Annotated in this window: 39 protein-coding genes and 1 tRNA gene (2 of these 40 running past the window's edge); 16 read left to right on the top strand and 24 right to left on the bottom strand. The window is 75.0% G+C overall.

Features of this window, described 5'->3' with window-relative positions; translation table 11 throughout:
* From AB0M92_RS15925 to AB0M92_RS15955, 7 genes are all read right to left on the bottom strand, one after another.
* Window positions 1–4944: the 5' portion of an amino acid adenylation domain-containing protein gene (locus tag AB0M92_RS15925; protein ID WP_366102720.1), read on the bottom strand. The gene continues 2385 nt to the left of window position 1, outside the view; the window shows 4944 of its 7329 coding nt (coding positions 1–4944); it begins with the start codon at window positions 4942–4944; the stop codon falls past the left edge of the window.
* 52 nt (window positions 4945–4996) lie between these two features.
* Window positions 4997–11353, bottom strand: coding sequence for an amino acid adenylation domain-containing protein (locus AB0M92_RS15930; RefSeq protein WP_366102721.1), 6357 nt, complete (start codon window positions 11351–11353; stop codon window positions 4997–4999).
* Between the two features lie 186 nt (window positions 11354–11539).
* Entirely contained in the window at window positions 11540–13831 is a 2292-nt protein-coding gene (locus AB0M92_RS15935; protein WP_366102722.1) for a lantibiotic dehydratase, read from the bottom strand.
* 10 nt (window positions 13832–13841) lie between these two features.
* On the bottom strand, window positions 13842–14123 hold the full coding sequence (locus AB0M92_RS15940; protein ID WP_366102723.1) for an acyl carrier protein: 282 nt from the start codon (window positions 14121–14123) through the stop codon (window positions 13842–13844).
* 72 nt (window positions 14124–14195) lie between these two features.
* On the bottom strand, window positions 14196–15362 hold the full coding sequence (locus tag AB0M92_RS15945) for a pyridoxal-phosphate dependent enzyme (protein WP_366102724.1): 1167 nt from the start codon (window positions 15360–15362) through the stop codon (window positions 14196–14198).
* On the bottom strand, window positions 15359–16864 hold the full coding sequence (locus tag AB0M92_RS15950; protein WP_366102725.1) for an amino acid adenylation domain-containing protein: 1506 nt from the start codon (window positions 16862–16864) through the stop codon (window positions 15359–15361). The genes AB0M92_RS15945 and AB0M92_RS15950 overlap by 4 nt, the downstream gene beginning before the upstream one ends.
* A complete protein-coding gene (locus tag AB0M92_RS15955; RefSeq protein WP_366102726.1) occupies window positions 16864–19215 on the bottom strand; it encodes a lantibiotic dehydratase in 2352 nt (783 codons plus the stop codon). Before AB0M92_RS15955 ends, AB0M92_RS15950 begins: the two co-directional genes overlap by 1 nt.
* A 231-nt stretch (window positions 19216–19446) precedes the next feature.
* Between AB0M92_RS15955 and AB0M92_RS15960 the strand changes: the two genes are divergently transcribed.
* The 5 genes from AB0M92_RS15960 to AB0M92_RS15980 all read left to right on the top strand — a co-directional run bounded on the left by AB0M92_RS15960 (window position 19447) and on the right by AB0M92_RS15980 (window position 23565).
* The gene (locus AB0M92_RS15960; protein ID WP_366102727.1) at window positions 19447–19653 is read left to right on the top strand and encodes an MbtH family NRPS accessory protein; all 207 of its coding nucleotides are present in this window, start codon (window positions 19447–19449) and stop codon (window positions 19651–19653) included.
* A 237-nt stretch (window positions 19654–19890) separates the two neighbouring features.
* A complete protein-coding gene (locus tag AB0M92_RS15965) occupies window positions 19891–21234 on the top strand; it encodes a serine/threonine-protein kinase (protein WP_366102728.1) in 1344 nt (447 codons plus the stop codon).
* A complete protein-coding gene (locus AB0M92_RS15970; RefSeq protein WP_366102729.1) occupies window positions 21227–21634 on the top strand; it encodes a hypothetical protein in 408 nt (135 codons plus the stop codon). Before AB0M92_RS15965 ends, AB0M92_RS15970 begins: the two co-directional genes overlap by 8 nt.
* A gap of 58 nt (window positions 21635–21692) precedes the next feature.
* On the top strand, window positions 21693–23195 hold the full coding sequence (locus AB0M92_RS15975) for a hypothetical protein (protein ID WP_366102730.1): 1503 nt from the start codon (window positions 21693–21695) through the stop codon (window positions 23193–23195).
* A gap of 40 nt (window positions 23196–23235) precedes the next feature.
* Window positions 23236–23565 (top strand): hypothetical protein, encoded by a 330-nt coding sequence (locus tag AB0M92_RS15980; RefSeq protein WP_366102731.1) that lies wholly within the window; start codon window positions 23236–23238, stop codon window positions 23563–23565.
* 14 nt (window positions 23566–23579) lie between these two features.
* Here AB0M92_RS15980 and AB0M92_RS15985 read toward each other — a convergent pair whose 3' ends face one another.
* Genes AB0M92_RS15985 through AB0M92_RS16020 form a run of 8 tightly spaced genes read right to left on the bottom strand, consistent with a single transcriptional unit; the run spans window position 23580 to window position 34698 of the window.
* Window positions 23580–24911 (bottom strand): protein kinase, encoded by a 1332-nt coding sequence (locus tag AB0M92_RS15985; RefSeq protein ID WP_366102732.1) that lies wholly within the window; start codon window positions 24909–24911, stop codon window positions 23580–23582.
* Window positions 24908–25990 (bottom strand): protein phosphatase 2C domain-containing protein, encoded by a 1083-nt coding sequence (locus tag AB0M92_RS15990; RefSeq protein ID WP_366102733.1) that lies wholly within the window; start codon window positions 25988–25990, stop codon window positions 24908–24910. Before AB0M92_RS15990 ends, AB0M92_RS15985 begins: the two co-directional genes overlap by 4 nt.
* A gap of 8 nt (window positions 25991–25998) precedes the next feature.
* Window positions 25999–26661 (bottom strand): VWA domain-containing protein, encoded by a 663-nt coding sequence (locus AB0M92_RS15995; protein ID WP_366102770.1) that lies wholly within the window; start codon window positions 26659–26661, stop codon window positions 25999–26001.
* 36 nt (window positions 26662–26697) lie between these two features.
* Entirely contained in the window at window positions 26698–26826 is a 129-nt protein-coding gene (locus tag AB0M92_RS16000; protein ID WP_366102734.1) for a hypothetical protein, read from the bottom strand.
* Between the two features lie 46 nt (window positions 26827–26872).
* Window positions 26873–28546: a hypothetical protein gene (locus AB0M92_RS16005; RefSeq protein ID WP_366102735.1), complete on the bottom strand. Its 1674-nt coding sequence runs from the start codon at window positions 28544–28546 to the stop codon at window positions 26873–26875.
* On the bottom strand, window positions 28543–31107 hold the full coding sequence (locus AB0M92_RS16010; RefSeq protein WP_366102736.1) for a GTPase-associated protein 1-related protein: 2565 nt from the start codon (window positions 31105–31107) through the stop codon (window positions 28543–28545). The genes AB0M92_RS16005 and AB0M92_RS16010 overlap by 4 nt, the downstream gene beginning before the upstream one ends.
* Entirely contained in the window at window positions 31104–32399 is a 1296-nt protein-coding gene (locus AB0M92_RS16015) for a hypothetical protein (protein ID WP_366102737.1), read from the bottom strand. Before AB0M92_RS16015 ends, AB0M92_RS16010 begins: the two co-directional genes overlap by 4 nt.
* Before the next feature lies 1 nt (window position 32400).
* A complete protein-coding gene (locus AB0M92_RS16020) occupies window positions 32401–34698 on the bottom strand; it encodes a hypothetical protein (RefSeq protein ID WP_366102738.1) in 2298 nt (765 codons plus the stop codon).
* Between the two features lie 187 nt (window positions 34699–34885).
* On the opposite strand from AB0M92_RS16020, the gene AB0M92_RS16025 reads away from it, so the two are divergent.
* Window positions 34886–36946, top strand: coding sequence for a phosphocholine-specific phospholipase C (locus AB0M92_RS16025; protein WP_366102739.1), 2061 nt, complete (start codon window positions 34886–34888; stop codon window positions 36944–36946).
* Here AB0M92_RS16025 and AB0M92_RS16030 read toward each other — a convergent pair.
* Window positions 36933–37688: a hypothetical protein gene (locus tag AB0M92_RS16030; RefSeq protein WP_366102740.1), complete on the bottom strand. Its 756-nt coding sequence runs from the start codon at window positions 37686–37688 to the stop codon at window positions 36933–36935. The two genes, AB0M92_RS16025 and AB0M92_RS16030, sit on opposite strands and share 14 nt — an antisense overlap.
* Window positions 37689–37761: 73 nt before the next feature.
* On the opposite strand from AB0M92_RS16030, the gene AB0M92_RS16035 reads away from it, so the two are divergent.
* Window positions 37762–38517, top strand: a complete 756-nt coding sequence (locus tag AB0M92_RS16035) for an alpha/beta hydrolase (RefSeq protein WP_366102741.1) — start codon at window positions 37762–37764, stop codon at window positions 38515–38517.
* 62 nt (window positions 38518–38579) lie between these two features.
* Here the strand turns inward: AB0M92_RS16035 and AB0M92_RS16040 are convergent.
* Window positions 38580–38652: transfer RNA gene (locus AB0M92_RS16040), tRNA-His, on the bottom strand.
* Window positions 38653–38771: 119 nt separating this feature from the next.
* Window positions 38772–39287, bottom strand: coding sequence for a hypothetical protein (locus tag AB0M92_RS16045; protein ID WP_366102742.1), 516 nt, complete (start codon window positions 39285–39287; stop codon window positions 38772–38774).
* A 190-nt stretch (window positions 39288–39477) separates the two neighbouring features.
* Between AB0M92_RS16045 and AB0M92_RS16050 the strand changes: the two genes are divergently transcribed.
* Window positions 39478–40635, top strand: coding sequence for an aminopeptidase P family protein (locus AB0M92_RS16050; RefSeq protein ID WP_366102743.1), 1158 nt, complete (start codon window positions 39478–39480; stop codon window positions 40633–40635).
* 20 nt (window positions 40636–40655) lie between these two features.
* On the opposite strand, the gene treZ is transcribed toward AB0M92_RS16050, so the two are convergent.
* Window positions 40656–42410 (bottom strand): malto-oligosyltrehalose trehalohydrolase, encoded by a 1755-nt coding sequence (gene treZ, locus AB0M92_RS16055; protein WP_366102744.1) that lies wholly within the window; start codon window positions 42408–42410, stop codon window positions 40656–40658.
* 112 nt (window positions 42411–42522) lie between these two features.
* On the opposite strand from treZ, the gene AB0M92_RS16060 reads away from it, so the two are divergent.
* Together AB0M92_RS16060 and AB0M92_RS16065 are read left to right on the top strand one after the other, a co-directional pair.
* Entirely contained in the window at window positions 42523–43086 is a 564-nt protein-coding gene (locus tag AB0M92_RS16060; RefSeq protein ID WP_366102745.1) for a DUF1707 and FHA domain-containing protein, read from the top strand.
* 84 nt (window positions 43087–43170) lie between these two features.
* Entirely contained in the window at window positions 43171–43698 is a 528-nt protein-coding gene (locus AB0M92_RS16065) for a GNAT family N-acetyltransferase (RefSeq protein ID WP_366102746.1), read from the top strand.
* Here AB0M92_RS16065 and AB0M92_RS16070 read toward each other — a convergent pair.
* Complete coding sequence (locus AB0M92_RS16070) at window positions 43688–45106, bottom strand: M14 family zinc carboxypeptidase (protein WP_366102748.1); 1419 nt, start codon at window positions 45104–45106, stop codon at window positions 43688–43690. The two genes, AB0M92_RS16065 and AB0M92_RS16070, sit on opposite strands and share 11 nt — an antisense overlap.
* A gap of 115 nt (window positions 45107–45221) precedes the next feature.
* On the bottom strand, window positions 45222–47474 hold the full coding sequence (gene treY / locus AB0M92_RS16075; protein WP_366102749.1) for a malto-oligosyltrehalose synthase: 2253 nt from the start codon (window positions 47472–47474) through the stop codon (window positions 45222–45224).
* 82 nt (window positions 47475–47556) lie between these two features.
* Between treY and AB0M92_RS16080 the strand changes: the two genes are divergently transcribed.
* Window positions 47557–48879, top strand: a complete 1323-nt coding sequence (locus AB0M92_RS16080; RefSeq protein WP_366102750.1) for an MFS transporter — start codon at window positions 47557–47559, stop codon at window positions 48877–48879.
* On the opposite strand, the gene glgX is transcribed toward AB0M92_RS16080, so the two are convergent.
* Window positions 48864–50978 (bottom strand): glycogen debranching protein GlgX, encoded by a 2115-nt coding sequence (glgX, locus tag AB0M92_RS16085; RefSeq protein WP_366102751.1) that lies wholly within the window; start codon window positions 50976–50978, stop codon window positions 48864–48866. The two genes, AB0M92_RS16080 and glgX, sit on opposite strands and share 16 nt — an antisense overlap.
* Window positions 50979–51285: 307 nt before the next feature.
* Between glgX and AB0M92_RS16090 the strand changes: the two genes are divergently transcribed.
* Both AB0M92_RS16090 and AB0M92_RS16095 read left to right on the top strand, forming a co-directional pair.
* Complete coding sequence (locus AB0M92_RS16090; RefSeq protein WP_366102752.1) at window positions 51286–52584, top strand: SAV2148 family HEPN domain-containing protein; 1299 nt, start codon at window positions 51286–51288, stop codon at window positions 52582–52584.
* A 72-nt stretch (window positions 52585–52656) separates the two neighbouring features.
* Window positions 52657–53382, top strand: a complete 726-nt coding sequence (locus AB0M92_RS16095) for a 3'-5' exonuclease (protein WP_366102753.1) — start codon at window positions 52657–52659, stop codon at window positions 53380–53382.
* A 3-nt stretch (window positions 53383–53385) separates the two neighbouring features.
* On the opposite strand, the gene AB0M92_RS16100 is transcribed toward AB0M92_RS16095, so the two are convergent.
* Entirely contained in the window at window positions 53386–54033 is a 648-nt protein-coding gene (locus AB0M92_RS16100; protein WP_366102754.1) for a hypothetical protein, read from the bottom strand.
* Window positions 54034–54056: 23 nt separating this feature from the next.
* The gene (locus tag AB0M92_RS16105) at window positions 54057–54917 is read right to left on the bottom strand and encodes an aminoglycoside phosphotransferase family protein (RefSeq protein WP_366102755.1); all 861 of its coding nucleotides are present in this window, start codon (window positions 54915–54917) and stop codon (window positions 54057–54059) included.
* 114 nt (window positions 54918–55031) lie between these two features.
* Here AB0M92_RS16105 and mgt point away from each other — a divergent pair, with 114 nt between their 5' ends.
* From mgt to AB0M92_RS16120, 3 genes are all read left to right on the top strand, one after another.
* Window positions 55032–56303: a macrolide-inactivating glycosyltransferase gene (gene mgt / locus AB0M92_RS16110; protein ID WP_366102756.1), complete on the top strand. Its 1272-nt coding sequence runs from the start codon at window positions 55032–55034 to the stop codon at window positions 56301–56303.
* Window positions 56300–56851 carry a DUF1697 domain-containing protein gene (locus tag AB0M92_RS16115; protein WP_366102757.1) on the top strand — a complete coding sequence of 184 codons (552 nt, stop codon included), beginning with the start codon at window positions 56300–56302 and terminating at the stop codon, window positions 56849–56851. The genes mgt and AB0M92_RS16115 overlap by 4 nt, the downstream gene beginning before the upstream one ends.
* 264 nt (window positions 56852–57115) lie before the next feature.
* Window positions 57116–57671, top strand: the 5' portion of a protein-coding gene (locus AB0M92_RS16120) for a 2-dehydropantoate 2-reductase N-terminal domain-containing protein (RefSeq protein ID WP_366102758.1). 446 nt of this gene lie beyond the right edge of the window; only the first 556 of its 1002 coding nucleotides appear in the window; it begins with the start codon at window positions 57116–57118; its stop codon lies off the right edge, out of view.

Consider the following 57671-nt stretch of genomic DNA (forward strand, 5'->3'; position numbering starts at 1 on the left):
CATCTCGGCTCCGCGGTCGAGGCAGATGCCGACCGGCACCTCCGGGCCGACCCCGAGCGCCCGCAGCCGGTCCGCCAACTGGTGTACGGAGGCGTCGAGTTCGGCGTAGGTGACCTCGCGCTCTCCCTGCCGGACGGCCACCGCGCCGGGTGTGAGCACCGCGTGCTCCGCCACGCACTCGTGGAACATCAGGGAGGTGCCCGCCAGCTCGGGGCCGCGGCCCCACTCCTCCAGCGCCCGCATCCGCGCCTCGCCGGCCAGCACCGGCGCCGTGACCGGGGCCTGCGGCCGCGCGGTCATCGCCTTCAGCACCTCGCACATCAGGTCGGCGAGCTGCTCGGCGGTGGCCGGGGCCAGGTGGTCCGGGTCGACGTCGAGGATGAGGGACTCCACGCTCGCGTTGAGCATCAGGGGGAACGCGGTACGGGCGATCTCCAGCGAGTCGTCCCAGCTGTCCCCGGACAGCCGGTGGAAGTTGACGTAGTTGAACAGGGTGTCCGCCACGCTCGGCGCACCGGGCCTCAGCTGTGCCATCCGGGCCAGCGGCACCCTGCGGTAGGGCAGCATCTCCTGCTCCGCGGCGAACGCCGCCTTCAGGTACTCCAGCCAGCTGCCCCGGGGCCGCCGGACCCCGAAGGGCACGGTGTTCAGGAACAGCCCGCGCATCCGGTCGGAGCCCGGCACCTCGGGCCGCCCGTTGGTGACCAGGCCGACCGAGTGTCCGGCGGCGTCCCCGTCACGCTCGGCGAACAGGCTCATGGTGTGGTGGAACGCCGTCAGCAGGACCGTGCGGCGGGGCACCCCGGCCAGCCGCGCCAGCCGGCCGATCGGCTCCGCGAGGGCGGCGTACGAGCGGCGCACCTCGTGCACGAACTGCCCGCGGTCGGAGGCCTCCGTACCGCGCCGGGTGAAGCGGACCGGGCTCAGGTCGGCGAGCTCCCTGCGCCAGAACTCCAGGCCCTCCTCGTCGACGAGCGCGGCCCGCTCCAGCGCCACGTACTCGGCGTACGGGGGCGCCGCCGGCAGCTCCGGGGTCCGGCCCTGGGCCACGGCCTGCCGGTGCAGGTCCAGCAGGTCGGCGATGAGGGAGGTCAGGCTCCAGCCGTCGAGCACCACGTGGCAGTCGGTCAGCGTGAGCCGCAGCTCCCGGTCGGTGAGGTGGTGCAGGTGGATGCGGACCAGCGGAGGGGCCGCCAGGTCGAAGCGCCGGGCGAACTCCGCGTCCACGTAGCCCCGTACGGAGGCCCACTGCTCCTCGTGCGGGAGGCCGCGCAGATCGCTGTAGCCGACCGGCAGCCCGGCGGCGGCGTGCACCAGCTGGAGCGGCTCGGAGAAGGTGACGAGGTCGATGGAGGAGCGCAGGATGCTGTGACCCCGCACGACCGTGTCCACGGCGGTCTGGAAGGCGGCGAGGTCGAAGCCCTCCGGCACGGTGATCTTGAGGTCGGTGACGTTGTGGTAGGCGCCGCGGTCCGGGTCGGCCAGCATCTCGTGCAGCATCCCGGCCTGGAGCATGGTCAGCGGGTACGCGTCGTCGAGGCCCTGCGGCAGCCGGGCCGCGTCCGCCGGATCCAGCTGGGAGAACGGTTCCACGGGCGCGGGGCCGGTGCCCTCGGCCGCCTCCGTGGCCAGGGCCGCGAGGTCGCCCAGGGTGCGGGCCCGGAACAGGTCCGGGACGCTCAGGCCCAGGCCGGCGTTGCGGGCCTGCCCGATCACGCGCAGGGCCAGCATCGAATCGCCGCCCAGGTCGAAGAAGTTCGCCGTACGGCTGATCCGCTCCGCGCCCAGCACCTGCGACCAGATGCGGGCCAGCGCCTCCTCGGTCGCACCGGACGGCGGGACGTGCCCGGCGGGCGCGCCGGCCCCCTCGACGGCGACCGCCACCAGGGACGTGCGGTCCACCTTGCCGTTGGCGGTGATCGGCAGCTTCGGGTGCCGGACGAACAGTGCGGGCACCATGTACTCCGGCAGCGTCAGGCGCAGCCGGTCGCGCAGGTCCGGCGCGTCCAGCGGACGGCCCTCGGTCAGCACCACGTGGGCGACCAGGCGGGCCCCGCCGTGCGCGTCGGGCCGGGCCACCACCGCGGCGTCCCGTACGCCGGGCAGGGCGCGCAACGCGGTCTCGATCTCGCCGGGCTCGATGCGGAAGCCGCGGATCTTGACCTGGTGGTCGGCGCGGCCGGCGTACGCCAGCTGCCCGTCGGGCAGCACCCGTACGAGGTCGCCGGTGCGGTACATGCGGGTCCCGGCGGGACCGAAGGGGTCGAGGGGGAAGCGCTCGGCGGACAGCTCCGGCCGGTTGCGGTAGCCGCGGGCCACCCCGCCGCCGGACACGTACAGCTCGCCCACGGTGCCGTGCGGCACCAGGCGGCCCGCCCGGTCCAGGACGTAGCCGTGCTGGCCGGCCAGGGGGCGGCCGATCGGCGAGTACACGGGCGAGACCGTGTCCTCCTCGGTGATCAGCCGGTAGGTGACGTGCACGGTCGTCTCGGTGATCCCGTACATGTTCACCAGCGCGGGCCGCGCGCCCTCGGGCACGGCGAACCAGTCGCGGTAGTCACGGGCGTCGAAGGCGTCGCCGCCGAAGACCACCGTGCGCAGCGCGAGGGCGCCGAACTCCTCGCCCTGCTGCGCCAGATGGGCCCGAAGACCCTTGAACGCGGCCGGGGTCTGGTTGAGGACGGTGACGCGTTCGTCGCGCAGGACGGCGTGGACGGCCGCCGGGTCGCGCACCTCGTCCTCGGTCAGCACGACCACCCGGCCGCCGGAGGCCAGCGGGGCCCACAGCTCCCAGACGGAGAAGTCGAAGGCGGGGGAGTGCAGGAGCGTCCACACGTCGTCGGCGCCGAAGTCGAAGTGGTGGTCGGCGGCGTCCAGCAGCCAGGCCAGGTTGCCGTGGGTGATCTCGACGCCCTTGGGCCGACCGGTCGAGCCGGAGGTGTAGATGACGTACGCGAGGGTCTCCGGGCCGGGAACGGCGCAGTGCAGGTCCTCCGTGTCGTCGCGGCGGCCGTCGGAGGTGTCGTCGGAGGGGTCGGCCAGCGGGATCACGCCCACCGCAAGCCCCTCCACCGCGGCGCGGCCGACCGCGTCGGCGACCACCCACTCCACACCCGCGTCGCCGACCGTGAACTCCCGCCGGGCCCGCGGGTGGGCGGGGTCCAGCGGCAGGTACGCCGCGCCCGCCCGCCATACGCCGAGCAGCGCGACGGCCAGGTCGACCGAGCGGCCCAGGCACACCCCGACCAGGGACTCCGGGCCGATGCCCGCCGCCCGCAGCCGCCGGGCCAGGGCCAGCGAGGCCGCGTCGAGTTCGGCGTACGTCAGGCTGCGGCCGCCGCCGCAGACGGCCCGGGCGGCGGGCGCCAGCCGGATCCGCTCGGCCAGCCGCTCCATCGCGAGCCGGGGGGCCGGCTCGGGCACGGCGGCCGCCGGCAGGCGGTTCGCCGGGCCGTCGGGGCCGAGCAGCGCGGCCCGCTCCGCGGCGGTGAGCAGGTCGGCCATGGCGAGCGGCACGTCCGGGGCCTCGGCGAAGGCCCGCAGCACCGCGACGGTGTGCTCGGCCAGTCGGGCCACCGAGGCGGCCTCGAACAGGTCGGGGCGGTAGACGAACCGGAGCCGGATGCGGTCCGCGTCCTCGCTGACGTCCAGCGTCAGGTCGAACTTCGCGGTGGTCAGGTCGATGGGGAAGGCCGTGCCCGTCGCCCCGCCGAGGGCGTACCCGCCCTGCGGCGCGGCGGCCGAGTACGAGAACAGCACCTGGAACAGGGGGTTGCGCGACAGGTCCCGCTCGGGGCTCAGCTCGTCGACGATCCGCTCGAACGGCAGGCCCTGGTGGGACAGGGCGCCCAGGACGCTCTCCCGGGTCCGGGCGAGGAGCTGCGCGGAGGTCGGGTCGCCCGCCAGGTCGGTGCGGATGACCAGGGTGTTCACGAAGAACCCGACCAGCTGCTCGATCTCCGGGCGCTCCCGGTTGGCGACGACGGTGCCGATCGCGATGTCGTCCTGGCCGCTGTGGAAGGCCAGCGCCGCCTGGAAGGCCGCCATCAGGGTCATGTACGGGGTGGTGTCGGCCCGGCGGCCGAGCTCGGCGAGCGCCGCCGTCAGCGCCTCGGGGAGTTCCACGGTGTGCACGGCGCCGGCGGAGCTGCGGACGGCGGGCCGCGGGTGGTCGGCGGGCAGTTCGAGCGGGGTCAGACCGGCCAGCGCCGTACGCCAGTAGTCCAGGTCGGCGCTCTCGTCGGCCCCGCGCTGCCAGTGCGCGTAGTCGGTGTACTCGACCGGCGGCCGGGCGGGCTGCGGGGCCCGGCCGTGGCACCGGGCGCGGTAGCAGGCGCCGAGGTCGCCCGTCAGGACGTCCAGCGACCAGCCGTCCGAGACGATGTGGTGCATGGCCAGGACCAGTACGTGGTCCTCGGCGCCGATCCGCAGCAGCGTGGCCCGGAACGGGGGCGCGGCCGCCAGGTCGAAGGGGCGCAGCGCCACCTCCCGTACGGCGGCGGCGATCGCCTCGGGGCCGCCTTCGCGGACCGCCGCGGGCAGGTCGACCACGTCGAGGCCGGCCGCGTCGGCGGCGGGCAGCACGTGCTGGGCGGGCACCCCGTCGTCCTGGGAGAAGACCACCCGCAGCTGCTCGTGGCGGGCGGTGAGGTCCCCGATCGCGGCGCTCAGCGCGGCGGTGTCCAGGGGGCCGGTGAACCGCCAGGCGGCGGGCATCAGGTACTCGACCCCGCCGGGGTCGAGCTGGTCGAGGAAGTAAAGGCGCTGCTGGGCGGCCGACAGGGGGGCCTGCGCGGGGCGCGGGTCGAGGCGGGGGATCCCGGCGGGCGCGGCGGCCGCCTTGCCGCGCAGGCGCATTTCGAGGAGCCGGCGGGCGGCGGGGGAGAGGCCGCCGGGGGTGTCCGACGAGGCGGTGGTGGAGGGTTCGACCTGTGCAGTGGTCATCGCAAGTGCCGTCCAATCAAGGCTGGGATCGAGGTTCGGAACGCGGCGGCGGTCAGAACTCGGAGGTCAGGGACAGGTCGATCTCGTCGTCGCTCATCGAGGAGATCTGGTCGATGAGCTGTCGTTCCACTTCGATGGCGAGCAGTTCGACCGTCGGGTGGTCGAACAGGTCGCGTACCTGGATCGGGCAGTCGAAGGCGGTGCGCAGTCGGGAGGCGGCGGCCACGGCGCGCAGCGAGTGGCCGCCGAGGGAGAAGAAGTCCTCCCGGATCCCGACCTCGGGCAGGCCCAGGACCTCGGCCCAGATCTGGGCCGTCACCACCTCGGTCGGGGTGCGCGGCGCCACGGACGCGGCCGGCGCGGCCGGTTGCGGGTCGGGCAGGGCGGCGGTGTCCACCTTGCCCTGCACGGTCCGGGGCAGGGCGTCGAGCAGGAGGAACGCGGCGGGCACCATGTAGCCGGGCAGCAGGGTCCGGCACCAGGCGGCCAGCGCCTCGGCGTCCGGCCCCCGGTCCTGGACGGCCGCGTAGCCGACGAGGGCGCGCTCCCCGCGCAGTTCGCGGACCAGGACGGTCGCGGCGTGCACGTCCGGGTGCTGTTCGAGGACGGCCGCGATCTCGGCCGGTTCGATGCGGAAGCCGCGGATCTTGACCTGGTCGTCGGTGCGGCCGAGGAACTCCAGCTCCCCGGAGGCCAGTCGGCGCACCAGGTCGCCGGTGCGGTAGAGCCGCCCGCCGGTCCCGCCGTACCCGTCCGGTACGAACCGCTGCGCGGTGAGGGCGGGTTGGCCGAGGTATCCGCGGGCCAGCTCCGGGCCGCCGATCAGCAGTTCGCCCGGCACTCCGACCGGGACGAGCTGGTCGAGCGCGTCGACGACGTACGCCCGGCGGGAGCCCAGCGGCCGGCCGATCGCCACCCGGCCCTCGACGGGCGCGGTGACGGTGTGGGCGGTGGCCGAGATGACCGATTCGGTCGGGCCGTACGTGTTGACGACCGGTACGTCGGGCAGGTGGGCGAACCAGCGGGCCAGCGGCGCCGAGGGCAGCGCCTCCCCGCCGGTGACCAGCAGCCTCAGGCCCTTGAGGTCCCCGGCGACGGTGTCGAGGCGGGCGACGATCTCCTCCCAGTAGGCGGGGGTGGCCTCCATGACCGTGATGTCCCGGCTGCGTACGGCCTCCGCGAGCTCCTCCACCGACCAGACCTCGTCGGGGCGGACCACCACCGAGGCTCCCGCGCCGAGGGCGGGCAGCACCTGCTCCAGCGAGGCGTCGAAGGAGAAGGAGGCGAAGGCGAGGACCCGGTCCTCGGCCGTGATGCCGAACAGCTCGCGGGCCGCGGCGGTGTGGGCGCCCAGCGCGTGGTGCTCCACGCCGACGGCCTTGGGCCGGCCGGTGGAGCCGGAGGTGAAGATGACGTACGCGAGGTCCCCGGGACCGGGGGTGTGGCGCGGCGCGTCCGGGTCCGCCGCCACGGAGTCGACGGGGACGGTCCGCGGTCCGAGCGCGGCGGCCAGCGCCTGCGTCGAGCCGTCGCTGAAGACGCTGTGCACGCCCGCCTCGGCGCACATGAACCGCAGCCGGTCCTCGGGCAGCCGCGGGTCCAGCGGCACGTAGACCCCGCCGGCCCGCCAGATCGCGGCCATCGCGGCGACCGAGCGGATACCGCGGCGCAGGCACACGCCGACCGGCGTGCCCGGCCGCACCCCGGAGGCCGCCAGAGCCGCGGCCAGCCCGCCCGTCAGGCCGTCCAGCTCCCCGTACGTCAGGCTCTCGTCCCCGCAGAGCAGGGCCACGGAGTCCGGGGCGCCCGAGACGGTGAACGGCCGCGCCGGGGCGTCCGCCGCGGAGCCCGCGGCCCCGGCCAGCTCCTCGTACTCGGAGGCGGACAGCAGCTCCAGCCGTCCGACCGCCCGCTCCGGATCGGCCACCACCGCCTCCAGCACCCGGCCCACGTGCCCGGCGAACCGGGTGACCGTGGCGGCGTCGAAGAGGTCGCTCGCGTACTCCACGTTCAGTGCGAAGCGGTCGGGATAGAGCAGGAAGGTGGCGGTCAGGTCGAACTTGGCCGAACCCCACGGCAGGACGAAGTGCTCCACGTCGAGGCCCTCGACCCGCGGCCCGCCCGCCGCGCTCTCCTGTACGTCGAACATCACCTGGAACAGCGGGTTGCGCGACGGGTCCCGCTCCGGCCGCAGATGCTCCACCAGCCGCTCGAAAGGCACCTCCTGGTGGTCGAAGGCCCCGAGCACCGACTCCCGCACCCGGTCCAGGAACTCCGTGAACGTGGGCTCGCCGGACAGGTCCCCCCGCAGCACCACCGTGTTCACCAACAGCCCCACCAGCCGCTCCAGCTCCAGCTGTCCGCGGCCCGCGACCGGGGTGCCCACCGCCACGTCCTGCTGCCCGGACCAGCGGCCCAGCACGATCTGCACCACGGCCAGCAGCACCGTGAACCGGGTCACCCCGTGCCTGCGGGCCAGCTCGCCGAGGGCGGCCTCCAGCTCCTTCGGCAGGTCGACCTCGACCGCCCCGCCCCGCCCCGACCAGCCCGCCGGACGCGGCCGGTCCGTCGGCATCTCCAGTACGGGCACACCGGCCAGCGCCTCCTCCCAGTACGCCAGCTGCCGCTCCAGTACCTCGCCGGCCATCCGGTCGCGCTGCCAGAGCGCGAAGTCCCCGTACTGGAGGGGGACGGGCGGCAGTTCCGCCGGACGCCCGGCCACACGGGCGGCGTACGATTCGGCGAGCTCGCCGATGATCACGTCCTTGGACCAGCCGTCGGTCGCCGCGTGGTGGAAGGCGATGACCGCCACGTGGTCCTCGGGGTCCAGCTCCCACACCCCCGCCCGCAGCAGCGGCGGACCGGCCAGGTCGAAGCGGCGGGTGGCGTACGGGACGGCCACCGCGCGCAGCCGCTCCAGCCGTACGGCCTCCTCGTCCCCGGGCGGGGCGGACTGCCACACCAGCGGTACGCGCACCCCGTGGACCACCCGCTGCGCGGGCTTGCCGTCCACCTCGACCAAGGCGGTGCGCAGCGCCTCGTGCCGGGCCACCACCTCGTCGAGGGCGCCCTGCCAGGCGTCGCGGTCGAGCCCGCCGCGCATCCGCCACGAGAACCAGAGCACGTACTCGTCGCCGACGTCGGACATCCGGTCCAGGAACCACATCCGCTCCTGCGCGAAGGACAGCGGCAGTGGTCCCGAGCGGTCCACCGGGACGACGGTGGCGGCGCCCGCCTGCCGGGCCGCGGCCACCAGCGGGCCGAACGCGCGGATGGAGGGGTTCTCGAACAGCGTGCGCAGCTCGACCTCGCGGCCGAGGCGCTCGGCGATCCGCGAGACGGCCATGGTGGCGAGCAGCGAGTGGCCGCCCAGGTCGAAGAACCCGTCGTCGATGCCGACCCGGTCGACCCCCAGGACCTCCGCCCAGATGTCGGCGACCACCTGCTCGGTGGCGTCGCGCGGCGCGATGAACTCGGCGCCGCCCGCGGCCGCCCGGTCCCGCTCGGCCCGCTCCCCGTCCGGCCGGGCGGCGGGCAGCGCCGTCCGGTCCAGCTTGCCCGAGGCGTTCACGGGCAGCGCGTCGAGTGCCACGAAGTCCGCGGGCACGGCGTAGTGCGGCAGCCGGCCGGCGCAGAAGGCGCGCAGTACGGCGGGCTCCACCGGGCCTTCGGGGCCGGCCACCACGTAGCCGGTCAGGCTCTTGCCGCCCTGGGCGTCCGAGCCGACGGCCACCGCGGCCGCCACCACTCCGGGGCATTCGCCCAGCGCCGCCTCGACCTCGCCGAGTTCGATGCGGAAGCCGCGGATCTTGACCTGGTCGTCGGTGCGTCCGAGGAACTCCAGCTCTCCGGTGGGCAGTCGGCGCACCAGGTCGCCGGTGCGGTAGAGGCGTCCGCCGTCCGCGCCGTACGGGTCCGGGAGGAACTTGGCTGCGGTGAGGGCGGGTTGGCCGAGGTATCCGCGGGCCAGCTCCGGGCCGCCGATCAGCAGCTCACCCGGCTCTCCGACCGGCACGAGTTCGTCGTGCGCGTCCACCACGTACACCCGGCGGGAGCCCAGCGGCCGCCCGATCGGCACCCGGCCGGGGTCGGTGACCCCGGCCGCGCCGATCTCGTGGGTGGTGGCGGTGACGGTGGTCTCGGTCGGCCCGTACGCGTTGAGTACCCGTACGTGCGGGGCCCGCGCCTGCCAGGCGGCCAGCGCCGCGGCCGGGACGGACTCCCCGCCGAGGATCAGCAGGCGCAGCGGGGCGAGGGAGGCGGCGGTGCGGTCGGTGAGCGAGAAGGCCAGCTCGGCCCAGTACGTGGGCGGCAGGTTCAGCACGGTGATCCCGTACCGCTCCACCACCAGGGGGATCTGAGCGGGCAGCCACTGCTCGTCCGGCCGGACCACGAGGGTCGCCCCGCAGCCGAGCGCGGTGAGCAGCTGGTCCAGCGAGGCGTCGAAGGAGAAGGACGAGAACGCGAGCACCCGGTCGCCGCAGGTGATCCCGAACTCCTCGCGGGCTGCCGCGACATGGGCGTCGATCGCGCCGTGTTCGATCCCGACGGCCTTCGGACGGCCGGTGGAGCCCGAGGTGAAGATGACGTACGCGAGGTCCCGCGGGTCGGGGGTGTGGTGCGGGGCGCCCGCGTCGGGTCCGGCGTCCTCCACCCGCAGCACCCGCGGGCCGAGCGCGCCGGCCAGTTCCGCGGTCGCGGCGTCGGTGAGGACGCACGCCAGCCCGGCCTCCTCGGCCATGAACCGCAGCCGCTCCTCGGGGAGCGCCGGATCCAGCGGTACGTAGACCCCGCCGGCCCGCCAGATCGCGGTCATCGCGGCCACGGACGCGACCCCGCGCTTCATGCACACGCCGACCGGGGTCCCCGGGCCGGCGCCGGCCGCCCGCAGGGCGGTGGCCAGGCCGCCGCCGAGGGCGTCCAGCTCGCGGTAGCGCAGGATCTTCTCCCCGCAGACCAGCGCCACCGCGTTCGGCTCGCCCGCCACGGCGAACGGCGTGGCCGCCGGCGCGGGGCGCTCCGGGCCCGCCGTCGCGAGCAGGCGGGCCCGCTCCTTGCCGGGCAGCGGCTCCAGCCGTCCGGCGAGCTCGGCGACCGGGCCCCCCGGCGCGGCCGTGACCGCGCGCAGCAGCTCCACGTACCCCTCGGTGAAGCGGACCATCGTGCTCTGGTCGAACAGGGCGGTGGAGAACTGGAGCCGCGCCGCGATGTCCCCGTTGGCGCGCAGGCTCAGGTCGAGGAACACGTCGAGCGGGGTGCCCGTCAGCGGCGTCCGTACGAGGCCGACGTCCAGATCGTCGAGGCGGGCCGCCGAGGGGACCGTGTTGAGCAGGGTGAAGGAGGCCTGTGCGAGCGGGTGGCGGGAGAGGTCGCGCTCGGTGACCACCTCGCCGACCACCCGGTCGAAGGGCGCCTCGGAGTGCGAGAAGTCCCGCAGGGCCCCCGTGCGGACCCGCCCCAGCAGTTCGGCGAAGGTCGGATCGCCGGACAGGTCGGTCCGCAGGACGATCGTGTTCACGAACGGGCCGATCACGTCGGCCACTTCGGCCCGTCCCCGGTCGGCCAGGGTGGTGCAGACGGCGATGTCGCGGCGGCCCGAGTAGTGCCCCAGCAGGGCCTGGTACACGGCCAGCAGCAGCATGTAGCGGGTCGCGCGCTGTTCGCGGGCCACCCGGTCCACCTCGGCCACCAGCTCGGCCGGCAGCTCGAAGCGGACCACGTCACCGGATCCGTCCCAGAAGGCGGGCCGCGGCCGGTCGGCGGGCAGCGCGAGCGGGGCGACCCCGGCCAGCCGCTCCCGCCAGTACCCGAGCAGCCGCTCCATCCGCGGGCCGCTCAGCCGCTCCGCCTCGGTCCGGGCCACGTCGGTGTACTGCAGCGGCGGCGCGTCCACCGCCTCGCCCCGGTAACCGGCGTCCAGTTCGCGCAGCAGCACGTCCCAGGACCAGCCGTCCACCGCGATGTGGTGCACCACCAGGAGCAGTACGTGCTCTTCGGAGCCGATGCGGGCGAGGGTGGCCCGCAGCGGGTGCTCCTTGGCCAGGTCCAGCGGCCGCGCCAGCTCCCGGTCGAAGAGCTCCTCGATGCTGCCGGCCTCCGTCCGCGCCAGGCGGGTGCGGCCCGCCGGGTCCACCACCGGCACGGGCTCGCCGTCGACGGCCGTGAACCGGGTGCGCAGCACCTCGTGCCGGTCCACGATGCCGGCCAGCGAGCGCTCCAGCGCGGCGGCGTCCAGGGCGCCGCGGATGCGCAGGGCCAGCGGGAGGAGGGACTCGGCGGAGCCTCCGGTGAGCTGGTCGAGGAACCACAGCCTCCGCTGCGCGAACGACACTCCGTCACCGTCACGTACGACGTCGCCGGCTTCGCTGCCGTGCCTCGCCGGTCCGCCGTGCGCTGCGACAACCTTCACTGTGGGCCTCCAAGCGGTGTTTTCCTCAACACTGCTGTCTGGGGAGATCCGTCAGTAGGGAAGAAGACGCAGCCGCGCACGCAGCCGCGGGGGGTAGAACGCGCAACGGCGGCCCCGCACGGCGCCCGTTGCTCCGCCGTGCGCGCCGCCGGTACGCGTCGCTCCCCTGGTGGTGCCGTGTTGCGGTCAGCCCTCGTCCACCGCCACGAAGCGCAGCTCGGAGGTGTACACCTCGCCCTGGTCGTCGGTCAGCCAGGCCTGTTCGGGGCTCGGCAGCATCTCGGTGAAGACGGCCCGGCCCTGCGGCTCCTTGCGGGCCATCCTGCGGACCGCCTTGGCGAGGATGTTGACGTACACCGGGCTGTCGAAGTCCACGTAGAACGGCCGGGTCTCGGTGGGCAGTACGACGAACACGAACCGCGGCAGCCCGCGCCGCTCCCCCCACTGCCGGGCCCGTACGAACCGGCGCGCCTCGTCCTTCTCGTCGGCGAAGTCCATGTCCGACGGCGGCAGCCGCCAGGTCTCGCGCGCCACGACGAGCCGGTCCACGGTGACCCGGGGGGAGTGGTCCGCCCCGTCCGGCAGGATCTGGAACAGGTCCATCGCCAGGGTGGTCAGCACGTGCGAGAACACGTCCACCGCGGGGAACTCGGACCCGTCGGGCAGCACCACGGCCAGCTCGCCGTCCGCCCGCTCGGTCACCGCCACGTCGGCGCTGAGCACCGTACGGGGCCGGCCCGGATCGGCGGTGAAGTCGACGAGGGCCACGTAGTAGTCCTCGGGCCGGACCAGGGAGTGCCGGATCCGCGCCGACAGCCGGGAGCGGTGCTCCTTGGGCAGCAGCGGCATCAGCCGGGGGCCGGGATGGTCCCGGCCGGTCAGCCCGAGCAGCTCGCCGGCGTCCGGGTGCTGGTTGACGAACAGAGAGGCGCCCAAGGTGTTCGCGGCGACGTGCAGTTCGCCCAGGACCAGCTCGAAGTCGCCCCGGGCCACGGCCTGTTCCCCGGAGGCCGCGATCATGATGTCGGGGCTGAGGTAGCGGGCGGCGGTCCAGCCCCCGCCGGGGCCGCCGAACTGCTCGGCGACGGGCCCCGCGACGGCCTCCAGCGGCAGCCCGACCCGGCGGGTGCCCGGCGGCGGCGACAGGATGGCGTCCCAGCGCCTGCGGAACTCCCGCTGGAGATCGGCGGATTCCGTGCGGGCCGCGCCGTGCAGGATCGGCATGCAGGCGAACCAGAACGCGGCCAGGTCGACCGGCCCCTGCCCGGCCAGCCGGCGGTACACCTCCCGCGCCCGGGCCATCACGGCGTCGGCGAGCCGCGCGGTGAGCCACCCGGCGCTGGTCAGCAGCGGGTCCAGCGGGGCGAGGGCCTCGTGCACGGTCCGCCCCAGGGTGGCGGTCGCCGCCCGCCGGCAGTCGGAGTACACCAGTGCCCGGCAGGGCGCCGTACCGGCCGCCTTCTCGCGTACGGCGGCGGTCTCGGTCAGCGCGACGAACTCCCCCTCCAGGTCGGTCAGCGCGGCCACCAGCGCCTCGGGCCCTGCCGCCCCGCCCACCCGGTCCCGGCCCCGCTCCAGGGCGTCCAGGGCGGCCAGGCCGGGCTCGCGCAGCTCCGCGTCCCCGACCCGCTCCAGCCAGGCCCGCAGATGCCGCTCGGGGCGGGCGTCGGCGGGCACCTCCAGCTTCCACACCACCCACCGGCGGGCGACCAGGTCGGCCAGCACGGCGGACACGTCCACCTCCGGCAGCGCGGCCCGGATCTCCCGAGCCGGGCGGACGCCGTCGCAGAGGGCGAGCACGGCGCGCGCCCCCTCGCCGAGGGCCTGGCTCGGCCGGCCCGGCACCGTCACGTCCATGCCGGACTGGCGGACGAACGGCACGCGCCGGGGCGCCACCCACTCCCGTACCGCCGGGTCGGTGTCGATCCGCGCGGCCAGGGCGTCGATGGCCCAGCTGGCGAAGTACACCTGCGATCCGGCGATCAGACCGGTGCCGGGGTCGACCTCCACCCCGTGCGCGGCGAGGTCCCAGCGGCCCCAGCCGACCGGGCCGAAGAACCCGATGGTGTCGTTCTTGACGCAGAACCGCTGCCAGTAGTGGGCCACCAGCTCCTCGCGCTGGCGGGGCATGCTGGTACGGCCCGCCGCGGTCGGCGTCCAGTTCAGGAAGGGCGTGATCCCGGAGGCGAGCACCGGGCGGTTCTGCCAGGCCACCGCCTCCCGGAAGGCGGGCATCCGGGCAATGTCCTGGAGCGTGTGCGCCGTCTCCACCTGGGCGTCGGCGAACAGGGCGGCGAACTCCCCCCACCGCTCACCGGCCAGGCCGGCCGCGCCCTCCTCGGGATCGAACTTGTCGGCGGCCGGGGCCAGCCCGTCAGGGGCCAGCCGCAGCACGCCCCCGGCCGGGAAGCCCGCCCCGCGCAGGGCGAATTGGTCCCACAGCCGCCAGCGGCCGCCGGGTACGTAGGTGTCCGTCATGACCGGCCCCTCATGCCTGGACGAAGTCGGCGTGGACGACGTCGGCGAGGTCCGCCGGCGAGGGGTAGGCGAAGACCAGGGCCACCGGGACCTCCGCCCCGAGTGCCTCTTCGAGCCGTGCGGTGATCCGGAAGGCGGTCAGCGAATCGCCGCCCCACTCGTAGAAGTCGCTCTGCTCGTCGAGCTCGGCGACCCCCAGGGTCTCGCGGTAGATGGACACGACCAGCTCGGTCAGGGCGGTGGCGGTCAGCTGCGCGGTCGGGTTCGCGGTCTCGTTCACGGTCATGGTCATGAGGTCTCCTCCAGGAGCGGAACTGCGGTGGTGTGGTGTGTGGGGCCGTGCGGGTGGTACGGGTCAGTGGGTTCAGGTGGTGCAGTGCGTACGGGAAGGGGGCGCGGCCGCGGCGGCCGCCATCAGCGCCGCCTTGGTGTTGCCGCCCGAGACGACGGCGACGCACGGTCCGGCGCCGCCGCCACGGCCGGCACGGATCGCCCCGGCCAGCGCGACCGCGCCGGAGGGCTCGGCCTCCACGCCGCGCCGGCGCAGCAGGGCGGCCGCGGCGAGGATCTCCGCGTCGGACACGGCGATCAGGTCGTCGACCCGGTCCCGGATGACGGGGTACGGCACCACCCCCGGCTGCTGCCCGCGCAGCCCGTCGGCGACGGAGTCCCCCGGCGCCAGCCGTACGGGGCGCCCCGCGGCCAGCGACCGGGCGTAGCGGGGGGTGCCGGAGGGCTCGACGCCCACCACCCGTACCGGATGCCCGTGGGCGGCGAGGCACACCCCGGCGAGCAGCCCGCCCCCGCCGGTCGGCACGTACACGGTCTCGGTGTCGGGCGCCTCGTCGAGGATCTCCAGGCCGACCGTGCCCTGCCCGGCGACCACCAGCTCGTGGTCGGAGGAGGGGATGAGGACCGCGCCCGTCTCCTCGGCCAGCTCCCGCGCCCGGGCGTCGCGCTCGGCGACCCCGCCCGGCACGCGGACCGTGCGCCCGCCGAGGGCCTTGATCACGGCGATCTTGGCGGGATGCGCCCCGCCTGCCAGTACCACGGTCACCTCGGCGCCGAGCGCGCGGGCCAGCCGGGCCAGGGCGATGCCGTGGTTCCCGGAGGAGCCGGTCACCATCCGGCGGGCGCCGAGCGCCAGCACGGCGTTGGCGGCCCCGCGCAGCTTGAACGACCCGCCGTGCTGGAGGTGTTCGGCCTTCAGCAGCAGTCCCCGGCCGGTCCGGTGGAGTCCGGGCGCGGGCAGTCCCGGCAGCAGCGGGGTCCGCCGTACCCGGCCGGCGATCCGCGCGGCCGCGGCCTCCACGTCGGCCCGGCTGAGCGCGGTGCCCCGGGCGGCGAGGGCGGATGCGGTGGGTGGACCGGCCACGGCCGGTGCGGCCGGTGCGGCCGGTACGGAAGCCGGTGCGCCCAGTGCGGCCAGCGCCCCGGGCGTCATGGGCGCGCGCGGTCCGGGCAGCGGGACGGGGGTCATGGAGGTCTTGGACGTCACGGACGGGCGCGGCGCGCTCGGTGCGGTGGTCATGGCCGGCCTCCGGTCTGCGACAGGGCGCGGCGGTCGGCCTTGCCGCCGCGGGTGGTGGGCAGTTCCGCCAGCCGCGCGAACCGGCGCGGCATCAGGTGCGGGGGCAGCGTCCTGCCCAGGTGGGCGCGGAGCGCCGCGTCCTTCACCTCCGCCAGCTCCCCGGTGACGTGCGCGACCAGGAACACCCGCCCCTGCGCGTCGGTGTCGCAGGTGACGACCGCCCCCGTCACCCCGGGATGGGCCAGCAGGGCGCCCTCCACCTCGGCCGGGTCCACCCGGTAGCCGCGGATCTTGACCTGGCGGTCCCGGCGCCCCAGGTACTCCAGCCCGTTCGGGCCCCGGGTCGCGAGATCGCCCGTCCGGTACATCCGCGCGCCGGGCGGCCCGAGCGGGTCCGGTACGAAGCACTCGGCCGTACGGGCGGGCCGCCCGCGGTACCCGCGGGCCACCCCCACCCCGCCGATGCAGACCTCCCCGACGGACCCGTCGGGGACCGGCGACAGCCCGGAGTCCAGCAGCCGGACCGCGACCCCGTCGATCGGCGTGCCCACGACGTCGGTCAGGACGTCCGGCTCGGCCGGTACGGCGTAGCGGGTCGAGGTCATCGTGCACTCGGTCGGCCCGTACTGGTTGACCAGCGCGCCCGGCACCAGGGCCCGGCCGCCGGCGGTCAGGAACGGCCGCAGCGATTCACCGCTGGACACCACCACCCGTACGCCGTCGAGCAGTCGCTCCCCGCCCGGCTGCCCGGCCAGGAAGGCCAGGAAGGACGGAGTCACGCTGAGCAGGGCGCTCACCGCGTGCTCCCGTACGGCCGCGCCGAACTCCTCGGGCCGCAGCAGCGCCGACCGCGGCACCACGACCAGCCGTCCGCCCGCCAGCAGCGGGGCGAAGGTGTCCCGCAGCGAGGCGTCGTAGCCCAGCGGGGCCACCTGGAGGGCCACCGTGTCCGGCCCGAGCCCGTAGTCGCGGGCGACGAAACGCAGGTACGAGTCCAGGCCGGCGTGTTCGACCAGGACGGCGCTGGGCTCCCCGGTGCTCCCGGAGGTGTGGCTGACGTAGGCGAGGGCCCTCCCGTCGAGCGGCCCGCCGCTCCACGGCGCCTGCGCGTCCGGGCTCCCCGGACGGTCGAGCAGTACGGGGGGCCCGGGGATCGGCAGGTCGAGCCCGCCGGCGAGGGCCGAGGAGGTCAGCAGCATGTCGGCGCCGCCGCTGCGCACCAGCGCCGCCAGCCGGGCCGGCGGCTGCTGCGGGTCCAGGCTCAGGAAGGCCGCCCCGGAGCGGATCACCGCGGCCGGCGCCACCACGGAGTCCACCCCGCGCTCCACGGCCACCGCGCACACCGTCTCGGGCCGGGCGCCCCGCGCCCGCAGCGCCGCCGCCACCGCCTCGATGCGGGCGATGAGCTCCCCGTACGTCATCTCGCCGGCCGGGGTGGTCACCGCGATCCGGCCGGGGTCGAGGGCGGCGTGCGCGGCGATGTCGTCGACGAAGGTACGCATCACGCACCCCCGTCCGCGGCGGGCTCCCGGGCCGGCCGCGAGACGTCGGTGACGGTCTGGTCGACGGCGACGAAGCGCAGCTCCGAGGTGAACGCGGCGCCCTCGTCGTCGGTCAGCCAGGCCTGCTCCGGGGTCGGCAGCATCTCGCTGACCTTCAGCTTGGCGCCGGGGTCCTTGCGGGCCAGCCTGCGCGCCGCCTTCGCCAGGATGGTCAGGTACACCGGGCTGTCGAAGTCCACGTAGAAGGGCCGGGGTTCGGTCGGCGAGACCACGAACACGAAGCGCGGAAGGTCGTGTTCCTGCCGCCAATGGCGGGCTTTCACGAACCGCTTGGTCTCGGACTTCTCGTCGGCGAAAGCGAGTTCGGATGCCGGGAAGGCCCAGGTCTCGCGCGCCACCACCATCTTGTCGATGCTGATGCGCGGGGTGTGGTCCCCCTCGGGGCGCAGCGTGAACCGGTCCATGACCCGCTGCGTCAGGGTGTTCGCGTACACGTCCAGCAGGTCGAACGCGGCCCCGTCGGGCAGCACCGCCATCAGCAGGCCGCCTTGGTCCTCGACCCGGACGTCGGCGCACAGGACGGTGCGCGGGCGGTGCGGGTCACCGGTGTCGTCGACCAGGGAGACGTAGTAGTCCTGCGGCCGGTCCAGCGAGGGCCTGCTGCGCGTCGACCACTTGAGCGGCAGCTCCTTGGGCAGCATCGGCAGCAGCCGGGGGCCGGGGAAGTCGCGGGTGGTCTCCGCGATCAGCTCCTCGCGGTCCGGGTGCTGGTGGACGAAGAGCGAGGCGCCCATCGTGTTGAGCGCGCTGTGCATCTCGCCCAGCACCATCTCGAAGTCCCCGCGGGCCACCGCGTCCGCACTGTCGGCGAGCAGCAGCACGTCCGGGCTGAAGTAGCGGGCCAGCGACCAGCCGGCGCCCGGCTCCTCGAACTCCTCGCGCACCCGCTCCGCGATGTCCGCCGAGGAGACCCGGACGCGGCGCGCCCCCTCGGGCACGGCCAGGATCCGCGCCCACTTCGACCGCAGTTCGGCCTGGACGGCGTCGAGGTCGCGGGTCGCCTCCGGGTACGGGGAGGGCAGGCAGCCCAGCCACATCGCGCCGAGGTCCACCGGGCCGGCCGCGCCCAGCCGCTCGTACACCTCGCGCAGGCGCGGCCGGACCCGCTCGGCGAACCGGTTCGTCATCCAGCGGGCCGCCGTCAGACACTGCGCGAGCGGGGTCAGCTCGTCCAGCAGGGCGGTGCCGAGGGTGGCCGTCGCCGCGCGCCGGGCGTCGGAGTACACGAGCCCCCGGCAGGGCGCGGTCCGCTCGCCCTTGGACCGTTGGGCGTCGGTGGAGGTCAGCCCGGCGAAGTCCGCTTCCAGTGCGGCGATCGCCGAGGTCAGCGCCTCCGCGTCGAGGCCGGCCGCCTGCACGGCGTCCCGTCCGCGCTCCAGTACGGCCAGCTTCTCCAGGGCCGGCCCGCGCAGGGCCGGATCGCCGATCCGCTCCAGGACGGCGCGCAGCTCCCGCTCCGGGTAGGTGCCCGTCGGCACGTCGAGGCGCCAGTGCACCCACCGTTTGGACAGCAGCCACTGCACGGCCTCGGTGGCCTCGGCCACCGGGATGCCCAGCGCCGCGGCGATCGCGGCCGGCGGCCGGGTCCCGTCGCACAGGTCCAGTACGGCGCGCGCGGTCTCGCCGATGGGCTGCGGCGGCCGGCCCGGCAGGTGCACGGACAGGCCCTCGGCCCGTACGAAGGACACCCGGCGCGGCGGGATCCACGCACGCATCGCGGGGTCGGCGTTCAGCGACTTGGCGAGGGCGTCGATGGCCCAGCTGGCGAAGTAGACCCGCGAGTCGGCGAGGAACCCGCCGGTGCCGGGGTCGACCTTCACCCCGTGCGTGGCGAGGTCCCAGCGGCCCCAGCCGACCGGGCCGAAGAACCCGATGGTGTCGTTCTTGACGCAGAACCGCTGCCAGTAGTGGGCCACCAGCTCCTCGCGCTGGCGGGGCATGCTGGTACGGCCCGCCGCGGTCGGCGTCCAGTTCAGGAACGGGGCGATGCCGGTGCGCAGTACGGCCGGGTTCTGCCAGGCCACGGCGGCCCGGAAGCGCGGCGAGGCGGCGATGGACTGGAGCAGTTCGGCGGTGGCGACGGCTCCGTTGTCGAAGGCCCCGGTGAACGCCTCCCAGTCCGGGCCGGCGAGGACGTCGCCGGCGCCGAACTTGTCGGCGGCCAGGGCGAGTCCGGGCGGGGCCATGCGCAGGACCCCCTCGGCCGGGAAACCCGGACCGCGGAGTGCGAAGTGCTCCCACAACCGCCACCCGCCGGTGGGCAGGTGCACGGTCTCTGGGGTGTCCGACATGGCGGAGCTCCTTCCAGCCTGATGGGGTGACGTGGCCGGCGGCGCTGTACCTCTCGGTCGCCACCCTGGCTGCGTCGAACACTGCCGCCGCGCGCACCGGCGCCACCAGGGAAGGAGTGGCAGCACCGACCGCCGGTCCTTCTGCGCGTTTGTCCCTATGGCGCCATGCCCCGGCACGGCACGCTGTGACCCGTCACGCAGAAGCCGAACAACAAAGGGAGGGCCGGACCAATGACCGAGACGGACGAGAGCGGCTACCGCGTCGTACGCAATGACGAGGAGCAGTACTCCATCTGGCGAGCGGACCGGGAGCTCCCGGCCGGCTGGCAGGCCGAAGGCACCCAGGGCACCCGCCAGGAATGCCTGGACCACATCGCCGAGGTGTGGACGGACATGCGCCCGCTGAGCCTGCGCCGCCGCATGGCCGCGGCATCCTGAACGGGGGCACGAACGCCGGTCGGCGCGGCTGAGCCGCGGGGGAACGGAGCCCCGCCGACCGGTGCACCACCCGGGGGCCGCGCGCAGCCCCGCCGGAAACGGCGCGCGGACGGTGGCGCGCGGGGGAGGGCGCCCGGGCGACGGGACCCGAAAACAGCCCTTCCCCGGCGGGGCGGGACGGGGCGGGGTAGAACTGGTGCTCCGTTCAAGCCGTGACCGGGCCGCGAGGGGGCCATCGTGGAGGAGAGACGACCCGGATCGCTGGTCGGCGGTCGCTACCGGCTGATCAGCGGGTCCGTGTCCAGCAGTCATACGGAGCTCGTCTTCGTATGGGAGGCCCTGGACGAGACCCTGCACCGACGCGTGGACCTCCAGGAGGTGCGGGCTCCGTACGGGTTGAGCGACGAAGGGCGCGCGCGGTGGCGGCAAGGCGTCGTACGCAGGGCCCGGGTCCTGGCGGCCGTCAGCTCCCACCCGAGCCTCGTGCCCGTGACCGACCTCTTCGCCGCTGACGAAGTCCTCTGGCTGGTCACCGAGCACGTGGCGGACCGGACCGCGTACGAGTACGTGCGGGAGCGCGGCCCCATGCCCGCCCCCCGGGCCCGGCGGGTCGCGAGGGCGCTGATCGAAGCACTGGCCGCGATGCACGGCGCCGGCATGGTGCACGGCAACGTGACACCGTCCGGCGTGCTGCTCGACGACTCCGGCCGGGCGTGGCTCACCGGGATCCGGTTCTCGGTGGCGGGATCCGCGCAGGAGCGCGTCACCGGGGCCGCGCAGTACATGTCCCCGGAGCAGCTGGAAGGCCGCGGACCGAGTGCGGAAAGCGATCTGTTCGCCCTGGGGGCGACGCTCTACCACCTGGTCCAGGGCGTCGGGCCGTTCCATCGGGACACCCTGGAGGCGACTCTCGCGGCGGTGCTGGGCGTCAGCGAGGACCCACCCCAACCGCTGCGGGACCCTGCTCTCGCTGCGCTGATCAGCGGCCTGCTGCGGAGAGATCCCGCACGACGCCTGACGGGCCGCGGGGCGCGCCGCGTGCTCGACGAGCTCGACCACGGGCACCCGGCCGCCGCGCGGGCGTCCGCGCATACCGCCGCCGCCCTTCCGCGACCGGCCACCCTGGCGTCCGCACCGCCGGATCCGGCTCCCGCGCCCGCGCCGGCCGCGTCCCCCGGCCGGCCGGTGCCGGCCGGCGCGTTCGGTTCCGACCTGGTCCGGGTGTTTCTGCCGGCGGCACTGGTGGTGTGGCTGCTCGTCGCGGGCGTCAGGACCGGGGGTGCGCCGGCGTTCCTCGCGGCGGCAGCGCCCTGGGCCGCGTTCGGGCTCGGACTGGCCCTGCTGGGCCTCCAGGTGCGCACCGCACTGCGCCGGGACGGCCGCGCACGGGGGGCCCGGGCAGCGGCGCCCGGCGCGTGGTTCCTGCGGTCGGTGGCGCCGCCCGCGCCCTGGTCGCAGGAGGAGCGGAGATCACGGCGTGAGCGCGCCGAGAGAACGGTCGACGAGGCACTGCTGAGGCTGGACCGGCTGACCGCCGGGGTCTCGCGAGGCCGTGGTGGGGACGGTGGGACCGATGTCTGAGTACGAATCCTCGCCACAGCCCGCACCGCCGCCGCCCCCGGCGGCGGCTCTCGGAGGCGGTGACGGGCAGACGGCGTTCGCGCCGTCGTCCGCAGGCCTCGTACCGCCGTTCCCCGATGCCGACGAGGCGTTGAAGTGGAACGGCATCGAAGCCGACCACCTCGCATGGCGTCGCCAACTGGTCGAGCGCCGGCTGCGGCAGGAGCGACTGGACCAGTGGATGGGCTACGGGTTCCGCCTGCTGGAGTACCTGATCGTCATCGGCTTCGGCCTGGCGTTCGTCTGGCTGGGCGTCTACGCCGTGGACCACGAGGCCTCTCTGCAGGCAGTGCCGTTGATCGGCGGTGGGATCGCCGCACTGGCCGGGGCGGTGCTCGCGGTGCGCAACAAGCGGGGGTAATCGGCGGACACCGTGGGGGCGGATCCGTAGGGTGGCGGGGAACACGGGGGAGGGGTGCATGGGGGCACGGCAGTTACCGGCGCTCGCGCAGTACCGGACGGACGCGGTGTCGCGCCATCTGTGCGCGGGCGCGCATCTGGACGAGGGCTTCGCCCGGGACGTGGACGTCGAGCTCACCGAGGACCGGCTGCGGGCCACCGGTCTCTCCCTCGGCATCGACCTGGTGGCACTGGCCCGCCACGGCCGCGCCGCCGTACGGCGGATCGACGTACGGGACCGGCGGCTCGCCTGGATCTGCGGAGCCGGAGTGTGGGCCGCCGTGCCGGTACTGCTGTACGCGCTGATCAGCGGGTTGTGGGGGCTCGTCTACACGGCCGCCGGGCTCGTCGTCCTCGCGTACGCGAGCGCTTGGTGGCTGGTCCTCCAGGCCGAGAGCCGGGCCCGCACCGCCGCCCTCACCGTGGAGCACGGCGCGGAGCGCCCCTCCGATCTGGCCCCGGCGGTCGAACCCGAGGTGGAGCGGCGGCTGCTGGAGCAGAGGCGGGCCAACGTGGTCCCGTACACCGCGAGCGCCGAGCGCACCAACCCCTTCGTGGGCAGTGGCTCCAAGCTCAAGGAGATGGTCTGGCAGCCCATCGACGTCAGCCGGCCCGCCGACGATCCGGCGGGCAACGGAGCCAAACTGGTGATCAAGCCCTTCGACGCGGTCGACCTGCACACCTACGTGGCCCGCGAGATGGAGCACATCGCCGGCCTCAAGGGCCTCCAGGTCCGCAACCGGCTCTACGTCATCGGCAACCACGTGCCGTACGTCGGGGCCGAGCTGCTGCCGGACCGGCTCAGCCGGCCGCTCGCCCAGATCCCCAAACAGCTCGTCCAGGCCGGCCTGATGCAGTCCGGCGCCGGCATGCGCACCTACCTCAGCCTGGTCCGGGCCGGCGAGGGCGGCCGCGCCATCGTCTCCATGCACCTGCGCGCCCGCCTCCACCACCCCAGCCTCACCTGGGAGGTCTCCGCGTACGGCATCCCCCCGCTCCAGGAGCGCTTCGACCGGGTGAACCGGCTGCCCGTGGACGGCTTCGAGCGCTGGTGGAGCCTGGTGTCCCACGCCACCGGAGCCGCCGGGCCCGCGCTGCTCGGCGCCGCCTCACGGATCTCCCGCCGCTCCTCGGCGCGCCGCCGGCGCGTCCGGGCCCTGGAGAGGGTGCGCCGCGAGATCGACAAGCGGCACGTGCTGTACGACTACGGCGCCGTTGACAGCATCCGCGAACGGGTGGCGGACTGGGGCCAGTTGGGCTACACCGAGCGCACCGACTCCCAGGACTTCCTCCAGCGCCTCCAGCAGGGCGTGCTGATAGCGACCGAGCGGTTCCTGAAGGACCACAACGTCGACACCAGCTCCTACGACCAGGCGCAGCAGGTCATCAACACCCACACCTACACCTTCCAGGGCAGCGTGCAGGCCGGCGTCATCGGCGACAACGGCACCGTCAACCAGCACGGCGGCCAGGGAGCCCCACCCGGCGGGCCACACGCCGGCCAGGGCCGCGGCGCGCCCTGACCCCACCGCCGACCACGACCAGCGGAACACAGGAGACCCCATGGGCACCTTCAACTTCAACGGGGACGTCAACGCCGGCATCATCGGCGACCACGGCACCATCAACGTCGGGCAGCAAGGCGGCGGCGCCGCCGAGACCCTGCGGCTGGCCGCCGAGCTCGCGCAGTGGCTCCGGGACCAGGGTGCGGCCCCCGGCCGCATCGAGGCGGCGGACGTCCTGCGCGGCGAGCTGGACCGGGCCGCCCGGGAAGGCCGCCCCACGGAGCCGGGGGTGATCCGCCGCTCCCTCGAAACCATCACCCTCGGTCTCGGAGTCGGCAGCGGCGGACTCGCCCTCGCCCAGGAGATCAGCCGCCTCCTGGGCAACTGACCGCCCCGGCAGGGCTATTTCGCCCGTACCACGGCCCGCGCGCCGCCGAAGTCCAGCTCCAGACCCGAGCGCAGCGGCACGGTCTGCCCCGGGTCGATGTGCTGGGTGGAACCGTCCGCGCGGGTGCCCGTCCAGGTCGAGGCCGACCGGTTCGCCAGCCCGAAGCGGCCCGGCCTCTGCGGGTGCTCGGTCAGCACCGCGACCAGCGTGCCGTCGCCGTAGTCGTGCCGGGCCGGTTCCGGGGCCAGGTGGTGCGCCTGTACCCGCGAGGACCGGTGGAGCAGGATGTGGTGCTCGGTGCGCGGCGGGGGAGTGGTCAGCACCAGCCGCGGCGGCAGCACCAGCGTGCTCCCGCACCCCCAGCAGGTGCCCGGATCGGCGGACCGGGGCTCGGTCATGTTCTGCCGCCCGCAGTGCGCGCACTCCACGACCGCGTCGAGCACCGCCCGCAGGGTGTCCCGCCACTGCGACTCGCGCACGCGCGTCGACGGGTCGTGCAGGCCCGCCGTGAAGTTCTTGGTGAACAGCTCCCGCAGCGAGTCCGGAGCCGCCGCCCACGTGGCCAGTACGGTCGCCTGCTCGGTCGGGTCGGGCGCGTTGGACCGGTCCTGCGGATCGAAGACGAACAGCGGCTGCCTCCCGTACAGCTTGTGCTCCGCCACTTCGTCGAGGCAGTGGATCGCCAACTCGCGCCGTCCCCTCAGGGGGTGATGGTTCATCAGCAGCATGAACAGCAGCACCGACAGGGAGTGCAGATCGCTCTGCGTGCCGGGCGTCACCCCCGGGTCGCCGCGCACCAGCTCCGGCGCCATGAACTCCATGGTCCCCGAGATGCCGGTGCTGTCGCCCTCCACCACCGCGTTGTCGTTGTCGCAGACCAGCACTTCGCCGGTGGCCGGGTCGAAGAAGATGTTGCCCCAGGAGATGTCCCGGTACGCGATCCCCCGCGAGTGCAGGGCCTGGTACGCCTCGACCGTGTAAAGGCAGGCCTTCAGCAGGGCCCGCGTCGAGGTGCGCAGCTGCCGCCGGAACAGCAGGGGCAGGCCCTTGAACCGGTCCGGGCGGATGTCCATCAGGTACCCGAACGCGCCGCGCCCGTCGGCCACGAAGTCGAGGGGCCACAGGAAGCGGTCGTCGTCGAAGCCGCGGCCCACCAGCTGGCGGACGATGCCCTCTTGCGCGGGGGTCGCGCAGGCCGGGTAGTACCACTTGAGCGCCTGGTACCCGGCGGGGGTCCGCACCCGGTAGACCTCCCCCTGCCCGCCGGCCCCGAGCAGGTCGAACACCTCCACGCCCAGGCCGCTGTCGGTCGTCAGCAGGGTCCCGCTGTCGAGCATGCCGCTCATTCGTCTCTCCCGTGAGGGTCGGTCGGTGGTGCCGGGTCGGTGGCGGGCCCCGGGCAGGTGGCCGCAGCCGGGTGTGGTGCCGGGACCGTGGCCGCCTCCGGTGCGGCCTCCGGTACCGTGGCCGCCTCCGGTTGCGGTGCAGTCTCCGTGGCCGTGGCCGTGGCCGTGCTCGTCGCCGTGGTCGTGACCGGCGTCGGGGTCGGCGGGGCGCCCTGGTGCCAGGCGGCCACGAGGGTGGTGTCGTCCCCCGAGTGCTGCGAGGCCCGGGCCAGCCACTGCGGCAGGACCGCCCGTACGGTCGCCGCCCCCTCCGCCGACATCCGGTCGTCCAGCCCGGCCATGAACTGGAGGAACCCCCGGTCCGAGGCGAAGCTCTTCGACAGTCCGTCGGTGGAGACCGCGATCAGCCGGGGCGCCCGCCAGGGGGCCGTCACCGGCGCCCAGTACGTCCGTACGCGCAGCCACGCCTCCGGTGTGCACAGCGACTCCGTCTCGTCCCCGAGATCCGCCTCGGCCGGCGCGAGCGGTACGCTCACCCGCCCGGCGTCGTCCACCACCGTCAGCTCGCCGTCCCCGAGCTGCCAGGCCGCGAACACCCGGGGCGTGAGCACCGCGCCGACGAGCGTGCTCCCGTACAGGAGCACCTTGTGCTCCTCGGAGAGTCCGGGCTCCTCGTGGGAGCTGGTCCGCTCCCAGTTGTCGAGCACCTTCCCCCGCCAGGCGCTGACCAGTTGGCGGGGGAGGGCGTGCTCGGCGTAGTGCATCAGCCAGGCCAGGCTGGGTGGCCGCTCGTCACCGCGCGGCCGGGCGAGCGCCCCGAACCGCCGGGCCTCTTCGACGAAGAGGTCCACGGCGTAGCGGGAGCCGAGGTGGCTGCGGGCGTGCGCCGCCGAGCCGTGGCCGTCGGCCACCGCCATGATCAGCGGCTCCTCGGCCGTGCCGCGCCCCGAGACCTCGCAGTAGTCCTGGTTGCGGCTCTTGTTCACGCCCTGGACGCTCTCGCGGAGCGTGGCCCACAGCGGCCCGGGCGGCCCGGGCGGTACGGCCGGCACGGGCGGTACCGGTGGTTCCGGTGGCACGGGCCCGCTCACCACACGTCGTCATCGTCGTCGTCGAGCACCGGCAGGGCGTACGGCGGCTGCTTCGCCAGCGGGTCCGTGGCGCCCGCCACCATCTGCGAGGCCGCCTTGACCGCCGCCGTCGAGGCCCAGCGGATCGCCGCCGCGAGCTGCTTGGGCGAGTTCGCGTCCAGCGGCTGGATCTCCGGATTGCCGAGGAACTCCTGGAGCACGGTGCGGTCGGCGTCCGCGCCGATCGCGATGGCCACCCGTACGGCCTTGCGCCCCCACGGGGTCGCGTCGACCGCCCGCAGCCCCGCCTTCCAGTCGTCCGTCGGCACCCCGTCGGAGACCAGCGCCAGCACCGGCTTCAGGGCCCGCTGCGGCATCGGCGGGGTGTCCAGTTCCCGGGCCACCACCTGGAGCGCCTCGCCCAGGTTCGTCATGCCGTCCACCTGGACGTCCTGCCAGGTGAAGTTCTCCACCGGCACCGGGTCCTGGTGGTGCCACCGGGCCGTGGTGGAGAACGTCAGGGTGCGCATGAGCAGTTGGGCCGACGGATTGTCCTGCGCCACCTGTTGCATCTCCGGAACGGCTTCTCTGATCGCGTAGTTGAGCTGGCCGATCTTCTCGCCCTGCATCGAGTACGAGCAGTCGAGCAGCCAGATGAAGTGGACGGGCCGGTTCGCCATCGGCCCGCCGGGGATGTCACTCACCGCTAATCTCCTTCAACTCCCGAGCCATTGCGGTACGTACCGCACGAGCGCCGCCACTCCGGCGGCCGCCGTCATCACGACCGCCGCCACGAACAGGGCCAGCATCAGCAGCCGCCCCCGTGCGATCTGCGGTGTCACCATGGGCAGTTGCTCCTCTCAGTGACCATAGGGGGTCTCTTGCCCCACGTCACAGGCTTGATCGATCCGGTGCCGCCGTGTCGGTACGGCGGCGCGGGCGCGGCATCCGGGGCAGGCGCGGCTCCCGCGCCGCCGCCGGCTGCCCGCCGAACCGCAGGCCCGTCCGGGACAGCAGCCACAGCACCGGCTCCGCCGCCCGCCGCTGCTCCGACACCAGGGCGCCCGCCCCGGTGGCGGCGCGGGCGCTGACCGCCCAGTAGCGGCGCGCCGCGAAATCGTGGTGCAGGATGCGGACCAGCTCGCCGAGGCCGATCTCGTCCAGCCATGCGTCGACCGGGCCCTGCGGCCGCGGCAGCGAGCTCAGCCGGTCCAGTACGTCCCGCTTGGTCACGACCACCGCCACCCCCAGGCGCCCGCGCCGGCCGCCCAGGCCCTGGAGCTCCCCGGTGAACGCCGCGTACGTGTCCACCGGCCCGAGGTCGGCGGGCCGGGCCTCCACCGCCAGGCTCCCGTCGCGCCCGTGCAGCGCGCGCCGTACGTTGAGCGCGGCCAGCACGTCCGCGACCAGCACCACCCCGTCGGCGTGCGCGAGGTACTGCTGGAGCCGTGTGGTGGCCGCGTCCCGCAGCGACTCGCCCATCGGGTCGTACAGGTACAGCAGCCGCCTGCGCTTCAGCGGTCCGCGCCCCCGCCCGATCAGCAGCATCAGCGCCCGTGGCTGCCCGCCCTGCGTCTTGAGCGCCCATCCCGAGGCCTCCAGCTGCCGGGCCAGGGTGTTGGCCTCGCGCCGGTCGGCGATGGACGCGAACTCGACCGTGAGCGCGCAGTCGTGCGACCAGGACCGCAACCCCTCCAGCATCGCCGCCATCAGCATGGTCTTCCCGGACGAGGTGCCCCCGATCAGCGGCAGGTGCACCACCCGCGTCGTCCCCACGGCGGCCGGCAGCTCCTTGTCGCAGTGCGGGCAGCGCAGGGCCAGCTTGCGCCTCCCGGCCAGGGCGGTCGTGGGCAGCGCCCGCCCGCACCGGCAGACGTGCCGCAGCGCCCCGAACCGCCCGGGCCGCAGCTCGCGGTGGGCGGCCCCGCAGCCCGGGCACACGTGCACGGCCAGCGGGAACGGCCGGTAGCAGCCCGGGTACGGGCACTTCATGCGGATGCCGCGGGCCAGCTTCCACAGCCGCTCCGCGCTCCGCCCGCCCGTCACCCCGGCCAGCGCGACGCCCGCGACGAGCAGCAGCTGCGCGGCGAAGGCCACCGCGACGGCGAGGAGCAGGGCGGAGGCGAGGAGCGCCGACAGCAGCGCGGCGAGCGCCGTCGCGGGGGCGATCAGGCGCAGCACGAGCCGCGCGAAGGCGTTCCCGGCGCGCACCCCGCTGGATCCGCCCCGTCCTCTCAGCAGCCGGCCGCGGACGATCTCGTCGAGCCAGTGGTACACCAGCAGGTACCACACGGTGTGCGCGGCCGCCCGCACGGCGGCCATCGCGTCGATCCACATCTGCCGGGCCCAGTAGGCGGGTTGGACCGGTTCCGGTCCCGGGTACGGGTCGATCCGCGGGTCGGGGGTACCCGGGGCGCGCGGCGTGAAGGCGGTCGTGGCGGCGCCCAGGGCCAGCCCCAGGAACCGCCACAGCCCGTACCCGAGGCAGACGAGCACCCCGATCGCCACCGTGGTCCAGCCGAACGTCCTCGCGACGAACTCGGTGTCCACCCCGCCGACGGTCACGGCCGACTCCGGTCGTCGCCGGATCCACCGGATCCACCGGATCCACCGGGTGCGAAGGGACCGCCCGCGTCACCGGGCGCGACGGGGCCCCCGGATCCGCCCCGCGGCGGCGGGTTCGCGGGCGCACCCTTCGCGCCGCGCCGGCCCGAGCCGGCGAAGCGGTCGCGCAGCCGCCCGAACGCGCCCGGCCGCTGCCAGCCGCGGAAGTCCTCCGCCCACCGGCCGCCCAGCCCGGCCAGCGCCTCCTCCAGCGCGGCGAGCTGCGGCGCCGGCAGGCCCCGTACGACCGGGCGCAGCACGCCGTCGAGCAGGTCGGCGCGGGCTTCCTGCCACACCGGGCCCGCCTGGGGCTGCGAGGACCAGGTGGCGAAGCACTCCGCCGCGTACCGGGGATCCAGCCTCAGCCGGTCCGCGACCCGCGACTGCCGGGCGGCCCGGCGGTACGCGGCCAGCAGCTCGGCGTCCTCGCTCTCGATCAGGGCCCGCAACTCGCCTTCGTGCCGGTCCTCGGCGAGCAGTTCGGCGGCCACCGCCGCGTAGGCGTGCTCCCGTGCCGTGGGCGTCGGGCCCGCCGTGCCCAGGGCGAGGGCCTGGCGGACCCAGCCGGGGCCGATCTGCCGGGCCCGCACGTTCCGGGCCAGCTCCAGCAGCAGCAGCGAGGCCCGCAGCGAGGAGGGGAGCTCGACGAAGTAGCGGTGCAGCAGCTCCACCGCCAGCGCTTCCGCGTCCCGGTCCCCGGCCGGGGCGGACACCGCGGCCCGCGCGAGCACCTCCCAGGTGCCGGCCTCCCGGTGGGCCTGCTCGCCCAGCGCGGACAGGGCCAGCCAGGCCTCGCCCGCGGTCGGCGGCTCCGCGCCCCACACCAGCCGCATCGCCGTCCGCAGTACCAGCGGATCCTCCTCCGGCGAGACGCCGCAGTGCTCCACGAGCCGGGTCAGGGCCTTCGTCCGGTCCCCGGCCACCGCCGCGGGGTCCTGCGCCAGCGCGCACATCCGCAGGTGGGGCAGGGCTCCGGTCGCGGTCGGCCGGAGCGCGGTGACGGCGAACAGCCTGGCCCCCGCCGCCGGATCGCCCGCCGCGAGCCCGTCGAGCCGGTCGAGTACGAGCTCCCGCAGCCGGGGCAGTTCCGCCAGCGCCCCGCGCACCGCCTCTCCGTACGCCGGCTCGGGATCGGTGATCAGCGCCTGCGCCAACTGCCGTGCCACGTCGGGCAGCAGGGCTGCGGTGTCCACGCCGAGTTCCGCCGCGACGCGCAACAGGCCGACGCGGTCCGCCGGTTCGCGCGCCGTGTCGGTGAGCGCCGCCCGCAGCTCCGGCTCCAGTTCGGCGGCGAGCCGCAGCCGGGCGGGTTCGCCCAGCAGCCCGGCGGGCGGGGCGGCGCCACCCGAGCGGACCGCCCCCGCCAGCGCCAGCTCCGCCAGAGGCTCGCTCACCTCCGGGGGCGCCCAGCCGGCCAGGGCCGACAGCAGCCGCCCGCTCGCCGCCGTCTCCTCGGGCCCCCGGTCCTCGGCCGGCCGGGCCAGCGCCCGGGTCAGGGCCCGCACTTGCGCGTCGTCCAGCGCGGCCCGGTGTCCCGCCGCCCAGTCGGCGGCCGCGGCCCGCCCCGCCGAGTCCAGGCCGACGCCGGCGGCCAGCGCGAGCGCGGCCAGCGGGCCCGCCTCGTACGGCCCGGGCCGGCCGGCCGGATCGCCGGCCCGCACCGGCAGGCGCCGGACGTGCGCGAACAGCTCCTGGCGCTGCGCCTGCCAGATCCGCGCGGCCGTCTGCGCCCACGGGTCGGGGGCCGCGGCGGGCGCCGCCGCGCGGGCGGCGTCGTACACCCGGTAGCGGTGCTCCTGCCCGCCGAGGCCCAGGCCGTCCTCCGGCACCACGCCGATGATCTGCTGCCGGGCGAGCTGCGGCCGCCGGGTGTACGTGGTGAAGGTGAGCCACTGCCCCCGCCGGTGCGGCAGCACACTGCAGGCCAGCATGATCCACCAGGCCACGGCCTCGCTGTCCTGCTCCACCAGCACGAGCTGAGGGGCAGCCGGATCCTCGACGAGCCGCCGCACGTCCGCGAAGAAGCCCGCGAGCCAGGGCCCCCGGGCGGCCACGAAGGCCGCGAGCGCACCGAGGTCCAGGGGCCCGGGGGCCGGCACCGAGCCCAGCGGCGGCACGGGCGCCCCGGCCGGCGGGGAGTCGGCCGCCCACTGCGGGGAGCCCCAGGAGGTGATCGGCAGCTGCCCAGGGGCGGGCCTTTCCGTGTCGGCGGGCTCGGGCAGGTGCACCGCGTGGGCGTGGAAATTGCCCCAGCGGCCGCTGTAGTCGGCGCCCGTGTACACGGAGCGGGCCAGCAGCCGGCTGCCGTCGGACAGCACGTTCAGGCTCAAGGCCTGCGGAAAGGAGCCGAGCTGGTCCGTGCTCGGGCGCGGCGGCGCCTCCCGGGGCGGCTCGTACCCGATCAGCTGCTCGGCCTCGCGCAGCAGCGAAGCGGGCACGCCGGGGCTGACGGCGGTGAAGCGGAAGCCCGAGCCGTCCGGGCCCGGCGGCGCCGAGGTGTAGTGCAGTTGCGCGAGGTTCACGCCCGTTCTCCACCCTTCGCGCTCGCGGCCGTGGTCGTGCGACGTCCCCCGCCGCCGGCGCCGCCGGCGCCGCTGCGCGGCAGCAGCCCGCCCAGCCCCAGCAGCCACAGCAGCGGATCCTCGACCCGCAGCGGCTGCGGCCCCGACTTGGGCGCGTCGGCGGGAGCGTGCGCGGGCGGCGGGGAGCCGAGCGCCGAGAGCCCGAACAGCGACAGCTGCGCGAAGTCCCGGTCCAGCTGCCGGAACAGCGCCCCCGAGTCCCAGCCGTCGAGCAGCCCCCGCATCTCCTCGTGCACCGCCATCCGGTCCTCGTCGTCCACGGCCCCGCCCGCGTGGCCGGCGTTGCGCCGCAGCGGCGAGTGGTCCCCCACCAGTGAGAACAGGGAGTCCGTCTTGGTCACCGCCACCGCCACGGGCGTGGTGACCCGGCCGCGCGAGGTGCCCCGCCCATGGGCCCGCAGCTGCGCCGCGAGGTCCGCCGCGATCTGCTGCGGCGGGGTCTCCACCGTGGGCAGCGGAAGGCCCGCGTCCACCGGCAGCTGGTCCCGTACGGCCCGCATCTGGAGCGGGTCCACCAGCAGGATGATCCCGTCGGCGGCCGCCAGGTAGTGCGTGTAGCGGTCCATGGCCTCGGCGCTGCCCAGGTCCTCGCCCGCCGCGTCGAAGAACACCAGCGCGGTGTGCCGGCTGCCGTCCCCGCGCAGCCGGCGGCGCAGCGGCAGGCTCAGCCGGTACAGCAGCGGGTCGTTGAAGCCGAGCGCCGCGGGTCTGGTCGCCTCCGGCAGCCGCAGCCGGTCGTACAGGTCCTCGGCCATCTCCCGGTCCCGGCGCTGGGTCTCACCGCCCATCGCCGTGATGGACGCCCCGTACGCGCGGCCCACCCGGTTGCGCAGCTCGTTGATCAGGACGGAGACGTACGTGCTCTTGCCGGAGGCCTTGGGGCCCAGCAGGGCGATGATCCGGGTGTCCTGGTCGGTGTAGTCGCTCGGGAAGTCGCTGTGGCAGCGCAGACAGACCCGGACCGGGGTGGAGACCCCGCAGTGCGGGCAGTCCGCGCGCGCGGCGCCGCCGCTGCCGAGGCGGCCGGCGAGGCCGCGCGCGGCGGTGAAGACCGGTCCGCGCATCTTCAGCGCGGGCGGCACGCTGGGGCCCATGAATTCCGCCCAGACGTCGTCGAGTTCGGCAGTACACGGTTTGCCGCCGCGTACGCCGGTGGCGGACATCTGGCAGCGGAACGGCAACCGGGCGGCGGCCGAGCGGTCGAAGCAGTAGGGGCAGACGACGGAGGTCATGTCAGCGGACCACCAGGGAGGTGAGGGAGGGCTCGTCGAGCCGGACGGAGGCGGCACGGCCGCCGAGGAGGAAACCGCGTACGGCGTAGGGGCCGCCGCCGGGAGGGTGGGGGAGGATCTCGCGCTCGACGGTCCCCGAGGCCGCGAGCTCGGCGCCGGTCACCCGGCACAACTCGGCGCCGTCGGTGGCGCGGTGGGGCCGGGGCCCGCCACCGGGCGCCCCGCGGACGAGGACGAAGTCGGGCAGCCCGGAGCCCGGGTCCCCGCCGGGGGAGAGCAGGCTCACCCGGAGCACGGCGGGACCGCGCCGCAGCTTCCGCCGCGGCCCGGGCACGAGCCGGTACGCGATGGCCACGTCGGCCGGGAGGGACGCCTGCCCGCCGCCGGGCGGGGCGGCCGCGACCGCATGCGCGCTGCGGGGGGCGGCGTACGCGGTGACGCGGACCGCGCCGGGGCCGACGGGCAGTTCCAGCCCCTCGCGCAGGAACACGGCGCGCACGACGGGGTGTTCGGTGCACTCGCCGCCGGACTCGGGGGTGACCGCGACCGTGACCCGGCCCGCGCCTTCGGGCCAGTCGAAGCTGACCTTGGCCCGCCCGCCGGAGGTCCGCCGGAGCGTGAGCCCGGTGACCGCCTCGGGGGCCTCGACCGCGACGCCCGGCCCGGCCAGCGCCCGCTCGCCGAGGACCGATACGGCGCTGACGGTGGCCAGCGTGCCGGGCGGCGGCTGCGCGATCCCGGCGGCGTCCACCCAGGCCAGCGCGGGCGGCAGCGCCGACGCCGCCAGCTCGGCGCCCTCCGCGGGAGCCGCCCCCGGCCACTGCACGAACCGTACGGCGCCCCCGGCGCCCCCGCTCCACCGCAGCTCCAGCCCCCCGGCGCCGCGGGCGCTCGCCCTGAGGGCGGCCACCGGCTCGGGCCAGGGGTGCACCGTGACGGCGGCCCCGACGCCGCCGGACACCACCTCGCCCCCGGCCCCCGCGTACCGGCACCGCACCCGCAGCGCGTACTCCCCGGCCCCGAGCCCGTCGGCCCGCACGCCCTCCCGTGCGGTCTCGCGCACGCCGTTGCGTCCCGTCTCCCCGGAGCCCTTGCCCGCCGCGCCCGCCGGGGAGGCCGCGCTCGGGGCCCCGAGGTCCCTCGTACGTCCTTCGGGGTCGGTCAGGGTCACCCGTACCCCCGTCGCGCCGGGCGGGCGGAGCCAGGTGGCCCCGATCCGGGAGCGGCCGTCCGTGAGGCGCAGTTCCGTCACCTCGGGGGCCACCAGCAGCGGGGCACTGATCAGCGGGGGCCCGCCCTCGCCCGGCAGCGCCACGTACCGCACCTCACGGCCGAGCGGGGCCCGCGGGTCCGTCAGCGGCCCCGCGCCGAGCGGCCCCGGCACCTGCGGGAGCGGAGTCGTGACCGGCTCGCGCCGGGTCAGCCGGACCACCCGCCAGGTCCCGGCCGGGTCGGCGCCGGCCGGCCGCCGCAGCGCCACCCCGCCGGGTACGGGCGAGGCCTCCAGCGGCCCGGGATCCCCCTCGGCCGGCCGGTGCGTGCGGACCAGGCCCCGCACCGCGCGCGGGCAGTCCCAGGCGAGTCGGGCCGCCTGCCCGTACGCCGCCGCGGCCCGCTCCCGGTCGCGCCGGTCCTCGTGCGCGCGGGCCTCGTCCAGCAGGGCGTCCGCCGCCCGTACCCGCCCGGCGAGCCCGGCCAGCCGCCCCGCCAGCAGCGGGTCGCCGGCGGCCGCGGTCCGCGGCAGTACGGCGGCGCTCCGGGCGGCGGCCCGCACCTGCCCGGCCAGCCATTCGTCCTCCAGCCCCTCGGCCGCGGCCCGCTGGGCAGGATCGAGCCGGGGGCTCGCGTGAGCGGCGTGCACCAGGGCCGCTGCCTCGTCGGGGTCGATCCCGAACCCGACGGCCGTGTCCGGCAGGTCCCCCCGGGGGTGCTCGTGCAGCAGCCGCACCAGCTGGTAGAGCAGGATCCGCCGCAGCGCGGCCTGGTCACGCTCCTGGATCGCGGCCAGGCGTTCCAGTAACGCGCCAGCGCCGCTCTCCCCGTCCCCCCGGTCGGCCCGCAGCCCGCGCAGGACCTGCGCCCCCACGTGCCTGCGCCGCCCCGGGCCCTCGACCGTGAAGATCCCGTCGAGTACCCGCAGCCGCCCCCCGGCCGGTATCAGCAGGTCGCCCAAGTGACGTAAGCCCAGGGCCTGTTGCTCCGAGGCGAGTTCCCCGTACCGTGCCACCAGCGGAGCGGCCGGCAGGCCGGAAAGTGCGCGGGACCGCCCCAGGGCATGCCCGAACTCGGTCCCCGCCATCTGCTCCGCACCCCCCGTGCAGTGTGTATGGGAGGTCATTCCAGCAGATGCGCGCAGTGTCCGGGAGGTCTTTCCGTTCTCCAGCTGTACCGCGCCGCGTCACGAACCGATCTCCGTCCGGTACCCCGCGACCGCTCTCCTTGGGGCGCCCCTCGACATCCCCCTCACCCGCAGAGGTCGTCATCCCATGGCTGAACTCAATCGCCGCAGGTTCCTGCAGATCGCGGGCGCAACCGCCGCAGCCGCGATGCTCAACGAGAGCATCGCCCGCGCGGCCGCCATCCCGGCCCAGGGCGCCACCGGCACCATCCAGGACATCGAGCACGTCGTGGTCCTCATGCAGGAGAACCGGTCCTTCGACCAGTACTTCGGCTCGATGAAGGGCGTACGGGGCTTCGGCGACCCGCGCCCGGTCCTCCAGGACAACGGGAAGCCGGTCTTCTACCAGTCCAACGGGACGAAGGACGTCCTCCCCTTCAACCCCCAGGTCACCAATCTGGGCATGCAGTTCGTCGAGGGGCTCAACCACGACTGGGCCGGCGGCCACGCCGCGTACAACAACGGCAAGTACGACAAGTGGGTCCCGGCCAAGACGGCCACGACCATGGCGTACATGATGCGGAACGACATCCCGTTCCACTACGCGCTCGCCGACGCCTTCACGGTGTGCGACGCCTACCACTGCTCGTTCATCGGCGCGACCGACCCGAACCGCTACTACATGTGGACGGGCCACACGGGCAACGACGGAACCGGCGGCGGCCCCGTCCTCGGCAACCAGGAGGCCGGCTACGGCTGGAAGACCTACCCGGAGCGCCTGGAGGCGGCCGGGGTCTCCTGGAAGATCTACCAGGACATCGGCGACGGCCTGAACGCCGCCGGCGGCTGGGGCTGGATCACCGACGCCTTCCGCGGCAACTACGGCGACAACTCGCTGCTGTACTTCAACAATTACCGCAACGCCGCCCCGGGCAGCGCCCTGTACGAGAAGGCCCGCACGGGCACCAACGCCAAGGCGGGCGAGAGCTACTTCGCCAGGCTGCGCACCGACGTCGTGAACGGCACGCTGCCCCAGGTCTCCTGGATCGCCGCGCCCGAGGCCTTCAGCGAGCACCCGAACTGGCCGGTCAACTTCGGCGCCTGGTACATCTCGCAGGTCCTGGACGCGCTCACCGCGAACCCCGCGGTGTGGGCGAAGACGGCGTTCTTCATCACCTACGACGAGAACGACGGCTTCTTCGACCACGTCGTCCCGCCCTACCCGCCCGCCTCCGCCGCCTGGGGCCTGTCCACGGCCGACGTCACCCGCGACCTCTACGCCGGGGGCGGCGGCTACGCGGCCGGCCCCTACGGCCTCGGCCCGCGCGTCCCGATGATCGTGGTCTCCCCCTGGAGCAAGGGCGGCTACGTCTGCTCCGAGACCTTCGACCACACCTCGGTCATCCGCTTCATGGAGAAGCGCTTCGGCGTACAGGAGCCCAACATCTCGCCCTGGCGCCGCGCGGTGTGCGGTGACCTGACCTCGGCGTTCGACTTCACGAGGGCGGACGCCTCGCCCGCGGCCCTGCCCTCCACGGCCGGCTACGTCCCGCCGGACCACAACGCGCACCCGTCCTACCACCCGGTCCCGCCGGCGACGGGCTCCCTGCCCAAGCAGGAGGCGGGCCGCAAGCCCACGCGCGCGCTGGGCTACGCCCCGTACGCGGACGGCAAGGCCGTCACCTCCACGGGGCAGTTCACCCTGACCTTCTCCTCCGGCCCCACCCTCGGCGCGCACTTCCACAGCACCTCGGGCAACCGGACCGACGGACCCTGGCCCTACACGGTCGAGGCGGGCAAGACCCTTTCGGACACCTGGAGCACCAGCAGCTCCACCGGCAACCAGATCGACCTGACGGTCTGGGGCCCGAACGGGTTCCTGCGCACCTGGAAGGGCCCGGCGAAGAAGGCCGGCCCGGAGGTCACGGCCCGCCACGACGCGGCGACCGGCAACCTGAAGCTGACGCTGGCCAACTCCGCCGCGGCGGCGGTCGACCTCACGGTGACCAACGCCTACGGCGGCGCCACCCAGACCCTCCGGGTCGCCGCGGGCGGCACGGCCACGTACACGGCGGACCTCTCCGCGACGGGGCGCTGGTACGACGTGAAGGTCGTCTCCGGCGCGGACACCACCTTCCTCCGCCGCTTCGCCGGCCACGTGGAAACCGGCGCCCCGGGCCTCTCGGACCCGGCCATCAAGACCGTCTGACGCGGTCGTCCGGTGCGCGCAGCAGTCGCCGCTCCAGGACCGGGAGGTCCGCGGGGCAGTGGCTGCGGGCGTGCCGGAGCAGCAGGTCGCGGGCGGTGTCCGGGACGCGCCGGCGCTTCGGATGACGGCTGGTGAACGCCTCGCTCGCGAAGAACCGCACGGCCCCGTCCAGGCCTTTGCGGTCGGTCTCCCGAACCGCCCAGGCGAGTTCGTCCGTGGACTCGGCGGCGAGCAGCCGCATCGGCGCCAGGGCGGCCAGCACCGACGCCGCGTCCCTCTCCCGGGCCCTGTGCGCAGCGAGCCAGGAGAACACCAGGGCGGGGGGTACCCCGGGGCTGCCCGGTTCCTCCCCCCGCGCCATGGCGGCGGCGTACTCGCGCAGCCGCGGGGGCGCCGCCCGTGCCCAGCGGGCGCGGTGCCGGGCCGGGATCCCTTCCGCCGCCTCCGGGGAGAGGAGGTGCGCCAGGGGCTTCGCGCGGGACGGCGCCACGGACCGCACGGACTGCCCGCCCGCCTCGTACAGCGTCACGCGGCCGTCATGGCCGACGCACGTGCAGTCGACGGATCCGCCCGGTCCGGAGTCTGCCGGCCACGCGGCGAGCAGCTCCCGGATCTCGCCGGGATCGTGGATCCCGTACTCCGCCGGGTGGTACGGCTGCCCCGGTCCGGACGTGGCCGTCCGGCCGGAGCCGGCGGCGACGGCGGCGACGGTGGCGCGCACCGCGCGGGATATCGGCTTCACGGTGTGATCGTAGATCCGGTGGGCAGAACGTACGGCGTCCGATCAGCCAGGCCCCGCCACAGAGGGAGAAAGCATGGCCATCGCCCACCGCAGGATCGGCACCGGCCCCGTCCGCGTCATCGTGCTGCACGACTGGTTCGGCACCTGCGCCAACTGGGGCTCCGCCCTCGACTACCTGGACCCGCAGGGGTTCTCGTACGTCTTCCTCGACTACCGCGGGTACGGGGACCGCAGGGACGTCACCGGCCGCTACACCCTCCCCGAGATCGCCGACGACGTCCTCGCGCTCGCCGACGAGATCGGCTGGGACACCTTCTCCCTCATGGGGCATTCCATGGGCGGCAAGGCCATGCAGCAGGTGCTGGTCCGGGCCCCCGAACGGATCGAGAAGCTGATCGGGATCAATCCGGTCCCCGCCGCCCCGTACGCGATGGACGACGCGACCCACGCCCTGTTCCACGGCGCCGCGGACAGCGCCGAGAACCGGCGGGTCATCCTCGACCTCGTCACCGGACACCGCGCCGGCCGCCACTGGCTGGACCGGATGGTCGCCCACTCCTTCGGCGTCTCCCGTCCGGAGGCCTTCGCCGCCTACCTCGCGAGCTGGCAGCCGCTGGACCTGTCCGCCGCCGTGAAGGGCAGCACCGTCCCGGTGCTGGTCCTCGTGGGGGAGAACGACCTCGCCCTCACCCCCGAGGTGATGCGGGCCACCTGGCAGGTCTCGTACCCCGACTGCCGCGTCCACCCCGTGCCCGGCGCCGGGCACTACCCGCCGCACGAGACCCCGGTCGCCTTCGCCGCGGAGGTCGAGGCGTTCCTGCGGGGGTAGCCGGGGGCGGACGCGAAAAACCCCCGGTGGCACGAGGAAACCTCGTACCACCGGGGGATCAGGGTGAGTGACGGGACTTGAACCCGCGGCCACCTGGACCACAACCAGGTGCTCTACCAACTGAGCTACACCCACCACGAGGGGCGGTGACCGCCCGTCGATGTGCATGCACAGCATAGCTGATCAGGAGGGCGGTCCCGCCACGCGTTGATCCGGCCGAGACGTGTGCGGCGGCCGCCTCCCCGGGGCCACGGCTACTTCAGGGCGACCTTCGTGGCCACGATGATCAGGCCGAGGAACAGGTTCACGACCCCCTCGGCCGCCAGCTGGCCGCGGCTCGCGCCCGCGCGGGCGGCGCCGACGCACGCCCAGAGGACCTGCTGCGCCACGGACACGCCCATGGCCAGCCAGGCCGTCCCCCAGTAGTCCAGATCGAGGAGGGCGCTCAGGGCGACGGCGGCCGCGGGCAGCACGGCGGCCTCCACGATCGGCCACTCGTGGACCGCGACCCGCCGGATCTCGCGCCTGTTCCACGGCTCGCCGAGCACCCGCTCCCCGGCGAGATGGGCGTAGACGTGGGTGGCCCAGAACACCAGGCCCGTGACCAGCAGGAGCAGGACGAGATGGAGCCGGGGCCGGTCGCCGACCGTCGTGGCCGTGGCCACCACGGAGGTGGCGAGGAGGGAGCCGTACACGGCCCCGGCGGAGTCGGTCCGGGAGGCGCGGTGCGGCCTGCTGCGACCTGCGGACATGCCACTGGGGATGCTCACGCCCCCACGATAGGGAGCCCGCCCCCCGCCGCCGCCCGGGCACGCCGGGCCGTCCGGGCGGGGTGGCACGCTCCGCCGGGGAACGACGCGGCTCGACGCGCCCCGCGCCGACGAGCCGCGGCCGGTCGACGGCCTCGCCGCGGCGCGCTGAGTACTCGCGCGGCGCCCGGCCCGGCGGGAGGATCGCCCCATGGACTTCGAACGCACCCCCGGCCTCGAACGCGCCCCCGGCCCCGAACCCGAACCGTTCACGCACGCCGACTACGCCGCCCGGATGGCCGCCGCCGCGCAGAGCGCCGCCGACGCCGGGCTGGCCGGCCTGCTCATCGCCCCCGGGCCCGACCTCGCCCACCTCACCGGCTACCGGCCCGCCGACACCGAGCGGCTGACCCTGCTGGTGCTCGCCGCCGGGCAGGAGCCCGTACTCGTCGTGCCCGCCCTGGAGGCCCCCGACGCGGCCAAGGCCCCCGGAGCGCCCGCCCTGACCCTGCGGGACTGGACCGACGGGAAGGACCCGTACGGGGTCACCGCGCCCCTCCTCGACGGCCGCGGCCGCTTCGGGGTCAGCGACAACACCTGGGCGCTGCACCTGCTGGGCCTCCAGCGGGAGTTGCCGTCCTCCTCCTACGCCGCGCTCACCGACGTCCTGCCGATGCTCCGCGCGGTCAAGGACCGGCGGGAGCTGGAGCGGCTGGCCGCGGCCGGCGCGGCCGCCGACGCCGCGTACGCGCAGATCCTGGGGGTCCCCTTCGCCGGCCGGCGGGAGATCGACATCGCAGCCGACCTGGCCGCGCTGCTGCGCGAACACGGACACTCCCAGGTGGACTTCACGGTCGTGGGCTCCGGCCCCAACGGCGCCAACCCGCATCACGAGGCCGGCGGGCGGACCCTCGCGCAGGGGGACATGGTGGTCCTCGACTTCGGAGGACTCAAGCACGGCTACGGCTCCGACATCTCCCGCACCGTGCACGTCGGCGAGCCGAGCGCCGAGGAACAGCGCGTCCACGACATCGTCCGCGAGGCCCAGCAGGCCGCCTCCGCCGCCGTCCGCCCGGGCATCGCCTGCCAGGACGTGGACCGGGCGGCCCGCGCGGTCATCACCGAGTTCGGCTACGGCGACCGGTTCATCCACCGCACGGGCCACGGCATCGGAGTGACCACCCACGAACCCCCGTACATGGTCGAGGGCGAGGAACAGCCGCTGGTCCCCGGGATGTGCTTCTCCGTGGAGCCGGGCATCTACCTGCCCGGGCGCTTCGGGGTGCGCATCGAGGACATCGTGACGGTCACCGAGAACGGCGGCCGCAGCCTCAACAACGCCCCGCGCGAGCTGGCCGTCGTGGAGTGACGGGCCGGCCGGGAGGGAGGTCACGGCCCCAGCAGCACCACCGACTCGGCGGGGACGTGCACGCGTCCGTCGGGCCCCGGGTGGTCCACCGGGTCCCAGGCGGCCAGCACCCGGACCCCGTTGCGGCCGAGGGCGATCGTCACCGGCTCGGGGGACAGGTTCACCGCGACCCGTACCTCGCCCCGCCGGAAGGTCACCCAGCGGCGCTCCTCGTCGTACGCCACGCGCACCGCCGCCAGGTCCGGATCGCGCAGGTCCGGATGGGTGCGCCGGAGGGTGATCAGCGTCCGGTACCAGGCCAGCAGCCGGTCGTGCGGGGCGCGTTCGGGCTCCGCCCAGTCCAGGCAGGAGCGCTCCCGGGTGGCCGGGTCCTGCGGGTCGGGGATCTCTTCCGCCTTCCAGCCGTGCGCCGCGAACTCCCGGCGCCGGCCGCTGCGTACGGCCTCGGCGAGCTCCGGATCCGGATGGTCGGTGAAGTACTGCCACGGCGTCCCCGCGGCCCACTCCTCGCCCATGAACAGCATCGGCACGAACGGCCCGGTCAGGGCCAGCGCCGCACCGCACGCCAGCAGCCCGGGGGAGAGGGAGGCCGCGAGCCGGTCCCCCAGCGCCCGGTTGCCGATCTGGTCGTGGGTCTGCGTGTAGCCGAGGAAGCGGTGCGCGGCGGTGCGGCGCCGGTCCACGGGGCGGCCGTGGCTGTGGCCGCGGAAGGAGGACCAGGTCCCGTCGTGGAAGAACGCCCGGGTCATGGTCTTCGCCAGCGCGGCGAGCGGTGCCTCGGCGAAGTCGGTGTAGTACGCCTGGGACTCGCCGGTCAGCGCGCAGTGCAGGGCGTGGTGGAAGTCGTCGTTCCACTGCGCGTGCAGGCCCAGGCCCCCGGCCGCGCGCGGGGTCGTGGTGCGCGGATCGCACCGGTCGGACTCGGCGATCAGGAACAGCGGGCGGCCGGTCTCGGCGGCCAGCTCGTCCACGGCCGCGGACAGCTCCTCCAGGAAGGTCAGCGCCCGCCCGTCGGCGAGCGCGTGCACCGCGTCCAGCCGCAGCCCGTCGATCCGGTAGTCCCGCAGCCAGGCGAGGGCGCTGCCCAGCAGGTACGCGCGCACCTCGTCGGAGCCGGCCGCGTCCAGGTTGACCGCGGCGCCCCAGGGGGTGTGGTGGGTCTGCGTGAAGTACGGGCCGAAGGCCGGGAGGTGGTTGCCCGAGGGGCCCAGGTGGTTGTGGACCACGTCCAGCACCACCCCGAGCCCGGCCGCGTGCGCCGCCTCCACGAACCGGGCCAGCCCGGCCGGGCCCCCGTACGGCTCGTGCACCGCCCACGGCGCCACCCCGTCGTACCCCCACCCGTGCCGGCCGGGGAAGGGGCAGACGGGCATCAGCTCCACGTGCGTGATCCCGAGCGCGGTGAGGTGCCCGAGGCGGGCGGCGGCCGCGTCGAAGGTGCCCTCGGGCGTGAACGTGCCGATGTGCAGCTCGTACAGGACGGCGTCCTGGAGCCGGGTGCCGGGCGCCGGACCCCGTGGGGTGAGCGGCTCGAAATCGACCACCGCGGAGAGGCCGTCGGGCCCGTCCGGCAGCCGCCGCCCGCGCGGGTCGGGCCGTACGGCCTCCTCCCCGGCGGCCACGCCCACCAGGAATCCGTACCGGTCCCCGTCGGCGGCCCGGGCGTCGGCGGTCCACCAGCCGGACCGGTCCGGATCGCGTGCCATCTCGTACGTCGCGCCGCCGAGTCGCAGCGCGACCCGGTCCGTCTGCGGTGCCCACACCTCGAACTGCACGGACGCTTCCCCTCGTCTGCTGCGGTACCCGGAACGTGTGCCGGGCCCATCATCGCGTGGACGGCCGGAGGAGTTCTGGACACTCCGGCCCTGACGGGCCGACAATCACCCTGTGACGTCGAGTTTCGAGTTCCCCGCCTTCCCGGTACCGCGCCTCTCGGACGCGGAGCGCGACCGGGCGCTGGAGCAGCTCCGCGAGGGTGCCGCCCTCGGGAAGCTGTCCCACGACACGTTCCTGCGCCGTATGGAACTCGCCCTCGTCGCCCGCCGCTCCGAGGACCTCGCGGTCCTCACCGCCGACCTCGGCGGCCGCGGGAGCGGCGAAGGCGCCTGGACGCGCCGCGTCTTCGGCTGGGTGGGCCGGGCCTCGGCCGTGTCCGCCGGGGTCCGGCGGGCCTGGACCGCCGAGCGGCTGCCGAAGCTGCTGCTGCCGCACCCGAGCGCGCGCTCCCTGAGGATCGGCCGCGACCCGGGCAACGGGCTGCGGCTCACCGACGAGACCGTCTCCCGGGTCCATGCCGAGCTCGGGATGCGCGACGGGGTCTGGGTCCTGACCGACCTCGGCTCCTCCAACGGCACCACGGTCAACGGCCGCCGGGTGACCGGCTCGGTGGTGGTCCGGGACGGGGACCAGATCGGCTTCGGCCGGATGAACTTCCGGCTCTCGTCGAGCTAGGAGGATCTTCCGGATCGGGCCGGGTTCCGCGGCCCGCCCGGCCCGCCCGTCCTCGTGATCACGCCGGGTCCGATGATGGTGCCCATGGAACACGCAGACCCCGAGCAGCAGCCGCCCGTCGTGCGCCCGGCGCGCCCCGAGGACCTGCCCCGCCTCGTCGAGCTCGTCCACGAGCACGTCGCGTACGAGAAGTCCGCGCTCCGGCCCCCGGGCCTGGCCGAGCGGCTCGGGCCGCAGCTGTTCGCGGACGGGGCCCGGCTGTGGGTGCTGCTGGCCGAGGCCCCGGACGGGTCGGTCGCCGGATACGCCGCCTGCTCCGCCGAGTTCGCGTTCTGGGACGCCCGGCACTACCTCCACATGGACTGCCTCTACCTCGCCGAGGAGGCCCGCGGCCACGGCCTCGGCGCGGCCCTGACGGCCGCCGTGGCGGACCTCGCCCGCTCGCTCGGCCTCGACCAGGTCCAGTGGCAGACCCCGGACTGGAACGAGGGCGCGATCCGCTTCTACGACCGGCTCGGCGCCACCGGCGCGCCCAAGCGCCGCTACGCCCTGGCCGTGCCGCCGTCCGGGGAGCCGGCGGCCGGCGCCGGGGAGACGCCTCCTACGCACTGACCGTCCCGTCGGGCCCGGCGGGACGGCCGGGTTCCGCGGCACCGTCCAGCCCCTCCGCGACGAGCCGCTCGAACGCCGCCAGGACCGTACGGGTCTGGTGCTCGACCTGGGTGGCCACCGGGATCCGGCGCGCCCGGAACCGGGCGCCGAACTCCTCGCACCAGCCCGTGACGAGCCGGTCCAGCCCCGGGGCCGCCGGGTGCCCCTGCGCCCGGAGCACCCGCAGCAGCATCGAGGCGGCGCGCAGCGACAGCCGCCGGGCGAAGGCGTCGATGCTGCCGATGGAGGCCGCCGTGGCCTCGGCGGGGGCCCCGGCGCCGGTCCACTCCACGGTGATCCGCGGGATCAGGGCGAGCGTCCAGTCGACGGCGCGCAGCAGCGCGGCCGCTTCGGCGTCCGAGCCGGGGCCGAGGTCCTTTCCGGGGCCCGCCGCGTGATCCGCTCCCGGTTCGAAGGCTCCCGGTTCGAACGCCCCCGGCCCGAACGCCCCCGGTTCCCACGTCCCCGCCACCCGGTCCCGTACGCGGGCCACCAGCGCGGCGTCGGCGGCGAGCCGCCCCGCCAGGATCCGCAGGGCTCCGCGCGGGTCCGGGTGCGGGGCGGGGTCGTCCACCAGGTCCGAGGCCCACATGGGGACTTCGACGATGGCCGTCGTGCCCGCGTAGCGGTGCGCGTGGTACCAGGTGCTGAGCCGGGTGTCCTCCGGGTGGAACGCCCCGTTCGGGTCGGCTCCGGCCTGCGGCATCACGAAGATCCCGGGGCCGGGGGAGGGCCAGCCGGCCGCGTCCGAGGCCCCGGTCTCCACCGGGATCCGCAGCTCGGCGGCCGATTTGGCGAACGGTTCCGCGAGGCCCGGTATGTCCCGGGTGAGCTGGACCCAGGACCCGCCGAGGTCGGTGCCGTGCAGGGAGACCTGGAGGGCGGGCCGCAGCTCGTCGATGAGGGCGGTCAGCGCCAGGGTCTCGGGCGGCAGCCGGTCCGCAGGGAGTAAAGACGGCGCCCATTCCGGCTGTTCCGGACCGGGGGGCCGGAAGAAGTTCCGGTGGTAGTCGAGCAGGGAGCGGGGCCGGGGCGTGCGGTGCAGGGCCGCCCCGTCGGGATCGGCGCACAGCAGGAAGTGCCAGCCGCGGCCGGCGCGCACCGCCGGCTCGTGCAGCACGCGCCGGGCGAGGGCGAGCGCGGTGGCGCCGCCTACGGGCTCGTTGGCGTGGGCCCCGGCGACGACGAGCACGCCCGCGCCCCGCGGCCGGCCGCTCGGTCCGACGGAGAGCAGCCACAGGGGCCGGCCGCCCCGGGAGGTGCCGGCCCGGCGGAGCCGGACCGGGCCGGGATGCTCGTCCGCCAGCGCGCGGGCGGCCAGCGCGAGTTCGGACGGTGTGGGGTAGCACATGTCACGGAGGAGGGTCACGTCTGATGCAATGCCCGCCGCGCACGCCCCCTACTGCTCCGCGCGCCCCACACTTCCAGGAAACCCCTGGCCAACGCCTTGGGGCGGAGGCCTCCCGCGCGATCCGCCGACCGTCTCAGCCGCCCCCGCCCTCGCGCACCAGCAGGGCCACCGGCTGCCCCGAGAGCAGCTCCGCCAGCGGGGCCTCGCCCTCGTACGACGCCCCCCGGTCCAGCAGCGCCGTCCACCTCCCCGGCGGGAGGGGGAGGGTGGTGTCCCGCCAGCCCCCGGACCCGGCCAGCCGGTGCGAGAGCCGGGTGGCCGCCGCGACGAGCCCGCCCCGGCGGGCGAAGGCCAGGCAGTGCTCGGCCGCCGGGCCCCGGGCCGCCAGCGGGGCGTAGCCGGTGAACAGCCCGGGCCGGTCGCGGCGCAGCCGCAGCAGGGTGGCCGTCAGCGCCAGCTTCTCCTCCGCCGGCCCCCGCGGCGCGGCCCCCGCGTCCAGCCGGGCCAGGACCTCGCGCGGGAACCGGGCCGGGCGCCGGTTGTCGGGGTCCACCAGGGCCCGGTACTCCGTCTCGGCGCCCTGGTAGACCTCCGGGACCCCGGGCATCGCCAGGTGCAGCAGCGTCATGCCGAGCAGGTTCGCCCGGGCCGCCGCGGCGAGCCCGGGGGGCAGCTGCGGGTCCCGGGGCGCGTACCCCGCGACCGTGTCCTCGTACGCCGGGTCCCGGTCGGTCCAGCTCGTGTGCAGGGCAGCCTCGCGGACGGCCTTCAGCAGGGCCTCGGCGAGTCGCTCGGCGCTCTCGGGAGCCTCCCCGAGGCCGAGCGCCGTCTGCCGGGCCACCCAGGCCAGTTGGGGATCGGACCCGGCGGGCCGGCCCATCACCCCGGGAGCCTGGGAGAGGGCCGAGATCCGGGCCCGGACGTCCGCGCTGCGCTTGGTGTCGTGCGTGGACAGCACCGTTCCGGAGCCGGGCCAGTCCCGGTCGAGCTCGGCGCAGTACGCGTGGAACTCGGCGGGCGAGAGCGCCGGTTGCCCGGGATCCCCGCCGACCTCGGTGGCCGACAGCAGCGGGGCGTACCGGTAGAAGGCCCGGTCCTCCAGCGACTTGGCCCGCAGCGCCGCCGAGGTCTGGGCGAAGCGCGCCGCGAACGCCGGATCGCGCCGTAGCAGGTCCCGTACCCCGGCCACCGCGCCCGGCCCGGCCGCCGCGGCGGCCTGAGCCAGGGCCCGCGGGTCGAGCTCCGGCTCGCCGGGGTAGGGCCGGTAGACCGGATAGGCGATCAGCAGCTCCCGCACCCCGGCGGCCAGTTCCGGTCCGGCCGCTCGCTCCAGCGCCGCCAGCTCGGCCGCCAGATCGCCGGTCAGTACCTCCCGCGCGCACGTCCGGGCCATCTCCCGCCAGTCCGCGCTGCCGGTGAACTCGGTGTACAGGCGGGCCAGTTCCGAGGCGCCGGCCGGGTCGGTGAGGACCCCGTCCACCCGGTGCAGGGCGTCGTAGCCGGTGGTCCCGGCCACCGGCCAGCCGGGCGGCAGCCGCTCGTCGCGGGCCAGGATCTTCTCCACCACCACCCAGCAGCCGTCACCCACGGCCCTCCGCAGCCGCCGCAGGTACCCCTCCGGGTCCGCCAGCCCGTCCACGTGGTCGATCCGCAGCCCCCCGGCCACCCCGTCCCGCACCAGCTCCAGCACTTTCGCGTGGGTCGCCGCGAACACCTCCGGATCCTCCACCCGGACCCCGATCAGGTCCGAAATGGTGAAGAAGCGGCGGTAGTTGAGCTCGGTCCGGGCCGCCCGCCAGCAGGCCGGCCGGTACCACTGCGCGGCCAGCAGCTCCGGCAGCGCCAGCCCCGCCGTCCCCTCCCGCAGCGGGAACTCCAGCTCCCCGTGGCGCAGGACCCCGCGGTCGCGGTCGGGTGTGAAGTCGTCCGGCCGGGGCGGCTCCGCGAGCACCGGCAGCAGCACCTGCCCGCCGCCCGCCTCCCAGTCGATGTCGAACCAGCGGGCGTACGGGGAGTCCGGACCCTCCCGCAGCACCCCCCACAGGGGCTCGTTCAGCCGCAGCGGGGAGGGCACCGCCATGTGGTTCGGGACGATGTCCAGCACCAGGCCGAGCCCGTGTCCCCGGGCGGCCGCGGCCAGCGCGCGCAGCCCCGGCTCGCCGCCGAGCTCGGCCCGGACCCGGCTGTGGTCGGTGACGTCGTAGCCGTGTGCCGAACCGGGGACCGCCTCCAGCACCGGCGAGAGGTGCAGGTGCGAGACCCCGAGCGCCGCGAGATGGGGTACGACCGCCTCGGCGGCGGCGAAGGTGAACTCCGGTCGCAGTTGGAGGCGGTACGTCGAACTCGGGAAGGACTCCGTCTGGATGCGCGCATACGACTGGCTCATGAGAACGTACGTACCCACCTCGCCGGATTCCGTGCCATTACCCAATGCATCCGGGTGACTGCGTCGCGTTAGCGTTGATCAAGTGGCCGGAACCGTCAACACCTATCGAAGAGTCATCGCCCTGACCGGGCCCCTCCTCCCGCTCCTCTCCTTCCTCGCGCGACTGCCCGTCGCGATGTCCCAGTTCGGGAGCGTGCTGCTGGTCGCCGAGACCAGCGGCTCGCTCGCCACCGCCGGCATCGTCGGCGGCACCCTCTCCGTCGGCCAGGTGGTCTGCGGGCCCGTCCTGGGCCGGCTCGCCGACCGGTACGGGCAGCGGCCCGTGGTGCCGGCCGCCGCCGCCGTCAACGCGGTCGCCACCGCGGCCCTGGTCGCCGGGGCCCTCGGCGGCCTCGCCACCCTCCCGCTCGCCGCGATCGGCGCCGTCACCGGTGCCTCCGTACCGCTGATCGGGCCGCTGGCCCGGACCCGCTCCGTGGCCCTCGCCCACCGGGCCGAGGCGGGCGAGGGCGTGGTGGGCGCCGTCCATTCGCTCGAAGGCACCCTGGACGAGATCTCCTTCGTCTTCGGGCCGGCCCTCGTCGGACTCGCCGCGCTCGCCCTGCACCCCGCGATCGCCCTCGGTGGGGCCGCCGCCCTCGTCGCCGTCTTCGGCACCGCCTTCGCGCTGCACCCGACCGCCGCCGTCACGGCCGGGACGGGTCCGAAGGCCGGTCGCGGAGCCGCCGACGCCGCCCCGCGCCCCGCCCGACACCCGCGTGTCGTGTACGCCGTACGGGGCTCCCTGCTCCTCCAGGGCGCCATGTTCGGCGCCTGCCAGGCCGGAATCGCCGCCCTTACCGCTCGTCTGGGCGTCCCCGGCCAGGCGGGCATCGTGTACGCCGCGATGGGCGTGGTCAGCGCCGCCGTGGGCCTCGCCCTCGGCGCGCTGCCCGCCCGCATCGGGCTGCGGGCGCGCTGGCGGGCGGCCACCGCCGCCGCGCTGGTGCTCTCCGTACCGCTGCTCTTCACCGACGCCCTGTGGCCGCTGTACGCGGTCGTCACGGTGCTCGGCGCCGCGTACGCCCCGCACCTGATCACCGCGTTCGCGCTCACCGAGCGGGTCGTGGAGCCGGCCCGGCTCGCCGAGTCCATGGCCTTCGCCGCCAGCTCGCTCGTGGCCGGGCAGGCCGCCGCCCTCGCCGCCTCCGGGCGGCTCGCCGAGCGGTACGGGCCCGCGGGGGCCTTCGCGGTCGCCGTCGGGGCGGCCGCGCTCTCCCTCGCCCTGGCCCTCCTGACCCGGGTGCCGGCCGCCCGGGCGCACCCCGCCGCCCCGAAGGTCTTCATCCCGGCGCAGCAGGCCGCCTCCCCGCAGGCCGGCGCGGCCCCGCAGGCCCCGCCCGGTACCTCCTACGCGGGGCGCTGAAGCAGCACCAGACACCGTCCCGTCAGCGCCACCCGGTCCCCGGCCGCGTACTGCGGTCCGGTACCGGGTGGCAGTACGTCCGGCCGCGCCGTGTCCACCACGAGCCGCCACTGTGCGCCGTGCCCGGCCGGGATGGTGAACTCCTGTGGATCGGCGCCCGCGTTGAACATCAGCAGGAACGAGTCGTCGGTGATCCGCTCCCCGCGCGAACCCGGCTCGGAGATCGCCTCCCCGTTGAGGAACACCGTCAGCGAACGCGTGTTCTGGGCCTGCCAGTCGCGCGCTCTCATCGGCTCCCCGTGCGGGGTGAACCAGGCGATGTCGGACAGCTCGTCGTTGGTCCCCTCCACCGGCCGCCCGTGGAAGAAGCGGCGCCGCCGGAACACCGGGTGGTCGCGCCGCAGCCACACCATCCGCCGGGTGAACTCCAGCAGCGCGGGCGCCGGTTTCCCCGGCTCCGGCCAGTTCACCCACGACAGCTCGTTGTCCTGGCAGTACGCGTTGTTGTTGCCGCCCTGCGAGCGGGCGAACTCGTCGCCGTGGCTGAGCATCGGAACGCCCTGCGAAAGCATCAGCGTGGCGGTGAAGTTGCGCATCTGGCGCTCGCGCAGCTCCAGCACCTCCGGCTCCTCCGTCGGACCCTCCACCCCGCAGTTCCAGGACCGGTTGTGGGTCTCGCCGTCCCGATTGCCCTCGCGGTTGGCCTCGTTGTGCTTCTCGTCGTAGGAGACGAGGTCGTGCAGGGTGAAACCGTCGTGGCAGGTGGTGAAGTTGATGGAGGCCAGCGGGCGGCGGCCGTCGTCCTGGTAGAGGTCCGAGGAGCCGGTGAGCCGGCCCGCGAACTCGGCGAGGGTGCGCGGCTGGCCGCGCCACAAGTCCCGTACGGTATCGCGGTACTTGCCGTTCCACTCGGTCCACAGCGGCGGGAAGTTGCCCACCTGGTAGCCGCCCTCGCCCAGGTCCCAGGGCTCGGCGATCAGCTTGACCTGGCTCACCACCGGATCCTGCTGGACCAGGTCGAAGAACGAGGACAGCCGGTCCACTTCGTGGAACTGCCGCGCGAGGGTGGCGGCGAGGTCGAAGCGGAAGCCGTCCACGTGCATCTCGGTGACCCAGTAGCGCAGCGAGTCCATGATCAGCTGGAGCACGTGCGGGGAGCGCATGAGCAGCGAGTTCCCGGTCCCCGTGGTGTCCATGTAGTGCCGGGGGTCGTCCGTGAGCCGGTAGTACGAGGCGTTGTCGAGCCCGCGGAAGGACAGTGTCGGGCCCAGGTGGTTGCCCTCGGCGGTGTGGTTGTAGACCACGTCGAGGATGACCTCGATCCCCGCCTCGTGCAGGGCCCGCACCGCCGATTTGAACTCCAGGACCTGCTGGCCGCGGTCGCCGGAGGCGTAGCCGTTGTGCGGGGCGAAGAAGCCGATCGTGTTGTAGCCCCAGTAGTTGCTGAGCCCGTCGTCGACCAGCCGGTGGTCGTTGACGTACTGGTGTACGGGCATCAGCTCCAGCGCCGTCACCCCCAACTTGGTGAGGTGCCCGATGACCGCCGGATGGGCGAGGGCCCCGTACGTCCCGCGCAGCTCCTCGGGCAGGTCGGGGTGACGCATGGTCAGCCCCTTGACGTGTGCCTCGTACAGCACCGTGTGGTGGTACTCGTGGCGCGGCGGACGGTCGTTCGCCCAGTCGAAGTACGGATTCACCACGACCGAACTCATCGTGTGCGGGGCCGAGTCGAGGTCGTTGCGCGAATCGGGCCGGCCGAAGTGGTAGCCGTACACCTCCTCGCCCCAGTCGACGCTCCCGGCGATCGCCCGCGCGTACGGGTCCAGCAGCAGCTTCGCCGCGTTGCAGCGCAGCCCGCGCTCGGGCTCGTACGGCCCGTGCACGCGGAATCCGTAGCGCTGCCCGGGCATCACCCCGGGCAGGTACGCGTGGCGTACGAAGGCGTCGGTCTCGCGCAGTTCGACCGCCGTCTCCGAGCCGTCGTCGTGCAGGAGGCACAACTCGATGCGTCGGGCGGCCTCGGAGTAGACCGCGAAATTGGTCCCGGCGCCGTCGTACGTGGCGCCGAGCGGATACGCCTGTCCCGGCCAGACCTGCATGGATACGGCTCTTCCCCTCGTTCCCCCGGCTGGCGGGCTGATGTGTCGGTGCCGATCCGGCGTGGACCGCGTCTCGGCTAGATCTTCCCCGAAAGTGGGCTCACAAGCGGGGACTTGGGATGCTCCTACCGGGTGACCCGGAGAGCTGATAGGCGGGTCAGCGGACCATGTGGGCATCAGATAATGGGTCAACGGGCCACCTGGGCAGGGACCGTCGGACCCCATCGGGCTGCATCGGGCGCCGAGCTCGGAGTACCCTTCCGTGATCACTGGAGACGGGCGTCCAGACGCAGAAGGCGGTGCACGGGTGAGCTCGGGAGGTCTGGAGCTGCCCCCTGGTGACAGCGGTCACGAGGGCGGCCCGGCGGACGCCCCAGGAGGTGCACCCGGTGGTGCGCCCGGCGGGGTCTTCGGCGGCGCGGCGACGGGGGTGCCGGCCGGGGCGGTGTCCCTGGCCCCGACGGAGGCCGGGGGCGTGCCGGCCGGAGCCGAGCTGGACTGGGGCGCGGACGCGTGGAGCGAGGTCCGCACCCGCGCGCAGCGGGCCGGCCGCGCGTACATCTGGCTGAACCTGATCGAACAGCGGCTGCGCGCCGTCGTCGGCGCGGTGCTGCGGCCGATCTACGAGCCCGTGCACGGCGGGGACGACTGGGTCGTCGCGGCCGCCGGGCCCGCCGGGCAGGAGTGGGTGCAGCGGGCGGTGGCCGTACGCGAGGTCAGCCGGCGCAAGGGCTACCTGCTGGACCCGGCCGACGACAACGTGCTGAGCTTCCTGACGCTCCCGCAGCTGCGGGAGCTCATGGTCCAGCACTGGCCGTGCTTCGAGCCGTACTTCGACGACCGGCGGGAGATCGAGCTGGCGCTCGACGAGCTGGAGGTCACCCGGAACGTGGTCTCCCGCAACCGGGCCCTGTCGCGGGCGGTGCTGGAGCAGGCGGAACGGGCCTCGGCGCGGCTCCTGGAGGTGCTGGGCGGCGGCGCGGGCTCCCCGGGCGCGGACCGGCTGCCGATCGACGCCGTCGAGGACCTGGTGGGCGACCGCTACGCGGACGTCATCTCGGTCCACCCGGACCGGGTACGGCTCCAGCGCCAGCTCCCGGCGGAAGACCTGTTCGGCGGCGCGCGCCGGCTCGACGCCATCGGCATAGGGCTCAACCTGCTGGTGCAGAACTTCTCCGGCCGAAGACTCGTGCGCCTGACGGAGGCCGGCTGCCGGGTCCGGCTGCTGTTCCTGAACCCGGCCAGCAGCGCCGTGAAGCGGCGCGAGCGGGAGCTCGGGCTGCGCAAGGGCGAGCTGAGCCGCTCGGTGGAGATGAACATCCTGCACGTGCGCCGGGTGCGGGCGGGGCTGCGGGACCCCTCGCGGTTCGAGATCCACGTCTTCGACGAGACGCCCCGCTTCACCGCCTACCTGGTGGAGGGGGAGACCTCGGGCATCGCGGTGGTGCAGTCGTACTTGCGCCGGGCGCGCGGAATGGAGGCGCCGGTGCTGGTCCTGAGGGGCGGCGGCACCCGCGGCTCGGCGCGGGACGCGGAGCACGGACTGTTCCCGACGTACCGCGAGGAATTCGAGTCGATCTGGGAGGACTCCCGCCCGGTGTCCTGACTGTCAGTGCCCCGTGGCAGGCTGAAAGTCATAGACCGAAGGTGTACGGGGAGTGTGGGGGAGGGGCGCGGCATGGGGGACTGGCACGGCGGTGTGCTGATCGGATTCGACCTGGAGACGACCGGCACGGAGCCGGGGGAGTCGCGGATCGTGACGGCGGCGGTGGTCGAGGTGCGGGCGGGCGAGGTGCGCGATCGGCGCGGCTGGCTCGCGGACCCGGGGATACCGATCCCGGAGGAGGCCTCGGCGATCCACGGGATCAGCACGGAGCGGGCGGTGGCGGAAGGCCGCCCGGCGCGGGAGGTCGCCGACGAGGTGGCGCGGGCGCTGGTGGAGCACTGGCGCGCGGGAGCGGTGGTCGTCGCGTACAACGCGGCCTTCGACCTGACCCTGTTGACGGCCGAGCTGGCCCGCCACGGGCTGCTCTCGCTGGCCGACCGGCTGGGCGGGATGGAGACCGGGCCGGTGGTGGACCCGCTGACCATCGACCGGGCCGTCGACCGCTACCGGCGCGGCAAGCGGACGCTGGAGGCGGTGTGCGGGGTGTACGGGGTCACCCTGGACTCCGCGCACGACGCGGGCGCGGACGCGCTGGCCGCGGTGCAGGTGGCCCGGGCGATAGCCGCCCGGCATCCGGAGGTCGCGGCCCTCACCCCGGCCGCGCTCCACGCCCGCCAGGGAACCTGGCACGAGCGCTGGGCCCGCGACTTCCAGTCGTACCTGCGCCGCCAGGGCACCCCGGACGCGGTGATCGACCCCCACTGGCCCCTGCGCGAAGCCCTCCCGGCGACGGCCTGAGCGTCACGGCCCGGCCGGCCGGGGCGGCCACTCCCCGCGGTACTCGATGTGCAGGTCGCGGTCGGCCGGACGGCAGTCCACGCGCCGGCAGTAGTGTCTGCCCCCGTGGTTGAGCACCTCGCCGGGGCCCGTGCGGGCGAGGTCGGCGAACCGTCCCGCGCCTTCACGGAGCGTCCGGGCGCTGCCGGTCATGAACAGCGTCTCGCTGTGGATGTCCTGCCGGAAGTGGTCCCGCTTCTCCCGGTGGTGCCGGCCGGAGCCCCCGGGCTGCGCGTCGGGATCCGGGACGTGCAGGTCCACGGTGCGCGGCCGTCCGGGTCCGAGCCGGCCGCGCAGCTCCTTCCACCGGGACGGGGCGAACTGCAAGGAGTGGTGCAGCAGGACGAGATCGAGCGGGCGCCGGGGGCCCGTGCCCGGGTCCGCACCGCCCGCCGCGTTGGCCCGGAGCGGCAGGTGGACGAGCGACCGGGGCGACGTGGCCGCGAGGGCCCACAGCCCCGCGGTGAGGTGCGCGGCTTCCCGGTCGAACCAGCCGTCCAGGTACCAGGGGCCGTCGACCAGCACCGCGCGGGCCGGGACGGGGGCCGGGCGGATGACCTTGAACTCCCTCGCGCCCAGGCGCGCGGTGTGGATCGTGGTGTGCAGTCTCATGTGCGTTCTTTGATGCCGAACGGCTAGAACGCGTGCCACCGCATTTCCGGGTCCGCCTCGCGCAGGGAGGTGACGCGGCGGCGGAATTCGGCCAGGGCCTTCGGGTTGGTCGGGGCGTGCTGGGCCACCCAGGCGCAGCTGGCCGTTTCGCGGGCGCCCCGGAGCACGGCGCAGCCCTCCCAGTCGCGCACGTCCCAGCCGTACGCCGCCGTGAAGGCCTCGTACGACTGCGCCGGCAGGCCGTACCGGTCGCGGGAGAGGGCCATGACCACCAGGTCGTGCTCGCGCAGATCGGCCGAGACGGTCTCCAGGTCCACCAGGACCGGCCCGTCCGGGCCCACGTGCACGTTGCGGGGCAGGGCGTCGCCGTGGATCGGACCCGGCGTCAGATGCGGGGTGAGCGCGGCCACCTCGCCAGCGTACGCGTCGCGCCGGGCCCGCAGGTACGCCGCGTCGGCGGGGTCGACCGACTCGCCCGCCAGCCGGAGCCAGCGCTCGACCCCGCCCAGCAGGTCCCGTGCGGGCAGCGCGAACGGCGCGGCCGGGAGGGCGTGGATCTGCCGCAGCAGCGCCGCCAGGTCCGCGGGACCGGCCGGGCGGACCGCGTCCGGAAGGCGGTGCCACACCGTCACCGGACGGCCCGCCACCAGCCGCGCCCGCGGCTCGGCCGCGCGGACGGCTGGGACCCCGGCCCGTTCGAGCCAGCCCGCCACCGCGAGCTCCCGTTCGGCCCGCTCCAGCAGCGCGGCCTCCCGGCCGACCTTCACCACCAGCTCGCCCACCGCGAACACCGCGTTCTCGCCGAGGGCGAGCAGCGCGGCCGGCCCGGCCGGTCCCGCCAGACCCGCTGCCGTCAGTACGTCCCTGGCCTGCGCCTCGTCCATGCCCTGTCTCTCCGGATCCGGATCTTCGTGAATCCGCCCAGTCTCGCACCCGCGGTCCGTGCCCGGCCGGACAATCACGTTGCACGAGACGTATCGTCTCGTTAACCTCGATCCATGACCTCAGCCAAGCCCGCACACCTCGCCATGTTCTCCATCGCCGCCCACGGGCACGTGAACCCGAGCATCGAAGTGATCCGCGAGCTCGTCGCCCGCGGCCACCGCGTCAGCTACGCCATCCCCGCCTCCTTCGCCGAGAAGATCGCGGAAACCGGCGCCACGCCGGTGATCTGGAACTCCACCCTCCCCACCGACGACGAGCCCGAGGCCTGGGGCACCGAGCTCATCGACAACATCGAGCCCTTCCTGGCGGACGCCGTCCAGGCGCTGCCGCAGCTCGCGGCCGCCTTCGAGGGCGACGAGCCCGACCTCGTCCTCCACGACATCACCTCCTACCCGGCGCGCGTCCTCGCCCACCGCTGGGGCGTCCCCGCCGTCTCCCTCTCCCCGAACCTGGTCGCCTGGACCGGGTACGAGGAGGAGGTCGGCGAGCCGATGACGGCCGAACTGCGCGCCACCGAGCGCGGACAGGCCTACTACGCCCGCTTCCGCGCCTGGCTCGACGAGAACGGCATCCAAGAGGACAGCGACCCCTTCGTCGGCCGGCCGCGCCGCAGCATCGTCCTCATTCCGCGCGCCCTCCAGCCCCACGCCGACCGGGTCGACGAGTCCGTCCACACCTTCGTCGGCGCCTGCCAGGGCGACCGCAGCGCCTCCCAGGGCAGCTGGGAGCGCCCGGCCGCGGCCGCCGGCAAGAAGGTGCTGCTCGTCTCCCTCGGCTCCACGTTCACCCAGCAGCCCGCCTTCTACCGGGCCTGCATCGAGGCCTTCGGGGACCTCCCCGACTGGCACGTCGTCCTCCAGATCGGCAGGTTCACCGACGAGGCCGAGCTCGGCGCCGTCCCCGCCAACGTGGAGGTGCACCGCTGGGTTCCCCAGCTGGACATCCTGCACCGGGCCGACGCCTTCATCACCCACGCGGGCGCCGGCGGCAGCCAGGAGGGCCTCGCCACCGGCACCCCGATGGTCGCCGTTCCGCAGGCCGTCGACCAGTTCGGCAACGCCGACATGCTCCAGGGACTCGGAGTCGCCCGGCACGTCCCCATGGGGGAGGCCGACGCCCGGACCCTGCGGGAGGCCGTCCTCGCACTCGTCGGGGACCCCGAGGTCGCCGCCCGCGCCGAGGCGATCCGCGCGCAGACGGCCACCGAGGGCGGTACGCGGCGGGCCGCCGATCTCATCGAGGCCGAACTGGCCGCACTGGCCGCACCGGGCGAACCGGGCGAACCTGCCGAACTGTCGGCGGGTCGTCCTATCGTTCGGTCATGACCACGAAGAAGTACGCGGCGCTGCTGCGCGGAATCAATGTCGGCGGGGCCAAGAAGGTCCCGATGGCCGAGCTGCGCGAGGTCCTGACCGGCCTCGGCCTGGCCGGGGTGCAGACGTACCTCCAGAGCGGCAACGCCGTCTTCACGGGCCCCGAGAAGGACCCGGCCGCCCTCGCCCGCGAGCTGGAGCGGGCCATCGAGGCCCGCTTCGGCTTCCCGGTGGCCTGCCTCGTCGTCGACGGGGAGTACCTGCGCGCCGTCGCCGGGGCCTGCCCGTTCCCGGCCGCCGAGCTGGAGGGCAGGCAGCTGCACGCCACCTTCCTCTCCGCGCAGCCCGGCGAGGAGCGGTTCGCCTCGATCGACGGGCCCGTCTTCCTCCCGGAGGAGTACCGGATCGGCGACCGGGTCGTCTACCTGTACGCTCCGGACGGCCTGGGCCGCTCCAAGCTGGGCGAGGCCCTCCACAAGCCCGCCGTGTTCAAGGGCATCGACGCGACGACCCGCAACTGGAACACCGTCGTCAAGCTCGTGGAGCTCACGGAGGACTGAGGCCGAGGCCGCCCGTCCCCGCCACCCTCCGAGCGCGTCGAGTCCGGACGGTACGGGTGCTGCACGGCGGCGACCGGCACGACTCCAGCGCCCGCAGCTGCTCGGGCCGCCCCGCCGCGCGCCACCGGTCGGGGCCGGTGCGCACCACCCCGCCCTGGGGGGTGACGAGCCGCTCCCGTACGGGGAGTTCCCCGCCGAGAAGGAACACGTCGGCCACCATGCCCCGACGCCGACCCGGGGCCCGGGATGTGCCAGGCTCCGGGCATGCGTTACATCATCATCGGCGCCGGGGCGATCGGCGCGACCATCGGCGGACGGCTGGCGGAGGCGGGCGCCGAGGTCGTCCTCGTCGCGCGGGGAGCCCACGCGGAGGCCCTGAAGGCGGAGGGGCTGCGGCTCACCACGACGGACGGGACCCGGGTCCACCGGATCCCCGTGGCCGAGGGCCCGGAGGAACTCGGTGAACTGCGGCCGGACGACGTACTGCTGCTGACCGTCAAGACCCAGGACGCGATCGCCGCGCTCGACGCGTGGGGCGACGCGGAAGTGGCGGGCGGCGGTACGGCGGCGCAGCGGCTGCCGGTGCTGTGCGCGCAGAACGGGGTGGAGAGCGAGCGGCTGGCGCTGCGCCGCTTCGCCCGCGTGTACGGGATCTGCGTCTGGCTGCCCGCCACCTTCCTGGAGCCGGGCGTGGTGTCCGCGCTGTGCGCCCCGCTGACGGGCATCCTGCACCTGGGACTCGCGGCCGGGGGCGCGGACGCCCGGGCCGGGCGGATCGCGGCCGACCTGGAGAAGTCCGGATTCGAGGCGCCGGTCGTCG

The sequence above is a fragment of the Streptomyces sp. NPDC051582 genome, from assembly GCF_040681715.1.
GTDB lineage: Bacteria > Actinomycetota > Actinomycetes > Streptomycetales > Streptomycetaceae > Streptomyces.

Bases quoted from the DNA above. Each gene is read 5' to 3' on its own strand.
- AB0M92_RS15935 (WP_366102722.1), bottom strand. From the start codon at position 13,831: ATGACGGACACCTACGTACCCGGCGGCCGCTGGCGGCTGTGGGACCAA.
- AB0M92_RS15940 (WP_366102723.1), bottom strand. From the start codon at position 14,123: ATGACCATGACCGTGAACGAGACCGCGAACCCGACCGCGCAGCTGACC.
- AB0M92_RS15945 (WP_366102724.1), bottom strand. From the start codon at position 15,362: ATGACCACCGCACCGAGCGCGCCGCGCCCGTCCGTGACGTCCAAGACC.
- AB0M92_RS15950 (WP_366102725.1), bottom strand. From the start codon at position 16,864: ATGCGTACCTTCGTCGACGACATCGCCGCGCACGCCGCCCTCGACCCC.
- AB0M92_RS15955 (WP_366102726.1), bottom strand. From the start codon at position 19,215: ATGTCGGACACCCCAGAGACCGTGCACCTGCCCACCGGCGGGTGGCGG.
- AB0M92_RS15960 (WP_366102727.1), top strand. From the start codon at position 19,447: ATGACCGAGACGGACGAGAGCGGCTACCGCGTCGTACGCAATGACGAG.
- AB0M92_RS15970 (WP_366102729.1), top strand. From the start codon at position 21,227: ATGTCTGAGTACGAATCCTCGCCACAGCCCGCACCGCCGCCGCCCCCG.
- AB0M92_RS15975 (WP_366102730.1), top strand. From the start codon at position 21,693: ATGGGGGCACGGCAGTTACCGGCGCTCGCGCAGTACCGGACGGACGCG.
- AB0M92_RS15980 (WP_366102731.1), top strand. From the start codon at position 23,236: ATGGGCACCTTCAACTTCAACGGGGACGTCAACGCCGGCATCATCGGC.
- AB0M92_RS15985 (WP_366102732.1), bottom strand. From the start codon at position 24,911: ATGAGCGGCATGCTCGACAGCGGGACCCTGCTGACGACCGACAGCGGC.
- AB0M92_RS15995 (WP_366102770.1), bottom strand. From the start codon at position 26,661: ATGGCGAACCGGCCCGTCCACTTCATCTGGCTGCTCGACTGCTCGTAC.
- AB0M92_RS16000 (WP_366102734.1), bottom strand. From the start codon at position 26,826: ATGGTGACACCGCAGATCGCACGGGGGCGGCTGCTGATGCTGGCCCTG.
- AB0M92_RS16015 (WP_366102737.1), bottom strand. From the start codon at position 32,399: ATGACCTCCGTCGTCTGCCCCTACTGCTTCGACCGCTCGGCCGCCGCC.
- AB0M92_RS16020 (WP_366102738.1), bottom strand. From the start codon at position 34,698: ATGGCGGGGACCGAGTTCGGGCATGCCCTGGGGCGGTCCCGCGCACTT.
- AB0M92_RS16025 (WP_366102739.1), top strand. From the start codon at position 34,886: ATGGCTGAACTCAATCGCCGCAGGTTCCTGCAGATCGCGGGCGCAACC.
- AB0M92_RS16035 (WP_366102741.1), top strand. From the start codon at position 37,762: ATGGCCATCGCCCACCGCAGGATCGGCACCGGCCCCGTCCGCGTCATC.
- AB0M92_RS16050 (WP_366102743.1), top strand. From the start codon at position 39,478: ATGGACTTCGAACGCACCCCCGGCCTCGAACGCGCCCCCGGCCCCGAA.
- AB0M92_RS16065 (WP_366102746.1), top strand. From the start codon at position 43,171: ATGGAACACGCAGACCCCGAGCAGCAGCCGCCCGTCGTGCGCCCGGCG.
- treY (WP_366102749.1), bottom strand. From the start codon at position 47,474: ATGAGCCAGTCGTATGCGCGCATCCAGACGGAGTCCTTCCCGAGTTCG.
- glgX (WP_366102751.1), bottom strand. From the start codon at position 50,978: ATGCAGGTCTGGCCGGGACAGGCGTATCCGCTCGGCGCCACGTACGAC.
- AB0M92_RS16095 (WP_366102753.1), top strand. From the start codon at position 52,657: ATGGGGGACTGGCACGGCGGTGTGCTGATCGGATTCGACCTGGAGACG.
- AB0M92_RS16100 (WP_366102754.1), bottom strand. From the start codon at position 54,033: ATGAGACTGCACACCACGATCCACACCGCGCGCCTGGGCGCGAGGGAG.
- AB0M92_RS16105 (WP_366102755.1), bottom strand. From the start codon at position 54,917: ATGGACGAGGCGCAGGCCAGGGACGTACTGACGGCAGCGGGTCTGGCG.
- mgt (WP_366102756.1), top strand. From the start codon at position 55,032: ATGACCTCAGCCAAGCCCGCACACCTCGCCATGTTCTCCATCGCCGCC.
- AB0M92_RS16115 (WP_366102757.1), top strand. From the start codon at position 56,300: ATGACCACGAAGAAGTACGCGGCGCTGCTGCGCGGAATCAATGTCGGC.